The sequence below is a fragment of the Streptomyces sp. bgisy130 genome (assembly GCF_057708345.1).
Genome location: NZ_JBYISA010000013.1, coordinates 113,429 through 170,373, shown reverse-complemented (window position 1 = coordinate 170,373; position 56,945 = coordinate 113,429). Strand labels below are relative to the sequence as shown.

General features: G+C 70.4%; 52 protein-coding genes and 3 pseudogenes (1 of these 55 cut by a window edge). 39 read left to right on the top strand and 16 right to left on the bottom strand.

What is annotated here, in order from left to right; translation table 11 throughout:
• Nucleotides 1-137: 137 nt before the first annotated feature.
• A complete protein-coding gene (locus AC3EUV_RS19670) occupies nt 138-1,004 on the bottom strand; it encodes a methyltransferase domain-containing protein (protein ID WP_432142100.1) in 867 nt (288 codons plus the stop codon).
• A gap of 534 nt (nt 1,005-1,538) precedes the next feature.
• On the opposite strand from AC3EUV_RS19670, the gene AC3EUV_RS19665 reads away from it, so the two are divergent.
• From AC3EUV_RS19665 to AC3EUV_RS19600, 14 genes and pseudogenes are all read left to right on the top strand, one after another.
• On the top strand, nt 1,539-2,129 hold the full coding sequence (locus AC3EUV_RS19665; protein WP_085928598.1) for a hypothetical protein: 591 nt from the start codon (nt 1,539-1,541) through the stop codon (nt 2,127-2,129).
• Nucleotides 2,130-2,285: 156 nt separating this feature from the next.
• On the top strand, nt 2,286-2,726 hold the full coding sequence (gene rpsP / locus AC3EUV_RS19660) for a 30S ribosomal protein S16 (protein ID WP_006602842.1): 441 nt from the start codon (nt 2,286-2,288) through the stop codon (nt 2,724-2,726).
• A gap of 2 nt (nt 2,727-2,728) precedes the next feature.
• Nucleotides 2,729-2,968 carry an RNA-binding protein gene (locus AC3EUV_RS19655; RefSeq protein ID WP_003980229.1) on the top strand — a complete coding sequence of 80 codons (240 nt, stop codon included), beginning with the start codon at nt 2,729-2,731 and terminating at the stop codon, nt 2,966-2,968.
• Nucleotides 2,969-3,136: 168 nt separating this feature from the next.
• Entirely contained in the window at nt 3,137-3,682 is a 546-nt protein-coding gene (gene rimM / locus AC3EUV_RS19650; RefSeq protein WP_432142101.1) for a ribosome maturation factor RimM, read from the top strand.
• Nucleotides 3,682-4,491, top strand: a complete 810-nt coding sequence (trmD, locus tag AC3EUV_RS19645; protein ID WP_432142102.1) for a tRNA (guanosine(37)-N1)-methyltransferase TrmD — start codon at nt 3,682-3,684, stop codon at nt 4,489-4,491. The genes rimM and trmD overlap by 1 nt, the downstream gene beginning before the upstream one ends.
• Nucleotides 4,492-4,623: 132 nt before the next feature.
• Nucleotides 4,624-4,971 (top strand): 50S ribosomal protein L19, encoded by a 348-nt coding sequence (gene rplS, locus AC3EUV_RS19640; RefSeq protein ID WP_018087148.1) that lies wholly within the window; start codon nt 4,624-4,626, stop codon nt 4,969-4,971.
• A 96-nt stretch (nt 4,972-5,067) separates the two neighbouring features.
• Nucleotides 5,068-5,832 carry a signal peptidase I gene (gene lepB / locus AC3EUV_RS19635; RefSeq protein WP_432142103.1) on the top strand — a complete coding sequence of 255 codons (765 nt, stop codon included), beginning with the start codon at nt 5,068-5,070 and terminating at the stop codon, nt 5,830-5,832.
• Nucleotides 5,825-6,943, top strand: a complete 1,119-nt coding sequence (gene lepB / locus AC3EUV_RS19630) for a signal peptidase I (protein WP_432142104.1) — start codon at nt 5,825-5,827, stop codon at nt 6,941-6,943. Before lepB (AC3EUV_RS19635) ends, lepB (AC3EUV_RS19630) begins: the two co-directional genes overlap by 8 nt.
• Nucleotides 6,876-7,856, top strand: coding sequence for a signal peptidase I (lepB, locus tag AC3EUV_RS19625; protein WP_432142105.1), 981 nt, complete (start codon nt 6,876-6,878; stop codon nt 7,854-7,856). Before lepB (AC3EUV_RS19630) ends, lepB (AC3EUV_RS19625) begins: the two co-directional genes overlap by 68 nt.
• Before the next feature lie 54 nt (nt 7,857-7,910).
• Nucleotides 7,911-8,639, top strand: coding sequence for a signal peptidase I (gene lepB / locus AC3EUV_RS19620; protein WP_432142106.1), 729 nt, complete (start codon nt 7,911-7,913; stop codon nt 8,637-8,639).
• A 160-nt stretch (nt 8,640-8,799) separates the two neighbouring features.
• Nucleotides 8,800-9,276 (top strand): NUDIX hydrolase, encoded by a 477-nt coding sequence (locus AC3EUV_RS19615; RefSeq protein WP_432142117.1) that lies wholly within the window; start codon nt 8,800-8,802, stop codon nt 9,274-9,276.
• Between the two features lie 38 nt (nt 9,277-9,314).
• Nucleotides 9,315-9,623 carry a DUF2469 domain-containing protein gene (locus AC3EUV_RS19610; RefSeq protein ID WP_003980220.1) on the top strand — a complete coding sequence of 103 codons (309 nt, stop codon included), beginning with the start codon at nt 9,315-9,317 and terminating at the stop codon, nt 9,621-9,623.
• Nucleotides 9,624-10,174: 551 nt separating this feature from the next.
• Nucleotides 10,175-10,525 (top strand): annotated as a pseudogene (locus AC3EUV_RS19605) (YraN family protein); the annotation flags it as partial.
• Nucleotides 10,525-11,217, top strand: a pseudogene (locus tag AC3EUV_RS19600) (magnesium chelatase domain-containing protein); the annotation flags it as partial. The pseudogenes AC3EUV_RS19605 and AC3EUV_RS19600, both read left to right, overlap by 1 nt.
• Before the next feature lie 38 nt (nt 11,218-11,255).
• On the opposite strand, the gene AC3EUV_RS19595 reads toward AC3EUV_RS19600, so the two are convergent.
• The 3 genes from AC3EUV_RS19595 to AC3EUV_RS19585 are packed head-to-tail and all read right to left on the bottom strand — an operon-like array spanning nt 11,256 to nt 15,045.
• Entirely contained in the window at nt 11,256-13,646 is a 2,391-nt protein-coding gene (locus AC3EUV_RS19595; protein ID WP_435603447.1) for a hypothetical protein, read from the bottom strand.
• Between the two features lie 13 nt (nt 13,647-13,659).
• Nucleotides 13,660-13,983, bottom strand: a complete 324-nt coding sequence (locus AC3EUV_RS19590) for a helix-turn-helix domain-containing protein (RefSeq protein WP_435603446.1) — start codon at nt 13,981-13,983, stop codon at nt 13,660-13,662.
• Between the two features lie 9 nt (nt 13,984-13,992).
• Entirely contained in the window at nt 13,993-15,045 is a 1,053-nt protein-coding gene (locus AC3EUV_RS19585; RefSeq protein ID WP_435603445.1) for a tyrosine-type recombinase/integrase, read from the bottom strand.
• Nucleotides 15,046-15,266: 221 nt separating this feature from the next.
• Here AC3EUV_RS19585 and AC3EUV_RS19580 point away from each other — a divergent pair.
• The 4 genes and pseudogenes from AC3EUV_RS19580 to AC3EUV_RS19565 all read left to right on the top strand — a co-directional run.
• Nucleotides 15,267-16,238, top strand: a pseudogene (locus AC3EUV_RS19580) (ATP-binding protein); the annotation flags it as partial.
• Entirely contained in the window at nt 16,235-17,545 is a 1,311-nt protein-coding gene (gene dprA, locus AC3EUV_RS19575; protein WP_435603444.1) for a DNA-processing protein DprA, read from the top strand. The pseudogene AC3EUV_RS19580 and the gene dprA, both read left to right, overlap by 4 nt.
• A 362-nt stretch (nt 17,546-17,907) precedes the next feature.
• Nucleotides 17,908-18,744 carry an RNA polymerase sigma factor WhiG gene (gene whiG, locus AC3EUV_RS19570; protein WP_042149406.1) on the top strand — a complete coding sequence of 279 codons (837 nt, stop codon included), beginning with the start codon at nt 17,908-17,910 and terminating at the stop codon, nt 18,742-18,744.
• 126 nt (nt 18,745-18,870) lie between these two features.
• Complete coding sequence (locus AC3EUV_RS19565) at nt 18,871-19,410, top strand: TetR/AcrR family transcriptional regulator (RefSeq protein WP_387246290.1); 540 nt, start codon at nt 18,871-18,873, stop codon at nt 19,408-19,410.
• Nucleotides 19,411-19,783: 373 nt separating this feature from the next.
• Here the strand turns inward: AC3EUV_RS19565 and AC3EUV_RS19560 are convergent, their stop codons facing one another.
• Nucleotides 19,784-20,776, bottom strand: a complete 993-nt coding sequence (locus tag AC3EUV_RS19560; protein ID WP_432145876.1) for a murein hydrolase activator EnvC family protein — start codon at nt 20,774-20,776, stop codon at nt 19,784-19,786.
• An 832-nt stretch (nt 20,777-21,608) separates the two neighbouring features.
• On the opposite strand from AC3EUV_RS19560, the gene rpsB reads away from it, so the two are divergent.
• The 5 genes from rpsB (at nt 21,609) to AC3EUV_RS19535 (ending at nt 26,312) form a co-directional block, all read left to right on the top strand.
• Nucleotides 21,609-22,535, top strand: a complete 927-nt coding sequence (gene rpsB / locus AC3EUV_RS19555) for a 30S ribosomal protein S2 (protein WP_435603443.1) — start codon at nt 21,609-21,611, stop codon at nt 22,533-22,535.
• A gap of 108 nt (nt 22,536-22,643) precedes the next feature.
• Nucleotides 22,644-23,480, top strand: a complete 837-nt coding sequence (tsf, locus tag AC3EUV_RS19550; RefSeq protein ID WP_397973656.1) for a translation elongation factor Ts — start codon at nt 22,644-22,646, stop codon at nt 23,478-23,480.
• A 162-nt stretch (nt 23,481-23,642) separates the two neighbouring features.
• Entirely contained in the window at nt 23,643-24,413 is a 771-nt protein-coding gene (pyrH, locus tag AC3EUV_RS19545; RefSeq protein WP_432145875.1) for a UMP kinase, read from the top strand.
• Between the two features lie 175 nt (nt 24,414-24,588).
• Nucleotides 24,589-25,146 (top strand): ribosome recycling factor, encoded by a 558-nt coding sequence (frr, locus tag AC3EUV_RS19540; RefSeq protein ID WP_006602824.1) that lies wholly within the window; start codon nt 24,589-24,591, stop codon nt 25,144-25,146.
• On the top strand, nt 25,146-26,312 hold the full coding sequence (locus tag AC3EUV_RS19535) for a phosphatidate cytidylyltransferase (protein WP_432145874.1): 1,167 nt from the start codon (nt 25,146-25,148) through the stop codon (nt 26,310-26,312). The genes frr and AC3EUV_RS19535 overlap by 1 nt, the downstream gene beginning before the upstream one ends.
• A gap of 72 nt (nt 26,313-26,384) precedes the next feature.
• Here AC3EUV_RS19535 and AC3EUV_RS19530 read toward each other — a convergent pair whose 3' ends face one another.
• Entirely contained in the window at nt 26,385-27,182 is a 798-nt protein-coding gene (locus AC3EUV_RS19530; RefSeq protein ID WP_435603442.1) for a bestrophin-like domain, read from the bottom strand.
• 654 nt (nt 27,183-27,836) lie between these two features.
• On the opposite strand from AC3EUV_RS19530, the gene AC3EUV_RS19525 reads away from it, so the two are divergent.
• The 5 genes from AC3EUV_RS19525 to AC3EUV_RS19505 all read left to right on the top strand — a co-directional run bounded on the left by AC3EUV_RS19525 (nt 27,837) and on the right by AC3EUV_RS19505 (nt 34,092).
• Nucleotides 27,837-28,052, top strand: coding sequence for a tautomerase family protein (locus tag AC3EUV_RS19525; protein WP_432145872.1), 216 nt, complete (start codon nt 27,837-27,839; stop codon nt 28,050-28,052).
• Nucleotides 28,053-28,828: 776 nt separating this feature from the next.
• Nucleotides 28,829-29,935 (top strand): dual-specificity RNA methyltransferase RlmN, encoded by a 1,107-nt coding sequence (gene rlmN, locus AC3EUV_RS19520; protein WP_432145871.1) that lies wholly within the window; start codon nt 28,829-28,831, stop codon nt 29,933-29,935.
• Nucleotides 29,936-30,193: 258 nt separating this feature from the next.
• A complete protein-coding gene (locus AC3EUV_RS19515; protein ID WP_435603441.1) occupies nt 30,194-31,270 on the top strand; it encodes a thiamine ABC transporter substrate-binding protein in 1,077 nt (358 codons plus the stop codon).
• A 95-nt stretch (nt 31,271-31,365) separates the two neighbouring features.
• Entirely contained in the window at nt 31,366-33,018 is a 1,653-nt protein-coding gene (locus AC3EUV_RS19510; RefSeq protein ID WP_435603450.1) for an ABC transporter permease, read from the top strand.
• Nucleotides 33,019-34,092, top strand: a complete 1,074-nt coding sequence (locus AC3EUV_RS19505) for an ABC transporter ATP-binding protein (protein WP_435603440.1) — start codon at nt 33,019-33,021, stop codon at nt 34,090-34,092. It begins immediately after the preceding gene.
• 91 nt (nt 34,093-34,183) lie between these two features.
• On the opposite strand, the gene AC3EUV_RS19500 is transcribed toward AC3EUV_RS19505, so the two are convergent.
• Nucleotides 34,184-35,137: a DMT family protein gene (locus AC3EUV_RS19500; protein ID WP_435603439.1), complete on the bottom strand. Its 954-nt coding sequence runs from the start codon at nt 35,135-35,137 to the stop codon at nt 34,184-34,186.
• 153 nt (nt 35,138-35,290) lie between these two features.
• Nucleotides 35,291-36,457: an LOG family protein gene (locus AC3EUV_RS19495; protein ID WP_432145867.1), complete on the bottom strand. Its 1,167-nt coding sequence runs from the start codon at nt 36,455-36,457 to the stop codon at nt 35,291-35,293.
• A 158-nt stretch (nt 36,458-36,615) separates the two neighbouring features.
• Here AC3EUV_RS19495 and AC3EUV_RS19490 point away from each other — a divergent pair, with 158 nt between their 5' ends.
• The 3 genes from AC3EUV_RS19490 to AC3EUV_RS19480 are packed head-to-tail and all read left to right on the top strand — an operon-like array spanning nt 36,616 to nt 38,371.
• The gene (locus AC3EUV_RS19490) at nt 36,616-37,260 is read left to right on the top strand and encodes a TetR/AcrR family transcriptional regulator (RefSeq protein WP_435603438.1); all 645 of its coding nucleotides are present in this window, start codon (nt 36,616-36,618) and stop codon (nt 37,258-37,260) included.
• Entirely contained in the window at nt 37,257-37,967 is a 711-nt protein-coding gene (locus tag AC3EUV_RS19485) for a VC0807 family protein (protein ID WP_435603437.1), read from the top strand. The genes AC3EUV_RS19490 and AC3EUV_RS19485 overlap by 4 nt, the downstream gene beginning before the upstream one ends.
• An 8-nt stretch (nt 37,968-37,975) precedes the next feature.
• Nucleotides 37,976-38,371: an FAD-dependent monooxygenase gene (locus tag AC3EUV_RS19480; protein WP_435603436.1), complete on the top strand. Its 396-nt coding sequence runs from the start codon at nt 37,976-37,978 to the stop codon at nt 38,369-38,371.
• Here the strand turns inward: AC3EUV_RS19480 and AC3EUV_RS19475 are convergent.
• The 4 genes from AC3EUV_RS19475 to AC3EUV_RS19460 form a co-directional block, all read right to left on the bottom strand.
• Nucleotides 38,300-39,478 (bottom strand): hypothetical protein, encoded by a 1,179-nt coding sequence (locus tag AC3EUV_RS19475; RefSeq protein WP_435603435.1) that lies wholly within the window; start codon nt 39,476-39,478, stop codon nt 38,300-38,302. The genes AC3EUV_RS19480 and AC3EUV_RS19475 overlap by 72 nt on opposite strands.
• Entirely contained in the window at nt 39,460-40,200 is a 741-nt protein-coding gene (locus AC3EUV_RS19470) for an ABC transporter ATP-binding protein (RefSeq protein ID WP_432145865.1), read from the bottom strand. The genes AC3EUV_RS19475 and AC3EUV_RS19470 overlap by 19 nt, the downstream gene beginning before the upstream one ends.
• 214 nt (nt 40,201-40,414) lie before the next feature.
• Nucleotides 40,415-41,776: an aspartate aminotransferase family protein gene (locus AC3EUV_RS19465; protein ID WP_432145864.1), complete on the bottom strand. Its 1,362-nt coding sequence runs from the start codon at nt 41,774-41,776 to the stop codon at nt 40,415-40,417.
• 2 nt (nt 41,777-41,778) lie between these two features.
• Entirely contained in the window at nt 41,779-42,273 is a 495-nt protein-coding gene (locus AC3EUV_RS19460) for an Lrp/AsnC family transcriptional regulator (protein WP_432145863.1), read from the bottom strand.
• A 170-nt stretch (nt 42,274-42,443) separates the two neighbouring features.
• Between AC3EUV_RS19460 and AC3EUV_RS19455 the strand changes: the two genes are divergently transcribed.
• Together AC3EUV_RS19455 and AC3EUV_RS19450 are read left to right on the top strand one after the other, a co-directional pair.
• A complete protein-coding gene (locus AC3EUV_RS19455) occupies nt 42,444-43,898 on the top strand; it encodes a gamma-aminobutyraldehyde dehydrogenase (protein WP_432145862.1) in 1,455 nt (484 codons plus the stop codon).
• 121 nt (nt 43,899-44,019) lie between these two features.
• Nucleotides 44,020-45,201 (top strand): polyamine ABC transporter substrate-binding protein, encoded by a 1,182-nt coding sequence (locus AC3EUV_RS19450; protein WP_435603434.1) that lies wholly within the window; start codon nt 44,020-44,022, stop codon nt 45,199-45,201.
• Between the two features lie 258 nt (nt 45,202-45,459).
• On the opposite strand, the gene AC3EUV_RS19445 is transcribed toward AC3EUV_RS19450, so the two are convergent.
• Together AC3EUV_RS19445 and ybiA are read right to left on the bottom strand one after the other, a co-directional pair.
• A complete protein-coding gene (locus AC3EUV_RS19445) occupies nt 45,460-46,479 on the bottom strand; it encodes an adenosine deaminase (RefSeq protein ID WP_432145860.1) in 1,020 nt (339 codons plus the stop codon).
• Nucleotides 46,480-46,672: 193 nt separating this feature from the next.
• Nucleotides 46,673-47,296, bottom strand: a complete 624-nt coding sequence (gene ybiA, locus AC3EUV_RS19440; protein WP_432145859.1) for a riboflavin biosynthesis intermediates N-glycosidase — start codon at nt 47,294-47,296, stop codon at nt 46,673-46,675.
• A gap of 201 nt (nt 47,297-47,497) precedes the next feature.
• On the opposite strand from ybiA, the gene AC3EUV_RS19435 reads away from it, so the two are divergent.
• The 6 genes from AC3EUV_RS19435 (at nt 47,498) to AC3EUV_RS19410 (ending at nt 54,831) form a co-directional block, all read left to right on the top strand.
• Entirely contained in the window at nt 47,498-49,015 is a 1,518-nt protein-coding gene (locus AC3EUV_RS19435; RefSeq protein WP_435603433.1) for a gamma-aminobutyraldehyde dehydrogenase, read from the top strand.
• A gap of 141 nt (nt 49,016-49,156) precedes the next feature.
• Nucleotides 49,157-50,404: an ABC transporter substrate-binding protein gene (locus AC3EUV_RS19430; RefSeq protein WP_432145857.1), complete on the top strand. Its 1,248-nt coding sequence runs from the start codon at nt 49,157-49,159 to the stop codon at nt 50,402-50,404.
• Nucleotides 50,405-50,463: 59 nt separating this feature from the next.
• Nucleotides 50,464-51,627, top strand: a complete 1,164-nt coding sequence (locus tag AC3EUV_RS19425; protein WP_435603432.1) for an ABC transporter ATP-binding protein — start codon at nt 50,464-50,466, stop codon at nt 51,625-51,627.
• Complete coding sequence (locus tag AC3EUV_RS19420) at nt 51,624-52,562, top strand: ABC transporter permease (protein WP_432145855.1); 939 nt, start codon at nt 51,624-51,626, stop codon at nt 52,560-52,562. The genes AC3EUV_RS19425 and AC3EUV_RS19420 overlap by 4 nt, the downstream gene beginning before the upstream one ends.
• Entirely contained in the window at nt 52,562-53,407 is an 846-nt protein-coding gene (locus AC3EUV_RS19415; RefSeq protein ID WP_423666202.1) for an ABC transporter permease, read from the top strand. Before AC3EUV_RS19420 ends, AC3EUV_RS19415 begins: the two co-directional genes overlap by 1 nt.
• 5 nt (nt 53,408-53,412) lie before the next feature.
• Entirely contained in the window at nt 53,413-54,831 is a 1,419-nt protein-coding gene (locus AC3EUV_RS19410; RefSeq protein WP_432145854.1) for an NAD(P)/FAD-dependent oxidoreductase, read from the top strand.
• Nucleotides 54,832-54,882: 51 nt separating this feature from the next.
• Here AC3EUV_RS19410 and AC3EUV_RS19405 read toward each other — a convergent pair whose 3' ends face one another.
• Together AC3EUV_RS19405 and gabT are read right to left on the bottom strand one after the other, a co-directional pair.
• On the bottom strand, nt 54,883-55,524 hold the full coding sequence (locus AC3EUV_RS19405; RefSeq protein WP_432145853.1) for a phosphatase PAP2 family protein: 642 nt from the start codon (nt 55,522-55,524) through the stop codon (nt 54,883-54,885).
• Between the two features lie 706 nt (nt 55,525-56,230).
• Nucleotides 56,231-56,945 carry the 3' portion of a 4-aminobutyrate--2-oxoglutarate transaminase gene (gabT, locus tag AC3EUV_RS19400; RefSeq protein ID WP_398827166.1) on the bottom strand. Its footprint extends 635 nt past the window's final position, so the window shows 715 of its 1,350 coding nt (coding positions 636-1,350); its start codon lies beyond the right edge, outside the window — the gene reads right to left on this strand; its stop codon occupies nt 56,231-56,233.

Below are 56,945 nucleotides of genomic sequence, written 5' to 3'. Positions count from 1 at the left end.
GCCTTGGTCTACGGCGTAGGGCCCGCGGCTACCGAAACCGAGCCTCTACACCCGCCCACCCCCCGAAGGGGGGTGGGCGGCGGGGAAAATCCAGGGCCCCCGGGCCGCAGGGGAAGCCGAGAGCCCCGCCCCGCCCGCTACCGCGTCCGCGCGATCAGATACCGGAACACATTCGGCATCCACACCGTCCCGTCCGCCCGCTGATACGGATGCAGCGCCTCCGCGAGTTCCTTCTCCACCTGACGCTGCTCCGTCACCTCCAGCGCCGCGTCGAACAGCCCCGTCGACAACAGCCCCCGTACCGCACTCACCGGATCCGCGTACCCGAACGGGCAGGCCACCCGCCCCGAACCGTCCGGCCGCAGCCCGGCCCGGTCTGCCAGGTCCTCCAGGTCGTCCCGTTCGCTGGGCCGCCACCCACGGGAGCCGATGACGTGGCCTTCGGGGGGATCGGCCAGTCGCTGCGCCACCCGCAGCACCCCGGCGGTGGCGCACCGCTCCACCGGGCCCCAGCCGCCGAGCACCACCGCGCTGCCGCGCTCCGCCAGCCCGGCCGCCGCCGTGAGCGACGCCGTCAGCCCCTCGACCGTGCTCACACAGCCCACCGGGTGGAACGCCGTGACGACGTTGAACGCGGCGTCCCCGGGCGCCGCGGCCTCCAGACCGCCGCTGACCAGCCGGGTGTGCTCCGGCATACCGTCCGGCGTGAGCCGCTCACGGGCCAGCTCCAGCCGGGACTCGTCCGCGTCCACCCCGCTGACCTGCGCGCCGCGCGCCGCCGCGAGCAGCAGCGCCAGACCGGACCCGCAGCCCAGCCCGAGCAGCCGGGTACCGGGACCGATCCCCAGCCGGTCGTACGCGGCTTCGTACAGCGGCACCAGCATCCGCTCCTGGATCTCGGCCCAGTCACGGGTGCGCGCCCGCGACCGGGCCGGCGCGGGCGGGTCGTCGCAGCGCGTGGATCCGGAGTGCGGAAGCTGGTGCCGCACGAGCGTCGGTGACATCGATAGCGCCCCTATTCGCCGAGAACCCGAAGCTGTTCCGTACCGATCGCCCCCGTAGTTCGCGCGTGGTGCGCCCCCGCGATCCAGACAACTGCGCATTCGCCCAAGCGTCCAGGGGATGCGCCGGAGTTGTCTCCCGCGCGCCCCCGTGTGCGCCGGGCCCGCTCCCTGGAGCGCCGTTCCAGCGTGCCCCGGCCGGCGCCGTTCCGCCACGGCAGCGCCCGCTGCCCGGTTCCCCGGACGCCCGTGCCCGACGGGCCTACGGTGGGGTTCGAAGCCGGTGCGGCCCGGCACAGGAACGCCCCGTACCATCGCCGCCATGATCGTTGCCCCGGGATACGACCGGATACGATCGGCTACGCCATGCGGCGTACGCGGGGATACGTACCGGCTTGCGGGCCGCTGGGCGCCTTCTGCGCAGATCTGCGCACCCGCCCTCGGCACGACTCATGACCGGAAACTGACTGGTACGTGCAAATTATTTGAGATGCCCCGGAATCGGAACACTCGGCGACCCCGGCTCGTTGTCACGACGTGAGCACGACACCGCCTGTCCTCGCCGCCGAACTGGCGCTCGCCTGGGCCGATATTCAACGGCACCACCCCGAGCTGCCGGATCTGGCCGCGCCCGAGTCCCTGATCGGGGAGTCCTCGTCCGCCTGTGGCGCGGAACTCTCCTTCGAACGGCTGCTCCATGAGGCAGTCCATGGCATCGCCGCCGCCCGCGGCGTCCGCGACACCTCCCGCGCAGGCCGCTACCACAACCGCCGATTCCTGGCGATCGCCGAGGAGTTGGGCCTGGACCATATCGACGAGCCGCACCCCAGCAGCGGCTTCTCCCTGGTCACGCTCAACCCCGAAGCCAGGAGGCGCTACCGCTCCACCATCGAACGCCTCGGCAGAGCCCTCAAGGCGCACACCGCCGCCACCGCCACCGACACCACCCGCAGCTTCCGGGGCCCGGCCGCCCGGCACGGCTCCTCCGGGGGCGGCGTCCGCGTCAAGGCCGTCTGTGACTGCGGGCGCAATGTCCGCGTCGTGCCGTCCGTGCTCGCCCAGGCGCCGATCGTCTGCGGCGGCTGCGGGAAGCCTTTCCGGATCCCCGAGGTGGCCGCGGTCGGCTGACCCGAGGGCGTGTGGCACAATAGCTAGCTGTACTCGACAGTCGCACAGGACCCCTCTCTCCTCCGGCTGACGCGTCCATCGGGCACCCCGAGTACCGCAACCCCACGTGGCATCCCGTTGTGCCCCACCACGTCAAGACCAGGAGACACCACTCCCGTGGCAGTCAAGATCAAGCTGAAGCGTCTGGGCAAGATCCGCGCGCCTCACTACCGCATCGTCATCGCCGACTCCCGTACCCGCCGTGACGGCCGGGCCATCGAGGAGATCGGCCTGTACCACCCGGTGCAGAACCCCTCGCGCATCGAGGTCGACTCCGAGCGTGTCCAGTACTGGCTGGGTGTCGGCGCGCAGCCGACCGAGCCCGTCATGGCCATCCTCAAGGTCACCGGCGACTGGCAGAAGTTCAAGGGCCTGCCCGCCCCGGCGCCCATGAAGGTCGCCGAGCCGAAGGCCGACAAGCGCGCCCTCTTCGAGGCCGCCGCCAAGGCTTCCGGCGACGAGCCGAAGGGTGAGGCCATCACCCCGAAGGCGAAGAAGGCTGACAAGAAGGCGGACGAGGCTGCGGCCGAGTCCACCTCCGAGTCGACCGAGGCCTGAGCATGCTCGAGGAAGCCCTCGAGCACCTCGTCAAGGGCATCGTCGACAACCCCGATGATGTGCAGGTAGCCTCGCGCACCCTGCGCCGCGGGCGCGTGCTCGAGGTCCGGGTCCACCCCGACGACCTCGGTAAGGTGATCGGCCGTAACGGCCGGACCGCCCGCGCGCTGCGGACCGTCGTGGGCGCCATCGGCGGCCGTGGCATCCGCGTCGACCTCGTCGACGTGGACCAGGTCCGCTGACAAGTTGAACACCGGCTCGGGCCGGGGAGGGCCCTCGGGCCGTCCCCGGCCTGAGTTCGTTGGTGAGCGTGGATCCACCCTCGTCACCCTCCATCGAGAAACCACGACGGCCCCCGCCGCCCCCGCGCAAGCGGCGGCGGTTCCGCCGCAAAAACGGGAGAGAACAGCGTGCAGTTGGTAGTGGCGCGAATCGGCCGCGCCCACGGCATCAAGGGCGAGGTCACGGTAGAGGTACGCACCGACGAGCCCGAACTGCGGCTCGGCCCGGGCGCCGTCCTCGCCACCGAACCCTCCTCCGTCGGACCGCTGACCATCGCGACCGGCCGGGTGCACAGCGGCCGGCTGCTGCTGCGCTTCGAGGGCGTCACGGACCGCACGGCCGCCGAGGCGCTGCGCAACACCCTGCTGATCGCGGAGGTCGACCCCGAGGAAGTCCCCGAGGACCCCGAGGAGTTCTACGACCACCAGCTGATCGACCTCGATGTCGTCACCCGTGACGGCACCGCCGTCGGCCGGATCTCCGAGGTCTCCCACTTGCCCTACCAGGACATGCTGATCGTCCAGCGGCCGGACGGCACCGAGGTCATGATCCCGTTCGTCGCCGAAATCGTCCCGGAGATCGACCTGGAGGAGCAGCGCGCGGTCATCGACCCGCCGCCCGGCCTCCTCGACGACAGTCAGGCCGAGATCGCCAGCAGCCGCGAGGACAGCTGATGCGGCTCGACATCGTCACGATCTTCCCCGAGTACCTGGAGCCGCTGAACGTCTCCCTCGTCGGCAAGGCCCGGACCCGCGGACAGCTCGATGTGCGCATCCACGACCTGCGTGAATGGGCCCACGACAAGCACAACACCGTCGACGACACGCCCTACGGCGGCGGCCCCGGCATGGTCATGAAGCCCGAGCCGTGGGGCGAGGCGCTCGACGAGATCCTCGCGTCCGGCGACGGGGAACCGGTGATCGTCGTCCCCACCCCCAGCGGCGCCCCCTTCACCCAGCAGCTCGCCGTCGAACTCTCCGCCAAGCCCTGGCTGGTGTTCACCCCGGCCCGCTACGAAGGCATCGACCGCCGCGTCATCGAGGAGTACGGCGACCGCGTCGACGTCCGCGAGGTCTCCATCGGCGACTACGTCCTGGCCGGCGGCGAGGCACCGGTGCTGGTCATGGTCGAGGCGGTGGCCCGGCTGCTGCCCGGTGTCCTCGGCAACGCCGCCTCCCACCAGGACGACTCGTTCGCCCCCGGTGCGATGGCCGACCTCCTGGAAGGGCCCGTCTACACCAAGCCCCCTGAGTGGCGCGGCCGCGGCATCCCCGACGTCCTGCTCAGCGGCCACCACGGCAAGATCGCGCGCTGGCGCCGGGACGAGGCATTCCGCCGGACCGACCTCAACCGCCCCGATCTGATCGAGCGTGCGGACCCCGCCGCGTTCGACAAACACGACCGCGCGATACTCGCCGCCCTCGGCTGGTCGGAGGGCGACGAGGGCCGATTTGGGCGGACGAGCGAGGCCGTGGAAGAATAGGCCGCTGCTGTGTGCGTCCGGCGCGCGCCCCTGCCACAGGGGGAACGACGCCCGCCCGACGGAACGGCATCCGAAACATCCTTCCCATATCCCGTTGATGACCTGTGGCATCAGCGAAGAAAGCAGTAGGTCATGCACCTTCTCGACTCCGTCGACGCCGCGTCGAAGCGCAGCGACATCCCGGCCTTCCGCCCGGGTGACACCGTCAACGTCCACGTCCGCGTCATCGAGGGCAACCGCTCCCGTGTGCAGCAGTTCAAGGGCGTTGTCATCCGCCGTCAGGGCGCCGGCGTCCGCGAGACCTTCACGGTCCGCAAGGTCAGCTTCTCCGTCGGCGTCGAGCGCACCTTCCCGGTGCACACCCCGATCGTCGAGAAGATCGAGGTCGTGACCCGCGGTGACGTCCGTCGCGCCAAGCTGTACTTCCTGCGTGAGCTCCGCGGCAAGGCCGCGAAGATCAAGGAGAAGCGCGACAACTGAGCCGGGCCGCCCCGGAGCACGATTTTTTGCGCCGGGGCAACGCAAACCGACGCTCACGTACGGCGTCCGGATCCGGCCGGATAGGCTCAGGGCCCGATGGACACCGACGCACAGCTCACGGAGCGCGACCCCTCTCCCACCCCCGACCAGGGGCCGGAGCAGGGGTCGCGCTTCGCGCGTTTCCGCGCCCGGGCGGCCGGTCTGCGCCACCGGCCGGTCACCCTGCTCGCGCTCTGCCTGGCCTTCGTGCTGCTGCTCAGCACGTTCCTCGCACAGCCCTTTCTGATCCCCAGCTCCTCCATGGAGAACACCCTGCGGATCGGGGACCGAGTGCTGGTCAACAAGCTGGCGTACCGTTTCGGCAGCACACCGGCGCGGGGCGATGTGGTGGTCTTCGACGGCACCGGATCCTTTGTTCACAGGGAACAGGGGGAGAATCCCGTCACGGGACTGCTGCGCGGAGCCGGCGCGGCGCTGGGCCTGGCCCGTCCCGCCGAGACCGACTACGTCAAGCGGGTGATCGGCATCGGCGGCGACCATGTGACCTGCTGCGACAAACGGGGACGGATCGAAGTGAACGGTGAGCCCGTGAGCGAGGCGTATCTCCACCCCGGGGACGCGCCGTCCTCGGTCGATTTCGACATCGTGGTGCCGGACGGCAGGCTGTGGGTCATGGGGGACCACCGCGCCAGATCCAGTGATTCCCGCGACCACCTCGGCCAGGCGGGCGGCGGCACGGTCCCCGTGGACAAGGTCATCGGCCGTGCGGACCTGATCACCTGGCCTATGAGCCGCTGGCGCACCTTCGACACCCCAGAAACCTTCGACCGGATACCCGCGGCGGCAGGCCCCCATGGGTAAGCGCGGACGCCCCCGTCACGGCAGCCAGGGCGACGGCCCGCCGAAGCGGAGCCGGGCGCGGGGTACCGACCGAACGGGGCAGGGCGACGAGGCGTACGGCGATTCCGGCGCGGGCGACGGCCCGCAGGAGACGGCCGGGCACGGCGGCCGGCGGTCGGCCCGGGTCGCGACCGGTGGGCGTGCCGCGCGGCGGCGCCAGGCGAAGCGCATCAAGCGCCGCAGACAGCGCTCCTACCTGAAGGAAATCCCGATCCTGGTGGGCGTGGCGCTGGCCATCGCCCTCGTTCTGAAGACCTTCCTGGTCCAGGCGTTCGTCATCCCGTCCGGCTCCATGGAGCAGACGATCAAGATCGGCGACCGGGTGCTGGTCGACAAGCTGACGCCGTGGTTCGGCTCCAAACCGGAGCGCGGTGACGTCGTCGTCTTCAAGGACCCCGGCGGCTGGCTCAAGGGCGAGCAGACCAAGCCCCCCTCCGACGGGGGCGCCTTCCAGCCGGTCAAGGACGCCATGACCTTCATCGGGCTGCTGCCGTCGGCCGACGAGCAGGACCTGATCAAGCGGGTCGTGGCGGTCGGCGGCGACACCGTCAAGTGCTGCGACAAGCAGGGCCGGGTCACCGTCAACGGCAAGCCCCTGACCGAGCCGTACGTCCACCCGGGCAACCCGCCCTCCACGCTGAAGTTCACGGTGGCCGTCCCCACCGGACGGATCTTCGTGATGGGCGACCACCGTTCGGACTCCGCGGATTCGCGCTTCCACCTGGACGAGCCGTACCGTGGCACGGTCTCGGAGGACAATGTCGTGGGCCGGGCCGTGGTGATCGCCTGGCCGTTCAGCCACTGGCGGCGCCTCGAAGAGCCCGACACCTTTGCGACCGTGCGCGACGCGCCGGGCGCCAAGGCGTCCTCGGCAGTGACGCCGCATAAGGTGTCATCCGAGAGTTTGTCCGTACTCCCGACCCCTGCGGAACTCCCGCTCGTTATGGGAGTGGTGGGCCTGCACCGGTTGACGGGCGGGCGAGTGCGTGGAGTGAGGAGCAGATGTGGGGGACTTGGCGGTCGGCGCGCGGTCCGGAACCGAAGAGCCCGAAGAGCCGGCAGGGCGTGGTGAGGCCGCGGGACCGGCGACGAGTTCCGTGCATCAGTCACCAGCACAGTCAGGGGCGCGGTCGCAGCGTTCCGCCCAGGCCGACGAATCGGACACATCCGATACGTTGGACAGGTCGTCGGGCGAGGAGGTGAGCGGCGGCATGACGAAGGCCAAGAAGCCGCGCGCCTTCTGGAAGGAGCTGCCGATCCTCATCGGCATCGCTCTGCTCCTGGCGCTGCTGATCAAGACGTTCCTGGTCCAGGCGTTCTCGATCCCGTCCGACTCGATGCAGGACACCCTCCAGCGCGGGGACCGGGTGCTGGTCGACAAGCTGACGCCGTGGTTCGGCTCCAAGCCGCAGCGCGGCGAGGTCGTGGTCTTCCACGATCCGGGCGGCTGGCTGAACGAGACGCCGACACCCGAGCCCAATCCCGTCCAGAAGGTCCTCAGCTTCATCGGGCTGATGCCTTCGGCCGAGGAGAAGGACCTGATCAAGCGGGTCATCGCGGTCGGCGGCGACACCGTCGAGTGCCACGGCACCGGCCCGGTCAAGGTCAACGGCAAGGCCCTCAAGGAAGAGTCGTACATCTTCCCCGGCGTCACCCCCTGCGGTGACCGCGCGTTCGGCCCGATCCACGTCCCCAAGGGCCGGATCTGGGTGATGGGCGACCACCGCGACGACTCCCTCGACTCCCGCTACCACCAGAACCTCAAGGGCAACGGGACGGTCTCGGAGGAGGAGGTCGTCGGCCGGGCGTTCACCATCGCATGGCCGATCAACCGCTGGTCGACCCTGCCGGTACCGGACACCTTCGACCAGCCCGGGATCAACAAGGCAATGGGGGCGGCTCCGGCCGCCCTGGGCCTGGCCGGCGCGGTGCCGATCGTGCTGTGGCGCCGCCGGAGGCTGACCGGAGCGCGTAACCCCAGGTAAGGTGCCGTCCCGGATCTTCGACGCGGGCGGGTTCCGCGGGGTGGGAGCGCTGGGATGAGCAGCAGTACCGAACGCAGGACCGACGGCCGCGGCCGGACCATGGGCAGTGTGCTGTCCGGTCTGGCCGTGGCCGTCGGCTGTGTGCTGTTCCTGGGCGGCTTCGTATGGGGGGCGCTGATATACCGCCCCTATACGGTGCCGACCGATTCGATGTCGCCCACGATCGCGGCCGGTGCCCGGGTCCTGGCCGAGCGGGTGGACGGCTCCGAGATACGGCGCGGCGACATCGTCGTCTTCAAGGACGACGTCTGGGGCGACCTTCCCATGGTCAAGCGCGTCGTCGGCATCGGCGGCGACAAGGTCGCCTGCTGCACCAAGCAGGGCCGGCTGACCGTCAACGGAAAGCCCGTCGAGGAACCGTATCTCCAGGGCAGCGGCCCCGCCTCTCCCGTGGGCTTCAAGGCCAAGGTCCCCGCCGGACAGCTCTTCCTGCTCGGCGACCACCGCAACGACTCCCTCGACTCCCGTGTCCACCTCACCGACGGCGACCACGGCTCGGTGCCGCGCAGCGCCGTCAACGCCCGGGTCGACGCGCGCGCCTGGCCCCTGGGCAGCATCGGCGTGATGCACCGCCCCACCAGCTTCTCCGCCCTGCCCGGCGGCATCTCCCAGCCCGGCCCGGTGCAGCCCATCACCCTCGCGGTGGTCGCCGGCGCGGTCCTCATCCTCGGCGGTGCGGCCTACGGGCCCCTCGCCCGGCGCAGGGCGCGTGCGCGTGGCTGAGGAGCGGGGGAGGGACGCCGGGGAGCCCACGGGCCGTGAGGCGGCGGACGGCGACGGCGCCGACGATGCGGCCCCCGAGGAGCCGGCCGGGCACGGTGCGGCCGACGGACGGGACGAACCCCGAGAGGCGGCCGCCTCCGACGTACCGGAGGCGACTGCCGTGCGCCAGGTTTCCCGCATCGTGCTGCTCGACCCCGACGACCGGATCCTGCTGCTCCACGGCTTCGAACCGGACCGCCCCACCGAGACCTGGTGGTTCACCCCCGGCGGTGGCCTCGAAGGCACGGAGAGCCGGGAAGAGGCGGCCCGCCGCGAGCTTGCCGAGGAGACCGGCATCACCGACGCCGTCCTCGGCCCCGTCCTGTGGAAGCGCCACTGCGCTTTTCCGTTCGACGGGCGCCGCTGGGAGCAGGATGAGTGGTACTACCTGGGAAGAACCGACCGGACTGCCACCCACACCGGCGGGCAGACTGACCTGGAGCGACGCAGCGTCTCGGGACTGAGGTGGTGGACTTGGGAGGAACTGTCCGCCTCCCGTGAGACGGTGTATCCGACCAGACTCGTCGAGCTGCTGCGCACGCTGCTCGACGATGGCCCTCCCGATGCGCCGGTGCTCCTGGAGACCGAGCGGGTCTGACGCACAATGGGGGGACGCACGGCTGAAGGGGATCTGCCATGAGCGCCGAGGACCTCGAGAAGTACGAGACCGAGATGGAGCTGAAGCTCTACCGGGAGTACCGCGACGTCGTCGGGCTGTTCAAATATGTGATCGAGACCGAGCGTCGCTTCTACCTCACCAATGATTACGAGATGCAGGTGCACTCGGTCCAGGGCGAGGTCTTTTTCGAGGTGTCGATGGCTGACGCCTGGGTCTGGGACATGTATCGCCCGGCCCGCTTCGTCAAGCAGGTAAGGGTACTCACGTTCAAGGACGTGAACATCGAGGAGCTCAACAAGAGCGATCTGGATCTTCCGGGGAGCTGACCTGGCCCTTACCGCCGGGACCCGGGGCGGCCCACCGTCATCCGGATGGGTGAGCGGGTTATCCACAACGGGCTCACTGTCCACCAAGATCCAAAAGATCGGGTCGGGGGCGTCACAGTCGGTGCCGGAGGTGGTACCGCATGAACGCCATGCAGGCCGGCCGGCAGGCCGGGAAGAAAGCACCGGTCACGGAGGAGCCGTCGAGGACGCGCTCCGCGAGGGACCGGAACGCAGCACGCGGGGCGAGCTCGGCGGGCGACCGCGGCGAGGCGCTCGGGGCGGGCTCGGCGAGCGGGCAGGGCGAGGCGCTCGGGTCGCGTCCGCCGAGCGGACCGGACGAGGTGCGCGGCGGCGCGGGGCCGGTCGGCGAAGAGGCGCACAGCACGGGGTCGGGGCAGGCCGCGGAGGTTACGCCGGCCGGTGGCCGCAGGGGCGGAGCGCCGCCCCCGGGGCGTAAGCCTCCCGCGGCGGCCGGGCGGACCGCCGCCGACCCGGCCGGCGCCGACCCGAGAGACGCCGGCTCCACGGCCGCCAAACCGCCCGACACCCGGCGCCGCGCCCTCGGCCGGTACGGCGAGGACCTGGCAGCGCGGCGGCTCATCGAGGCCGGGATGCGGATCCTGGACCGGAACTGGCGCTGCCGCGAGGGAGAAATCGACATCGTCGCGGCCGACGGCGACGCCCTGGTGGTCTGCGAAGTCAAAACCCGCCGCGCCGGCTGGTACGAACACCCCATGGCGGCCGTCCGCCCCGAGAAGACCGCCCGGCTGCGACTGCTGGCGGAACGCTGGCTGGAGCAACACGGCGGCCCCCCGCCCGGAGGCGTACGGATCGACGTCATCGGCGTCCTGCTGCCGGCCCGCGGCGCCCCGGTCGTCCAGCACGCACGAGGGGTGGCCTGATGGGATTCGCCCGCACCTGCTCCGTCGCCCTGGTAGGCGTCGAAGGTGTCGTCGTCGAAGTCCAGGCCGACCTGGAACCCGGCGTCGCCGCCTTCACCCTCGTCGGACTCCCCGACAAGAGCCTCATCGAGTCCAGGGAACGGGTGCGCGCCGCCGTCGTGAATTCCGGCGCCGAATGGCCGCAGAAGAAGCTCACCGTCGGCCTCAGCCCGGCCTCCGTACCCAAAGGCGGCAGCGGTTTCGACCTGGCCGTGGCCTGCGCGGTCCTCGGCGCCGCCGAGCGCCTGGACCCCCGCGAGCTCACCGACCTGATGATGATCGGCGAACTGGGCCTGGACGGCCGCGTCCGCCCCGTACGCGGAGTCCTGCCCGCCGTATTAGCCGCCGCCGACGCCGGATACCGCCAGGTCGTCGTCCCGGAACAGACCGTGGCCGAGGCGTCCCTCGTCCCCGGCATCTCCGTCCTCGGCGTGCGCAGCCTGCGCCAGCTCATCGCCGTCCTCGCCGACGAACCGGTGCCCGACGAGGAAGACCCCCGGCAAGAAGGCCGCCCCGACCCCTCGCTCGCCGGGCTGGTCGTGCCCGGAACCAGCGTCGGCGCGGGCCTGCCACCCGGGGACCACACCCCCGATCTCGCGGATGTCGCAGGCCAGCACAGTGCCCGCCGCGCCCTGGAAGTAGCCGCCGCCGGTATCGGCATGTTCGGATATCAGAAGTGCCGGAGTAGCCGTCAGGTCCTGCGTGAGACAGCAGCTGCGTAGGAACCCCGACGGCCCGCCCCAGCCCACCGGTCCGCCGTTCCCGGAGACATGCCGAGGAGCCTGGCGATGACGGCCGAGGGCAGCTGAGCACAGAGATCGAGCAGAGCCGCGTTGCGTCCTCGACGGGGCCCGATCCCCAGGTTTCTCAGCCGGACGCCGAGGGTCGTGGAACTCATGTGGCGGCCGGCCAGAGCGCCGGGGAACAGCCACGCGGGTCCATCCCGCAATGGTGTGGACTGGCTCGCCAGCTGGTTGACGAGGGAGTCCAGCGGGTCAGGCAGGTGAAGCGGGAGCTCGGCGAGCACGAGGTTCGTCGCGTCGGCGGTCACCACGAGATGGTCGGTGTTGAGCCTCACGATCGCTGTCATGGGCTGTGCGTAGAGCAACAGCAAGAGCCCGGCGACCCGGTCTCGCAGGTCGACGGCGTCGTCGTGGAGGAGGCGACGGGTGGCCTTCCATCGTTCGTCGGCATCCAGCGGCGGGGACACCGCGTCGTTGCGGGGCCGTCGCGGTACTTCCACCCGTCGGGCATGTCCGGCATTGACAGCCCAGCCCACCATGGTTCGTGCCGAGTACCAGTCCTTCTTGCCGGTCAGAGCCCAGTCGTTGAGGTGAGCCTGAGTGCAGGTCGCCAGGGTGGCGCCGGAGTCATGCAGCCAGGCGAGGAGGGTGATCGCGGAGCGGACGTTGCGCCGGACCGTGGCGGTCTGAGCCGGGGTGACGGGGCGGTCGCGGCCGATCTGCCGACGGAGCCGGGCGAGCTGGCCCCAGGTTGCGAAGGAGCGTATGAGTTTGCGGTCGTCGTCGTCCGTGAGGGCCTTGATGGTGCTGTCCAGCCAGCGTTCCAGCTCGGCCAGGTTCTCGTCCCGGGCCGGAAGCAGGCGGGCGACCACCAGGCGGGCCCGCAGGTGTCGCAGGGCCTTGCTGGGCAGCCGGGCATCCAGGGCCTCGTGGGTCATCGGGCAGGCGCCGGAGGCGAGCTCTTGCAGCACGTCGGCGCCCGCGGACATCTCCAGCCAGTGCAGGGTCGCCCGGGGCTTGGCGAGGAGGCTGGCCATGAGCCTGCCCATGTCCGCAGTGAGCTGGTCAGCGGGGCCGAGGATCTTGGCGAGCTGCCGGGTGGCGGCGCACTTCGGGCAGAGGCTGAAGTGCCAGGACCGGTCGACGGTGCCGCAGTCGGGACAGGTCTTGAAGGACGCCTCGCTGTTGTCGTAGCAGCGTTCGCAGAGCGGCCCATCCGGGGTGCGGGCCGTCACCCGGCGGACCTGCCGGCAGACCGAGCAGGCTTCCCGGTGCTGGCTGCAGGGGCGGCATCGCCGCTGGCCGGCGCTGGAGAGGTGACAGGGCCGGGTCTGGCCGCAGAGCGCGCAGACTGCCGTCAGCGGCTTTGCGCAGGTGTCGCAGAGTGGTCCCTCGGCGGTGTGACGGCTGATCCAGCGGACCCGTCCGCAGTCGACGCACTGATCGTGCGTGGAGGGATCCTGTTTTGAACAGGGGCGGCAGAGCGGGCGTCCGTCGGCGGTCCGGGTCGCGACGGGCAGAGTCCGTTGACACCGTGAACAGGGCTCGGCCTTGGCATGGTTGTAGCAGCTGCCGCAGAGCCGCCGGCCGTCCAACGGATACCGCAGGGCGACGCCTATGCGGCCGCACTGCGGACACCGCGGCGGCGCGATGAGTTCGGATCCGGCCTTGCGGAGCTCGTCGACGAGCACGAGCAGACGAGGCGAGCGGTGGACACCGTCGCCGAGCAGGAGGCCGGGTTGTTCAGCCAGTTCCCAGGCCATCCGGCGCATGGTCGCGGTCCGTCCGCGGGCCGCGACCTCCACGGCCTGTCGGGCCACCGCGGCGTCAAGACCGGGATCGGCAGACGCGATCATCTCCTGGAGCCGCAGGAGCGGATCTGGGATGTCGGGGAGGCAGTCGCGACAGAGCATTTCGCCGGCCGGTCCGCGGAAGTAGTAGGTCAGCGAGGTGCCGCAGCCTTCGCAATGGCGGTCGGCCTTGCGGCGCTTGCTCTCACACGCGGTGCAGATCCGGATGTCGCCATTGAGCTGGGTCAGGCGCTTGGGCTGGTGGCAGTCGCCGCAGAGCGGCCGGACGACGTTGCGGGCGCCGCGGGCCTGGAGCGCGACGACCAGGCGCTCGATGCCCCGGGGCCCGGCCGGCTCGGCGTTGGTCAGCAACTCCGGGCGCTCGCGCAGGACGAAGGCGAGCTGGCGGCAGGCCGGACGCTTCGGCGCCGCCTCGCGGACGGCGTCCAGGACGGTCTCCGCCGACAGACCGGGCTCGATGTCCGCGACGATGCCGATGATGACGCTCGGCGGATCGGTGAGCGCGGTCTCGGCCTCGCTTCGTGCCACTTGCTGAACCGCCTCAGAGGATCCGTGCGCGCTTCGGCCGCAGATCGCCCACCCCGGCCTCGGCGCCGACGGCCTTGTCCTGCGGCAGGCGGGAGCCGCGGGCTGCCGCGACGGGCTCGATCAGTTCCTCCATCTGGCATCCCAGGATGTCGATCAGAGCCATGAGCACCTTCAGGCTCAGCCGTTCCGGGGTCTCCGTGACCAGCCGGTAGACCTGGCTGGAGGACAGAGAGATTCCTCGCTCCTCCAGCAGCGGCTTGAGCGCGGTGGTGGAGAACATGCCGCGGGTGGCCATCAGCTCGCGAAGCTTCCAGCAGTAGTCGAGTTTCGCCGTCATGGGCTCTCCCTATCCGTTGCGCGGGGCGAAGGCCAAGTCGATGGCCTGGCGCATCATCGTGTTCGCGAAGTCGCCGCTGACCGCGGTGTAGATCGCGGTCGTCGAGGCGTAACGGTGCCCGACCTGGTCTTGTACGAACTTCGGGTCGACACCGTCCTCGATCTGGTGGGTGACGTGGCTGTGCCGGATGCAGTGCGGGGTGAGTTCCTTGGGCAGACCGAGTTCGTCGCGGTAGAGAGCGAACCGGTCGGCGATCTCTCCGGACCGCAGCCGCCCGCCCCGCTCGGTCAAGAAGAGCGCCGGGTGGTCCGGGAACCCGAACCGGGGGCGGATGTTGACGACGTAGTCTTCCAGGGACTCGACCGCCCAGGGCATCACGCTGTGGACATTGCGCCTCTTGGGCGGGCTGCCCTTGGATGCCTTGCCCCACCGCACCTGCATCATCCCGAAGCGGCCGAACTCCGGCGCCTTCGGGTTGCGGTAAAGGTCAACGGTCTCGAGCTTCGACGTCTCGACGCAGCGCAGGCCCCAGCCGTAGATGGTCTTGAACAGAGCCCCGTCGCGGTAGGCCGTCAACGCGCCCTTGCGTCCCTTGCGGACCGCCGTCTCCACCCGGTCGTCGATGAAGTCGAAGAACATCTGAAGTTCCTCGCGCGTCATCGGCCGGCGCTCGGCCCCGCCCTCGTAGTCAACGAGATGCGCCAGCGTGTTCCACTCGTGACAGACCTGGATGGGATGCGTGCCGAATCGGGCCTCGCACTCCTCGGCCCAGCCATAGCGGACGTCGGTGATGAAGTCGCAGAACGTCCGTACGGCCTCTTGGTACGAACGCAGCGTGGATTTCGCCCGGTGCAACTCGCTGATCAGGTAGGTCATCCACTCATCGACCGTTCCCGCGGTCCACTGCCACGGGTAGGCGCTGGAGTAGGTGAAGAAGCGGCGTACGGCGCCGACGCGGCCGCGGACCGTCTTGGGCCTCAGCCCTCGCCCGCCGAGCTGCTGTTTCTCCCACCCGCTGATCATCGACTCGAAGACCTGCTCTTCCGCGTGCAACAGACGCACACCGGATATGAGCTCCAGCCGAGCTGCCCCGATCGGCGGCTCCAAAGTTCCACGCACAAGATCTCCCGTCGAGCGCGTGAATCATGCATCACATGCAGGATCTGCCGCAAACGTGCAGGTCAAGGCCGATGCGGGTCCGGTAGCAGGGTGTGTACGCTGACCAGGCGCGACGCGGCTCACCGGCCTCGGGATCTTGCATCCAATGCAATATCCGAGGGAAACGCCACCACATCTTCTTCAAGGGCCCGCCCGGCGCCGGCAAAACCATGCTCGCCGAACGCCTCCCCGGGCTGCTGCCACCCCTGTCGCCCAAGGAATCCCTGGAGGTCACCGCCGTCCACTCGGTAGCCGGCACCCTCCCGCCGGGCCAGCCACTCGTCCACCGGCCGCCCTACTGCGCCCCGCATCACTCCGCGACCATGGCGTCCCTCGTCGGCGGCGGCACCGGCCTGCCCCGCCCCGGCGCCGTCTCCCTCGCCCACCACGGTGTGCTGTTCGTGGACGAGGCCGCGGAGTGCAGCCCACGCGTCCTTGACGCACTGCGCCAGCCGCTGGAGTCCGGTCATGTCGTCGTCGCCCGCGCCGCGGGCATGATGCGCATGCCCGCCCGCATCCTCCTCGCCCTCGCGGCCAACCCCTGCCCCTGCGGACGGCACGGCACCACCAGCGGCGGCTGCGAATGCCGGCCCTCGTCCATCCGCCGCTACCGGGCCCGGCTCTCCGGCCCCCTGATGGACCGGGTGGACCTGCGGATCGCCGTCGAGCCGGTCGCCCGCGCCGAACTGATCGCACTCGGCCGCGGCACGGAAACCACCGCCGCCGTGGCTGAACGCGTCCGGACCGCCCGGGAACGGGCCGCAGCCCGCTTCGCCGGCACACCGTGGCACACCAACAGCGAGGTACCCGGACACGAGCTGCGCACCCGCTGGCAGGTCCACCCGGGCGCGCTGGTCCAGGCGGAACGCGACCTCGAATGCAACCTCCTCACCGCCCGCGGCCTCGACCGCGTCCTCCGCGTCGCCTGGACAGCCGCCGACCTGGCCGGGCGCGACCGCCCCACCAGTGAGGACGTCAACTGGGCCCTGGAACTCCGCACCGGCGTACGCCGCGGCGCGCTGACAGCGACCGGGGGCGGCGGAAAGCACCAAGAGACCGCGACCGCCCGACCGCCGCACAAGCAGGGGCAATCATGACCGGCATCGACGCATGGGGCTTCGCCACCGACGGGCCGGAGCCGACCGGCAAGCCCCGGGGCCGCGCCCTCGACCCCAACTCCGGACCGGGCCATGCCGTATCCGCGACGAGCGAGCCGAGCTCCGCGACGACTGACACATGGAGCGCAGCCGGCGAGGCACCCGACCCGCAGCGCACGGCCCGCGCAGCCCTCACCCGCATCCTCGAACCAGGCGATGAAACCGCCGGCCGCTGGCTGCGGGAGATGGGCCCGGCGGCCCTGTGGCAGACGCTGTCCGACGACGATGCGGCCCCGCCACCGGGTGCAACCCCGGCAAAGGTCGCGGGCCTGCGGCTGCGCGCCGCCCGCGCACGCCCCAGGGCGGACCTCGACGCCGTCACCGCACTCGGCGGCCGGTTCATCTGCCCCGGGGACGACGAATGGCCCGGTCAGCTCGACGACCTCGGCGACGCCCGCCCCATCGGCCTGTGGGTGCGCGGGACGGCCAACCTCCGGCTCTGGGCACTGCGCTCGGTCGCCGTCGTCGGCGCCCGGGCCTGCACCGAATACGGCGCCCACCTCGCCACCACCCTCGGCGCCGGACTCGCCGACCGCGGCTGGACCGTCGTCTCCGGAGCCGCCTACGGCGTGGACGGCGCGGCCCACCGCGGCGCGCTCGCCGCAGACGGCGCGACCACCGCCGTCATGGCCTCCGGAGTCGACCACCCCTACCCGCGCGGCCACACCGAGTTGATCGGCCGGATCGCCGAACAGGGCCTGGTGGTCGCCGAGTTACCACCAGGCGACCACCCCACCCGCAGCCGCTTCATCCAGCGCAACCGCGTGATCGCCGCGCTCACCAGAGGCACCGTCGTCGTAGAGGCCGAACTCCGCAGCGGCTCCCTCGTCACCGCCCGGCGGGCACAGACCCTCGGGCGCTTCACGATGGGCATGCCGGGCCCGGTCACCAGCGGCCTGTCCGCCGGCGTGCATCAACTCCTGCGCAACGAGGCCGCGGTGGTTACCGACGCCGACGAGGTCATCGAGCTCGTCGGCAGCATCGGCGACCTCGCCCCTGACCGAGAAGGCCGGACCCGCATCCGCGACCTTCTGGATCCCGTCGCAACCCTCGTACTGGAGGCGCTGCCGGCGCGCGGCAGAACGGACACCGGCCATCTGGCCCAGGAAGCCGGCGTGCCCCGCGATGTCACCCACGCCAAACTCTTCGAGCTGTTGTCCCTCGGATTCGTTCAAAGGTGCGGTGATCGCTGGGAGTTGGCGCGACGCGCCGAGTCGACCGGGCGTTCCCGGCGAGGCGGTCCTTGACCTGGGGCGAACGGGTGAAAGGGTGAGGGGAATGACCGCAGAATCCAGATTTGCCGTGCTTCGTGGCACGGGTCCGACCCGTGGGGAGACGGCAATGTGGCGCACGGGACATACGAGGCCCCGCCCGTCATGTCACCGCCTCCGCCCGCACGGCCCTCCGGAAGCCCGCGCCCGGCACCGTGTCCGGAAGTCGCCACGCCGTACGAGGTAACTCTGAGGTGCGGGCAGCGGAACGTATCTGCGCACCCCCGAACCTGCCGTCCTCGCACACCGCGACGCTGTGGTCACGCTACGCTCACAGGCAAATTCAACCCTCATACATCCATCCACCCGCGTCTCGGCAGAACGGCTCAAGGCGACGAATGCCCCAGCACACCTCCGGGTCTGACCGTGCGGCTGTACCACCGGCCGCACGCGGCAGCGTGCGCCCCGCTCCGCCCAGCTCGCTCGACGAGCTGTGGCGCGCCTACAAGGCGTCAGGCGACGGCAGGCTGCGGGAGCAGCTGATCCTGCACTACTCCCCGCTGGTCAAGTACGTCGCCGGCCGCGTCAGCGTCGGCCTGCCCCCCAACGTCGAGCAGGCCGACTTCGTCTCCTCCGGTGTCTTCGGACTGATCGACGCCATCGAGAAGTTCGAGCCCGAACGCTCCATCAAGTTCGAGACCTACGCCATCACCCGTATCCGCGGCGCAATGATCGACGAGCTGCGAGCGCTCGACTGGATTCCGCGCTCCGTACGGCAGAAGGCACGCGCCGTCGAACGCGCCTACGCCACCCTCGAAGCGCAACTGCGCCGCACCCCCTCCGAGGCGGAGGTCGCCGAGGAGATGGGCATCGCCCTGGAGGAACTCCACGGCGTGTTCAGCCAGCTGTCCCTGGCGAACGTCGTGGCGCTGGAGGAGTTGCTGCACGTCGGCGGCGAAGGGGGCGAACGGCTGAGCCTGATGGACACCCTCGAGGACACGGCCGCCGAGAACCCGGTCGAGATCGCCGAGGACCGTGAGTTGCGGCGCCTGCTCGCCCGTGCCATCAACACCCTCCCCGAACGTGAGAAGACCGTGGTCACGCTCTACTACTACGAGGGCCTCACGCTCGCCGAGATCGGCAATGTCCTAGGCGTCACGGAGAGCAGAGTCAGCCAGATCCACACCAAATCCGTGCTCCAGCTCAGGGCGAAGCTCGCCGACGTCGGACGCTGAGTCACCCGTTGCGGGCGCCAGGTCTTCCCACGCTGTGTCGCATGCGGAGTGCCACGGCGGGCGCGCCATCCGTAGAGTGGTGACGTGCCCAGGATTCGAGCGGCCTCCGTGGCCGAGCACCGGTCGATGCAGCGCGGCGCCCTCTTGGACGCCGCCCGCTCCCTGCTGTCCGAAGGCGGAACGGAGGCGCTGACCTTCCCCGCCCTCGCCGAGCGCACGGGCCTCGCGCGCTCCTCCGTGTATGAGTACTTCCGCTCGCGCGCCGCCGTCGTCGAAGAGCTGTGTGCCGTCGACTTCCCGGTCTGGGCCGCCGAGGTCGAAGCGGCGATGCAGCGCGTCGACACGCCCGAGGACAAGGTCGAGGCATATGTGCGCCGGCAACTCGCACTGGTCGGCGACCGGCGACACCGCGCCGTCGTGGCCATCTCGGCCGGTGAGCTGGACGCGGGCGCGCGCGAGAAGATCCGCGCGGCGCACGGCGGACTCATCGCCATGATCGTCGAGGCGCTCGCCGCCCTCGGCCACGAACAGCCCCGGCTCGCGGCCATGCTCCTCCAGGGTGTCGTCGACGCCGCCGTCCGCCGCATCGAACTGGGCGCCGCGGAGGACCCGGGCGAGATCACGGAGGCGGCGGTGGCGATGGCCCTCCGCGGGGTTCGCGGCTGACTTCGGGGGCTTCCCCCTCGGGCCCCCGGCCCACCCACCCACCTCCACCACCTCCACGCTCGTTGGCCCCGCAGCCCGCAGCCCGCAGCCCGCAGCCCGCAGCCCGCAGCCCGCAGCCCGCAGCCCGCAGCCCGCAGCCCGCAGCCCGCAGCCCGCAGCCCGCAGCCCGCAGCCCGCAGCCCGCAGCCCGCAGCCGGGCCCTTGCCGTGGTGCCGACGCGCTGGTCGGCGACTGGCGCCACCTGTGCCTGGGCCTGGCGCGTGCCGTTACCCGTGCGACGTCACACCCACCCCGCTGACCGGGCTGCCTTCACCGTGTCGGAATCACCGCTCCCTCCCGCACCGCATCATTGGGGATCACCGACCCGTCGCGATCACTGCGTCCCGCGCTCACTCATCGTTCCCGCCCGACGACGCGCCACGATCGCCCCCACCTCGCCGCCTTCGCAGGCCCTCCTCTCTCGCTGTCGGCCGGGGAGCCGGCCGAACGCCCAGATCGCCACGGCTGCGAGTCCAGCCGTCTCGATGAGGGCTACTGCCGTAGGTGCCGAGCTTTTTGCCTGCGCTGTTGGCTCTGGTGGTTCCGGATGCGGGGGAGTGGTGGGGCCGCCTGCCGGTACGGGGACCCCGAAGATCGGCAGTAGTCGGGACGGGCCGCTGCGGAGCATGTTCCGGGGCAGCAGGGACAGTGGGTCCAGGTAGGTCTTGCCGCGGCGTAGGCCCCAGTGGAGGCACGGCTCCCGGCAGTGGAACGGGCCGCCGTGCTGTAGGACGGCGACCGGCTGGCCCGACGTGACGCGCTGACCTTTCTGGACCGTGGAGCGTACGGGTTCGTACGTGGTGCGCAATGGAGGGCGGCCCGAGCGGGACACCTCGAGCGTCAGGACGCCGCGGCCTGCGACGGTCCCGGCGTAGGCCACCCGGCCCGGGGCCGCCGCACGCACCACGGCGCCGGCGGGAGCGGCCAGGTCCACCCCGCGGTGCCCGGCCGCCCATGGGGCAGGAGGAGGCTCCCAGCCCCTGACCACCGTCGGCTGTGCGCCCGCAGGCCCTCCCACCGGCCAGGATCTTTCCTCGTCCGACGGCGCGGCAGGAGCCGCGGGTGCCTCACCCCCGGCGCGCCGCTTCACCCCCTCGCCCACCTCACCACGTCCCGCAACGACCGCCCAAGCCACCCTGCGCAGCACCGGCCTGTCGACCTCGCGACCCACCGGTTTTCCCACCCCGCGTAGCACCGGCCGCTCCGCCCCGCGCGGCACAGGTTTCGCCACCCCGCGCCCCACCGACCAGCCAACCTCGCGCCGCACCGCCCGACCTGCCACGAGCCCCAGCCCGCTCTCCGCCTCGCCCTCCACTCGTCGTTCCATCGCCCAATCCACCCCACGCTCCACCCCAAGCTCCACCCCTCGCCCCACCACGCCACTCACCGACGGCGCGGTAGCGCTCGCGAGGGTCGGTGTGAAGAGCGTGAGGATTGCTGCCGCGGTCGGGGCCAGCAGGGCGCCTGCCGCGTGGGCGGGGAAGAAGCAGCTCGGTCCGTATCCCTTCGGGGCCCCGCGCGGCGCCGGTGGAGGCGCGAGCGGCCGGAAGCGGAACGGGGGCGGGGGCGAGCAGCGGGACCGGGACCGACGCGGAGAGGGGGGTGAGGCTGAGGATCGGGGGCGGGGCCGGGCAGCGGGGAGGGGGCCCGGCCCGTGCCCCGCTCGGCTGCCGTGCTTGGGCCGACCGCCGTCGCCCGGTCGCGGGCAGCGTCCGCGTGAGCCGGTGAAGGAGGCGCGGAAGGTCCTGCTCCGGGCCGGATGTCGTCGCGGATTCGGTCGTGGGTCTTGTCGCGTGATTCGTCGCGTGTTTCGTCGCATGTGCTGACGGTGACGCAGTCCGCCGTGGCGTGTGGATCTTGGTTGGAAGCTGTGGATGACGGGGCGGTTGTGGACAACGGTGTCACCCGGGAGGGGTTCGAAATGATGCGTGTCGCCCGGTGCATCGGCAGTCCCGTACACTTCTGGTGGCGATCCGGGTCACCGGGTCGACTTCGCACGCCCCGCCGTCAGTGCACCAGTCCCGTTCGGGCAGCACGACGGCCGCGCCCCTCGGTCCTCGGACGGCTCCGCAAGGTGTCTTCCCCGGCAGGCGCGTCGGGGCGTCAGGCACCGCGGCCGACCGGCCGCAGTGGAACCGAGAACAACAAGGAGTACGGCCATGGCCGTCGTCACGATGCGGGAGCTGCTGGAGAGCGGCGTCCACTTCGGGCACCAGACCCGCCGCTGGAACCCGAAGATGAAGCGCTTCATCTTCACCGAGCGCAACGGCATCTACATCATCGACCTGCTCCAGTCGCTGTCGTACATCGACCGCGCCTACGAGTTCGTCAAGGAGACCGTCGCCCACGGCGGCTCGGTCATGTTCGTCGGCACGAAGAAGCAGGCCCAGGAGGCCATTGCCGAGCAGGCGACCCGCGTGGGCATGCCCTACGTGAACCAGCGCTGGCTCGGCGGCATGCTGACCAACTTCTCGACCGTCTACAAGCGCCTTCAGCGCCTGAAGGAGCTCGAGCAGATCGACTTCGAGGATGTGGCCGCGTCCGGCCTCACCAAGAAGGAGCTCCTGGTTCTCTCCCGCGAGAAGGCCAAGCTGGAGAAGACCCTCGGCGGTATCCGCGAGATGCAGAAGGTGCCCAGCGCCGTCTGGATCGTGGACACCAAGAAGGAGCACATTGCCGTCGGTGAGGCGCGCAAGCTCAACATCCCGGTCGTCGCGATCCTCGACACCAACTGCGACCCGGACGAGGTCGACTACAAGATCCCGGGCAACGACGACGCGATCCGCTCCGTCACCCTGCTCACCCGCGTGATCGCCGACGCCGTCGCCGAGGGCCTCATCGCCCGCTCCGGTGCCGCCACCGGCGACCAGAAGCCCGGCGAGAAGGCCGCTGCCGCCGAGCCGCTGGCCGAGTGGGAGCGCGACCTGCTCGAGGGCGAGAAGAAGGCTGACGACGAGGCCCCCAAGGCCGAGGAGAAGCCTGCTGAGGAGGCCGCTCCGGCCGCCGAGGCCCCCGCCGCCGAGGCCCCCGCCGCCGAGGCCCCCGCCGCCGAGGCCGAGGCCGAGAAGCCGGCCGAGCAGGCCTGACCCGCAGCATCCGGCTGATGACGGCGGGGGAGGGCGCCACCGGCGCCGCCCCCGCCGTCCACCCGTAGATCTTTCGACTTCGAGATTTCGAGAAGAGATTCACAGACCATGGCGAACTACACCGCCGCTGACGTCAAGAAGCTCCGCGAGCTCACCGGCGCCGGCATGATGGACTGCAAGAAGGCCCTGGACGAGGCCGAGGGCAACGTCGACAAGGCCGTCGAGGCGCTGCGTATCAAGGGCCAGAAGGGCGTCGCCAAGCGCGAGGGCCGGTCCGCCGAGAACGGCGCGGTGGTCTCCGTGATCGCCGGCGACAACACCTCCGGTGTCATCGTCGAGCTGAAGTGCGAGACGGACTTCGTCGCCAAGGGCGAGAAGTTCCAGGCCGTCGCCAACGAGATCGCCGCGCACATCGCGAAGACCTCCCCGGCCGACGTCGAGGCCCTGCTCGCCTCCGAGATCGAGGCCGGCAAGACCGTCCAGGCGTTCGTCGACGAGGCCAACGCCAACCTGGGCGAGAAGATCGTCCTGGACCGCTTCGCGCAGTTCGCCGACGGCTACGTGACGGCGTACATGCACCGCACCATGCCCGACCTGCCCCCGCAGATCGGTGTCCTCGTCGAGCTCGACAAGGAGAACGCCGAGGTCGCCAAGGGCATTGCGCAGCACATCGCCGCGTTCGCCCCGAAGTACCTCGCCAAGGACGACGTGCCGGCCGAGGTCGTCGAGGCCGAGCGGCGTGTCGCCGAGGAGACCACGCGTGCGGAGGGCAAGCCCGAGGCTGCTCTTCCGAAGATCGTCGAGGGTCGGATCAACGGCTTCTTCAAGGACGCGACGCTGCTGGGTCAGCCGTACGCGCTCGACAACAAGAAGTCCGTCGAGAAGGTCCTCCAGGAGGCCGGTGTCACCCTGAAGCGCTTCTCGCGCATCAAGGTCGGCATCTGAGCCTGTCGCGAAGGCAGCGAATGACCTACGACCCCGCTAGGGTCGTACGCAGTCGGCCGCTCAACGGCCGGCCGCAGATGTGACGAGGAGGCCATTGCCGCAGAGGGATCTGAACCAGACCCACGGCAATGGCCTTCTTCGTATGTGCACGAGGAGAGCTCAATGATTCACGGTGCCGACGGCGCGCACACAGACCATGCCGGTCACGGCGGCAGGCGACGCTTCCTGCTGAAGCTGTCGGGCGAAGCGTTCGCCGGCGGCGGGGGACTGGGCGTCGACCCCGACGTCGTGCACGCGATGGCCCGCGAGATCGCCGCCGTGGTGCGCGACGGCTACGAGATCGCCATCGTGATCGGCGGCGGCAACTTCTTCCGCGGCGCCGAACTCCAGCAGCGCGGCATGGACCGGGCCCGCTCCGACTACATGGGCATGCTGGGCACGGTCATGAACTGTCTGGCCCTCCAGGACTTCCTGGAGAAGGAGGGCATCGACTCCCGCGTCCAGACAGCCATCACCATGGGACAGGTCGCGGAGCCGTACATTCCGCTGCGTGCGGTGCGCCACCTGGAGAAGGGCCGGGTCGTCATCTTCGGTGCCGGTATGGGCATGCCGTACTTCTCCACCGACACCACCGCCGCCCAGCGTGCCCTGGAGATCGACGCCGAGGCCATGCTGATGGGGAAGAACGGGGTGGACGGCGTCTACGACTCCGACCCCAAGAAGAACCCCGACGCGGTGAAGTTCGACGCGCTCGAATACGGCGAGGTGATCACCCGCGACCTGAAGGTCGCCGACGCCACCGCCATCACGCTGTGCCGGGACAACAAGCTCCCGATCCTCGTGTTCGAACTGCTCACCGAGGGCAACATCGCGCGTGCGGTGAAGGGTGAGAAGATCGGCACGCTCGTCAGCGATCAGGACACCCGGGCCTGACGGCCTCAACTGCCGTGATTCCGTACGGGCATCGGTCTGTACGGGCGGCAACTCCCGACCGGGGTAGGACCCCGGTACGGGGATGGACAACGGCCTGCCGGTCGGACACCGTGCAGGAGAAGACGCGCGGCAGGGGCGAGGCTCTGCTTCTTACCGAAAAGACCAGGAGCAAGTGGTGATCGAAGAGATCCTCCTCGAGGCCGAGGAGAAGATGGAGAAGGCCGTCGTGGTCGCCAAGGAGGACTTCGCCGCGATTCGCACCGGGCGTGCGCACCCGGCGATGTTCAACAAGATCGTGGCGGACTACTACGGCGCCATGACGCCGATCAACCAGCTGGCGTCGTTCTCGGTGCCCGAGCCGCGGATGGCCGTGGTGACCCCGTTCGACAAGAGCGCGCTGCGCAACATCGAGCAGGCCATCCGCGACTCCGACCTCGGCGTCAACCCGAGTAACGACGGCAACATCATCCGAGTGACGTTCCCGGAGCTGACCGAGGAGCGCCGCAAGGAGTTCATCAAGGTCGCCAAGAACAAGGGCGAGGACGCGAAGATCTCGATCCGCAGCGTTCGGCGCAAGGCCAAGGAGACCCTCGACAAGCTGGTCAAGGACAAGGAGAGCGGCGAGGACGAGGTGCGCCGCGCCGAGAAGGAGCTCGACGACACCACCGCGAAGTACGTCGCGCAGGTGGACGAGCTGCTCAAGCACAAGGAATCCGAGCTCCTCGAGGTCTGATGAACGAGTCTTCCTGGGGGGCCCCGCCCGGCGCCGGTCAATGGGGACCGCCCGACCACGGACCGGCCCCCTCGCTTCGCGGGGCGGCGCCCCCCGTTCCGGCGGGTCCGGTGTACGACTGGGGCGATGCGGCGCAGACTCGGCCCATGCCCTTTGTCCCCGGGCAAGGCGGACACCAGGATGACAACCGGGAACATCGGGACATCCGGGATAGCCGGGATCACCTGGACGACCGGGGGGCTGCTCGACGGAGCGGCCCCCTGTTCCGCGACGAAAAGCCGCAGGAGCCCATGCCCACCTCTCTTTCCGGGTCCGACAGCTCGCCGGACTCAGAGAAGCCGAAGAAGAAGAGCGCGGGCCGCAACCTGCCCGCCGCCATAGGGGTCGGCGTCGGCCTCGGCGTGATCATTGTTGCGTCGCTCTTCGTCTACAAGCCCGTCTTCATCGGCGTGATAGCGATCGCCGTGGTCGTGGGCCTGTGGGAGCTGACCTCGCGGCTGGCGGAGCGCAAGGACATCAGGGTGCCGCTGGTGCCGCTCGCGGTCGGCGGCACCGCCATGGTGGTCGCCGGCTATGTCCGCGGCGCCGAGGGAGCCTGGGTGGCGATGGCGCTCACCGCCCTCGCCGTGCTCGTCTGGCGGATGACCGAGGCGCCCGAGAACTATCTGCGGGACGTCACCGCCGGCGTCTTCGCGGCGTTCTACGTGCCCTTCCTCGCGACGTTCGTGGCGCTGATGCTCGCGGCCGAGGCCGACGGGCCGCAGCGGGTGATGACGTTCCTGCTGCTCACGGTCGTCAGCGACACCGGTGCGTACGCGGTCGGCTGGCGGTTCGGCAAGCACAAGCTCGCCCCGCGCATCAGCCCCGGCAAGACCCGTGAGGGACTCGTCGGCGCGGTGCTCTTCGCGATGGCGGCCGGCGCGCTGTGCATGGAGTTCCTGATCGCGGACGGCGCCTGGTGGCAGGGCCTGCTGCTCGGCCTCGCCGTCGCGGCCAGCGCGACCCTCGGCGACCTCGGCGAATCCATGATCAAGCGGGACCTCGGCATCAAGGACATGGGCACCCTGCTGCCCGGCCACGGCGGCATCATGGACCGGCTCGACTCCCTGCTGCCGACCGCACCGGTCGTCTGGCTGCTCTTCGTGATCTTCGTGGGAGCCGGCTGACCACAGGGTTCTCGCAGGTGAGGGCAGGGAGAGGAATTCCTCTCCCTGCCCTCTTCCGTGTCTGCCGCCCGTCTACCGAGGCGGCGACAGGACCTCGACCGCCGCGCGCAGTGGCTCCGGCGACGTGGCGAACTCGCCGAGGAAGGCATACGAGAGTTCCGTGACGAGGAACAGGTTGGTGGCAACGAGGACACTCACCGCCGCGACCATCCCGTAGTGGATCAGGGCCTGCTCGGAGCCGAAGGTGGCGGAGAAACCGAGGACCAGTCCACTGGTCAGAAGGACCGCCAGCCACAGGGACAGGGGCGGGCCGATGTTGGTGCGCGCCTCGAGCAGCCGTTCCGTGCGTGCGACGCTCAATTCCTTCAGGGACGCGATGGAGCTGGTGAGGAAGGCCCGCTGGGCGTCGTCGCGGGGCCGGATGCTCTCGTACGTGCTGTGCAGGCGGTTCAGCGCGTTCTCGGCCTCGGGCGTGGTGCCGCCGGCCGCGGCGCTGGGCCACTCGGCGGCCGCCGCCCGTCCGTACGCCAGCAGGCTCTGCCTGATCCGCGCGCTCTCGGCCTTGCCGAACACCTCGCGGCCCCTGGCCAGCTGCGCCACCATGGCGCCCTCGGTCCGTGTCGTCTGGTCCGCCGTGTTCACCTGACCCCAGAGCGCGAGGACGATGAAGCCGATGAGGAACCCGTAGACGACCGCGATCACGGGGAAGAGGAATTGCGCGATCTCGTTCTGCTTGCCCTGCTTGATGCGAGGGACACGGTGCCGGACGAGTGCCTGGACGACCGCGGTCCCGCCCGCGATCACGACGACGAGCCCGGCCAGCAGCAACCAGGAAGGGATGTTGATCACGATCCAACGGGTCACGGCCACTGTTCCACGCTCCTGACGTACCCCACACCGCCCTCACGGCGCGGTGGCCAACGAAGGCACCGGGCTGCGGGACACGCCTGCTTCGTCTCTTCGGGCGCGGAGCGTCGGACCACGCAAGAGCCGATCAAGGTGTCCGTGCCCGAGCTGTACCAAGTGAAGGAGACCGGCACGTGGTGGGACGGAGACGTGACCCGATTGACCGGGTGAAGCACCCGCGGCCCCGTTCAGACACTCCAGTCGAACTCCTGCCGTGTGGGTGATCGGTGCCGGCTCCACCGCCCCTCGCGGAGGAGCCAGCCCCATGCCGCCTGGAGATCATTTACGGGACCGCCCTTAGCCAAAGGCCGTCAAGGCCGACCGCCAAGGCCCACTGCGGAACCGCGCTCCCGCGCGTCACCGGACGTCAATCTGCGACACTGGTAAAAACATGCCGGCGCAAGCAGCGGTTGACCTCAGCGTCACGGCTCGACGGTGAACCGGGCCGGCCGGACGAGGACCGGGCGCCGCCTACGAGCGCTGCTCGGGCAGGCTACGAGAATCAGCGCGGCCCCCGGCACCCTTCTCCCTGAAGAGGGCACGCGGCCCACCCGCATCCGGCCCTGCTACGCAATGCGGCATGGCGGCTCGATCTCACCACCACGTGGGAGGTATCCGATGCCCTTCATCGACATCAAGGTGATCGCAGGAGTATTCACCCCCGAAGAGAAGCAGAAGATGGTCGAAGAAGTCTCCGAGGCGTTGATCGCCATCGAAGGTGAGGCGCTGCGACCAGTGACGCATGTCGTGATCACTGAGACGCCCAGTGGCGAATGGGCAATCGGTGGTAAGGCCCTGACAGCCGAAGACGTTCAGGCCAAGAGGGCCGGCTAGCCCAGGCGGTAGGTGTCTTCGACCTCCTGGCGTCGCCAGGCAGCAGTACATCCGTGACCTACAGGGCCCTGTCCCGAGACATCGCAGGCGACGATCAGCACGCTGAGCACCGGCTCGCCCTCGGGAGCGCAGGCAATCGGGCCCTTTCCCTGCTTGGTCGGCGAGCCGAGAGGCGTTCGGTGACGTGGCCTCAGCCGTTTACTGGATGGTGGCATCAGCCACTTGGTGATTCCGCGGGACCGGGCCTCTGCCTCGAACATGCCGCTGTTGTAGGCGTCTTAGGAGCCCTCACCTCAGGGCTGCTCAACGTTCCGCAGGGAAAACCAAACTGGTTGAGTTGCCATATGCGCGGCACCGGTCTGCGGTCGAGCGGAACCCCTTTGGCGACGAGTCTGCATTTCGATTGCTGTGTGACTCTCCAGGTGCTTGTACAGGAATCATTGAGCATGGCAAAGCAGTGCCGAGCTGCACATTGATGTGGGAAGTCATACCTGGAAGCCGTATCAGTCCCTGAAGCTTCCACTGGTTCCGAAATGAAGGCTCTCGCCGCATCGGCAACGTCTCGGATGCTCACTGACTTTCCCAGCGTACGCACCTAACAACTCTGTGTAACTTCTTCCCGGTGGGCAGTGACTCGGTTGGCGCGTCCATCAGGGCTGGGCCGTCCCTGGGCCGTGCGAGGGAGGCCATCAATGACAGAAGGCCACAGCGGGTGACCGCCCCCTCACCCGCTCCGACCTGGGCTCCCATAAACGATCTGCCACACTGGACGCACCATGCCTGCACCCGGAGAACTTACTTTTGTCGCGCCGCGCGGGGCCAAGAAGCCCCCGCGGCACCTTGCTGATCTCAGTCCCGTCGAGCGTCGTGAAGCCGTGGCGGCGATCGGGGAGAAGCCGTTTCGTGCCAAGCAGCTGTCGCAGCACTACTTTGCCCGTTATGCGCACGATCCGGCGCAGTGGACGGACATTCCGGCGGCGGCGCGCGAGAAGCTGGCGAGTGAGCTGCTGCCGGAGCTGATGACCGTCATGCGGCACGTCTCGTGCGATGACGACACCACGCGCAAGACGCTGTGGAAACTGCACGACGGGACGCTCGTCGAGTCGGTGCTGATGCGGTACCCGGACCGGGTCACCATGTGCATCTCGTCGCAGGCGGGGTGCGGGATGAACTGCCCGTTCTGCGCCACGGGGCAGGCGGGGCTGGACCGTAATCTCTCGACCGCCGAGATCGTGCACCAGATCGTCGACGGGATGCGTGCGCTGCGCGACGGCGAGGTGCCGGGCGGGCCGGCGCGGCTGTCCAACATCGTCTTCATGGGGATGGGGGAGCCGCTCGCCAACTACAAGCGGGTGGTCGGGGCGATCCGGCGGCTGACGGATCCCGAGCCGGACGGGCTGGGGCTGTCGCAGCGGGGGATCACCGTCTCCACGGTCGGGCTGGTGCCGGCCATGCTGCGGTTCGCCGACGAGGGCTTCAAGTGCCGGCTGGCCGTGTCGCTGCACGCCCCGGACGACGAGCTGCGCGACACGCTGGTGCCCGTCAACACGCGCTGGAAGGTGCGGGAGGTGCTGGACGCGGCGTGGGAGTACGCCGAGAAGTCCGGGCGGCGGATCTCGATCGAGTACGCGCTGATCCGGGACATCAACGACCAGGCGTGGCGCGGTGACCTGCTCGGGCGGCTGCTGAAGGGCAAGCGCGTCCATGTGAACCTGATTCCGCTGAACCCGACGCCCGGTTCGAAGTGGACGGCCTCGCGGCCCGAGGACGAGCGGGCGTTCGTCCAGGCCATCGAGGCGCACGGGGTGCCGGTGACCGTCCGCGACACCCGCGGCCAGGAGATCGACGGCGCCTGCGGGCAGCTCGCGGCCTCGGAGCGCTGACCGCCCCGCTGATACGGTGTGGTCGAACAAATGCACATTCCGACAGGGGAGCGCCACAGCGCTGAGAGTGCGGAAGCGTCGTAGTCCTACGGTGCCCGCAGACCCTTGAACCTCGCCCGGGTCATTCCGGGTAGGAAGTTCGGTCGTCACTCATGCTGTTGCGCCCTGCCCGGAGTTCCCTCCCCGCGTCCCCGGACGCCGGGAGCCGTGGACACCGGGCAGGGCCGCGTCTCTTCCTGGCCAGCCAGGAGGAAATCAGTGAGCACCATCAGCAGGATCGCCGCGACGACGGTGGCCGCCGCGGTCGGGATGACCGCCCTCGCCGGCTGCGGGGGCTCCGGCGGCGGGAGCGCGGACGCCAAGACCGTCACGCTCGTCAGCCATGACTCGTTCAACGTCTCCAAGTCCGTGCTGGCCGCCTTCGAGAAGGAGAGCGGCTACAAGGTCACGATGCTCAAGGGCGGGGACGCCGGCAAGGCCGTGAACCAGGCGGTCCTGTCCAAGGGCAGCCCCCAGGGCGATGTGTTCTTCGGTATCGACAACACGCTGCTCTCGCGCGGTCTGGACGAGGGCCTCTTCAGCCCCTACCGGGCCAAGGGGCTGGACAGTGTCCCGGCGGGGCTTCAGCTCGACAAGGGCGAGCACCGGGTCACCCCGCTCGACTACGGCGACATCTGCGTCAACTACGACCGCGGCTACTTCACCCGGCACAAGATCGCGCCGCCGGAGACCTTCGACGATCTGCTCCAGCCGCGGTACAAGGGGCTGCTCGTCACGGAGAACTCCGCCACCTCCTCCCCGGGCCTCGCCTTCCAGCTCGGCACCATCGCGAAGTACGGGGAGCAGGGCTGGCAGAGCTACTGGAAGAAGCTCAAGGCCAATGGCGTCGAGGTCGTCGACGGCTGGGACCAGGCCTACAACGACCGGTTCTCCGGCTCCGCGGCGGGCAAGGGCAAGGGCGACAAGCCGCTGGTGGTCTCCTACGCCTCCAGCCCGCCCGCCGAGGTGCTCGGCAAGAAGCCCACGCCCAAGGAGGCCCCGACCGGTGTCGCGGCCGGCACCTGCTTCCGGCAGATCGAATTCGGCGGTCTGCTGAAGGGCGCGAAGAACGAGAAGGGCGGCAAGGCGCTGCTGGACTTCCTGCTGAGCAAGAAGTTCCAGGAGGACGTGCCGTTGCAGATGTTCGTCAACCCGGCCCGTAAGGATGCCGCGGTGCCGGAGCTGTTCACCAAGTACGGCACGACGATCGACAAGCCCACCACCCTGGCGCCCGGGACGATCACCAAGAACCGCGAACAGTGGATCAAGCAGTGGTCCTCGCTCGTTCTGAAGTAACGCCGCCGGACGCCACGGACGTCCCGGGTGCCACGGACGTCCCGGGCGCCCGGCGCGGCAGGCCCGCGCGGGGGACGGCGGTGCGGCTCGGCCTGATGGCGGTGCCGCTCGCCTTCTTCGCGCTGTTCTTCGCCTACCCCGTTGTGGCGATCGTCGGACGGGGGCTCAAGAACGGCGGACAGTGGCAGCTCGGCCGGTTCGGTGCCGTGCTGAGCGACCCGGATGTCGTGCGGGTGCTGTGGTTCACCGTCTGGCAGGCGGCCGCCTCGACCGGGCTGACGCTGCTGATCGCGCTGCCTGGCGCCTATGTCTTCGCGCGCTTCGACTTCCCCGGCAAACAGCTGCTGCGGGCGGTCGTGGCGGTGCCGTTCGTGCTGCCGACCGTCGTCGTCGGCTCGGCGTTCCTGGCGCTGGTCGGGCGGGGCGGGCTGCTGGACGACCTGTGGGGCGTGCGCCTGGACACCTCGGTGTGGGCGATCCTGCTGGCGCATGTCTTCTTCAACTACGCCGTGGTCGTCCGGACCGTCGGCGGACTCTGGGGGCAGCTCGATCCGCGGCAGGAAGAGGCGGCGCGGGTGCTGGGAGCCGGGCGGTTCGCGGCCTGGCGGCGGGTGACGCTGCCCGCGCTGGGGCCGGCCGTCGCGGCCGCCGCCCTGATGGTCTTTCTGTTCACCTTCACCTCCTTCGGGGTGGTGCAGATTCTGGGCGGCCCCACCTTCTCGACGCTGGAGGTGGAGATCTACCGGCAGACCGCGGACTTCCTGGATCTGCCGACGGCCGCCGTCCTCACCATGATCCAGTTCGCCGCGGTGCTCGGCGTCCTGGCGCTGCACGCCTGGACCGTCCGCCGCCGGGAATCCGCGCTCCGGCTCGTGGACGCCGCACAGACGGCCCGCCGGCCGCGCGGCCGCGGTCAGTGGGCGCTGCTGTGGGGGACGTTCACGGTCATCGCCGTTCTGCTGCTCGCGCCGCTGGTGGTGCTCGTGGAGCGCTCCTTCGCCGGGCCGGACGGCTACGGGACGGTCTTCTACGCCGCGCTGGGCTCCGCCGCGAGCGCCGACAGCACCTTCGCCGTCGCCCCCCTGGACGCGCTGTGGAACTCCCTCGCCTACGGGGCCGCGGCCACCGTGATCGCGCTGGTGGTGGGCGGACTGGCGGCCGCCGCACTGACCCTTCCTCGGCTGCGCCGCGGCTCGTCCGGGCGGACCCCCGCGGTCAGCCGGTTCGTCCGCGGCTTCGACGCGCTGCTGATGCTGCCCCTGGGCGTCTCCGCGGTGACCGTCGGCTTCGGCTTTCTGATCACCCTCGACGAGCCGCCGCTCGATCTGCGGGCCTCGTGGTGGCTGGTGCCGCTCGCCCAGGCGCTGGTGGGGGTGCCGTTCGTGGTCCGGACGATGCTGCCGGTGCTGCGGGCGGTCGACGGCCGGCTGCGGGAGGCGGCCGCCGTGCTGGGTGCCTCGCCCTGGCAGGTGTGGCGCGCGGTCGACCTGCCCATGGTGCGGCGGGCGCTGCTGATCGCCGCGGGCTTCGCCTTCGCCGTGTCGCTCGGTGAGTTCGGCGCGACGGTCTTCCTCGCCCGGCCGGACGGGCCGACGCTGCCGGTGGCCGTGGCCCGGCTGCTGGGGCGGGCGGGGGAGCTCAACTACGGGCAGGCGATGGCCTTGTCGACCATCCTGATGGTGGTGTGCGCCGCCGCCCTGCTGGTACTGGAGCGGCTTAGCCCCCTCGACCGATCCGGGGAGTTCTAGATGACGGCACGGGCCGGGAGCACGGCGCGGGAGCTGCTGCGGCTGGGCGGGGTGACCGTCCGCTTCGGCGCGGGCGGGCACCCCGCGCTGGACGCGGTCGATCTGGACGTCGCCGCCCGGGAGATCGTCTGCGTCCTGGGGCCGAGCGGCAGCGGCAAGTCCACGCTGCTGCGGGTGGTCGCCGGGCTCCAACAGGCCGACGCCGGGCGGGTGTCACTGGAGGGGCGGGACCAGTCGGGGGTGCCCACCCACCGGCGCGGCGTCGGCCTGATGTTCCAGGACCACCAGCTCTTCCCGCAGCGCGATGTCGCGGGAAATGTCGCCTTCGGGCTGCGGATGCGGCGCACCCCGCGCGCCGACCGGGAGCGTACGGTCGCCGAACTCCTGGACCTCGTCGGGCTGCCGGGTGCCCAGCGGCGCGCCGTGGCCTCCCTGTCCGGCGGCGAACAGCAGCGCGTCGCCCTGGCCCGAGCCCTGGCACCCCGCCCGCGTCTGCTGATGCTGGACGAGCCGCTCGGCCAGCTCGACCGCGGGCTGCGGGAACGGCTGGTCGTCGAACTCCGGCGGCTCTTCCAGGAGTTGGGGACGACGGTGCTGGCCGTCACCCACGACCAGGGGGAGGCGTTCGCGCTCGCGGACCGGGTCGTGGTGATGCAGGACGGCCGGATCGCGCAGTCCGGCACCCCGCTGGAGGTCTGGCAGCGGCCCGCCACCGAATTCGTCGCCCGCTTCCTCGGCTTCGACAACGTGGTCGAGGCGACGGTGCAGGGCGAGGCGGCCGCCACCCCCTGGGGGAAGGTGCCCGTTCCGGCGGCCACCCCGGACGGACCCTGCCGGCTGCTCGTCCGCCCGGCCGGGGTACGGCTGACGGCCGCCGTGGAGGGCCTGCCGTGCACGGTCGCGGCCCGTACCTTCCGCGGCACCCATGTCGCGCTGCTCCTCCAGCCGGCCGCCGGACCCCAGGTGGAGGCCGCCTGTGCGCTGCGGGACGCGCCCGAAGTGGGCGAGCGGGTGGGGATCGCCTTCCAGGCGCAGGACGTGGTGGTGCTGGACGCCTCCGCTCCGGCGGGCTGACCACCGGGGCGGATCCGGTGGGGCGCCGGGGCGGTGGGCCGTCAACAAGTGCCCCACGGCCGGCAGCCGCGCCGGCCGCGGGAGGCGCGCCTCAGCGGGCCGCGACCTGCGTGGGCAGCTCGCCGGCCGCCGGCGTCCCGGCCGCCGGCGTCCCGGCCTCCGGCGCGCCGGGCTCCGGCTCCGGCTCGCCGAACCAGGCGACCGCGACGGCGCCGGCCACCGCCACCACGAAGCCGAGCGCGGCGACCCAGGCGAAGCCCGGACGGGACGCGTCCCCCAGCCACAACACCCCGAGAATGCCGGGAATCACCGTCTCGCCCACCACCAGCGCCGCCGTCGCGCCGTTCACCGAACCGATCTGGAGGGCGACGGTGTGCAGGTACATGCCCCCGATGCCGGCCACCAGAATCGCGTACAGAGCGGGGTCGCCGAGCAGCGACGGCAGGTGGAAGGGGTCCACCCCGTTCAGCACCCGTACGCCGACGCCGAGCGCACCGAACCCCAGACCGGACAGCAGACCCGCCAGGATCGCGGCCCGCCCCCCGAGCAGCCGCACGATCAGGATGCCGCCGCCGATCAGCACGACGGAGGCGACCAGCAGCCACCAGTGGGTGGCGATGGGGGTGTGGCCGCTGCCCTCCGGCCCTGCGGCCGTGGCCAGCAGCACCAGCGCCGAACAGACCACCGCGATGGAGGACCACTCGGCCCGGCTGAGCCGGATGCCGAGGAGCTTGATGCTCAGCACGGCCGTGATCACGAGATTGGCGCTGATCACGGTCTGGGACAGGAACAGCGGCAGCAGCCGGGCAGCCAGCGCGCCCAGCCCGAACCCGACGAAGTCCAGCACCGTGCCCACCATGAACTCCCAGGTCACGGCCGCCTTCGCGGTCGATGACAGGCTGGGCCCGCCATGCTGGGTGACCCCGGTGGTGGACGATGCGGCCGCCTCCCGGCGAGCGGATTTGCGGGAGCCCACCGCCTGGAGGACCGATCCCGTGCCGTAGCAGGCCGACGCCGCCACGGCCGTCAGAAGGCCGATGATCACCAAGAGCTCCGTTCGCCCGCTGTCCGCATTACTCGTTCATTGCCTTCCTGGCAGACGTGCATTTGAGGACGGGAGTTGCCTCCGCCGGCAAATACACCGGTGCGCAGCCGTGCGGGGCCTTCGACGCCGGGAAGCCCACGGGCGACGGACGGGTCAGGAAGCCGCCTGCGCGCGCATACGGGCCAGCGCCTCCGGGGCTTCGTCCACCGAGTCGACCAGGGCGATCCGGGACGCCATGGGCCGGTCCGCGGCCAGCGCCTGGAGCAGCGGCCAGGCGGGGAGCTGCTCCGTCCAGTGCGCGCGGTTGACCAGCACCATCGGCGTCGGCTCGCCCCGCGACTGGTAGTAGTTCGGCGTCGCGTTGTCGAAGATCTCCTGTACGGTCCCGGCCGCGCCCGGCAGGAACACGACACCGGCGTTGGAGCGCGCCAACAGCCCGTCCTCGCGCACCGCGTTGACGAAGTACTTGGCTATGTGGGACGCGAAGGCGTTCGGCGGCTCATGCCCGTAGAACCAGGTGGGAATGCCGGCCGAGACGCCGCCGCCGGGCCGGCTGTGGCGTATTTCGAAGGCGGCCCGGGCCCAGTCCGTGACGGACGGGGTGAAGTGCGGAGTCTTGGCGAGCAGCTCCAGCGACCGGTCGAGCATCTCGTCCTCGAAGGGCGCGGCATACGCCCCGAGGTTCGCCGCCTCCATCGCGCCGGGCCCGCCGCCGGTCGCCACGGTCAGCCCATCCCGGGTGAGCCGGCGCCCGAGCCGGGCCGCGCCCGCGTACGCCGCCGAACCGCGCTCCAGGGCATGGCCCCCCATGATGCCCACCACCTGGGCACCGGCGAGGTGTTCGTCCAGGGCATCGGACACCGCGTCGTCGTGGATGCTGCGCAGCATCGAGGCGAAGATGTCGCCGTCCGACTTGGTCTCCTGGTACCACCGGTAGGTCCGGGCGTCCGGAGTGACGTCGAAGCCGCCGTCGGCCAGCCCCTCGAAAAGCTCATCCGGACCGTACAGCCCACCCCGGTACGGATCGAACGGCAGCCCCGGCACAGGCGGGAAGACCAGCGCACCACCGGCACGCACCTTGGCGGCGGCATCCGGCTCCATGGCACAGCCGAGAAACACGGACTCCGTGGTGTCCGCACTGAGCAGCGCGAACGTACGGTCCGTCAGGTCGACCGACTGGACACGATGCCCGGCGAGACTCCCCGAGGCGACGACCCGGTCGAACTCCTCCAGGGACTCGATCTCCCGGTCGTCGTGATCGGCATGGGCACGGGTGCGGCGGGACGCCGGCGAGGGTGAATTCGACTGCACGTCCGTCATGTTAGGGCCGGGGTGCGGCCGCCCAGGGGGCGAGGGGCCTGTGTGGTGCCGTACCGCCCGGCACTCGTCCTTGGTCACGCGGTACTCGCTGCGCGGCTGCCCGTTCCGTTGCCGCCACGGTCTTGCTCGGCTGAGCAAATCTCGCTACCTTCTTGCTCATGCAAGCAAAAAACAGCACGGCCAAGCAAAAAGCGGCACGCGGGGACGGGCCCTCCTTCACGGAGACGGGACGCCGCGCACAGATCGTCGCTGCGGCGATCGAGGTCATCGCCGAAACCGGGTACCACCGGGCCTCCTTCGTGAAGATCGCGAAGCGCGCCGGGCTGAGCAGCACGGGGATGATCTCGTACCACTTCGACGGGCGGGACGACCTGATGCGCGAGGTCGTCACCGAGGTGATGCGGCTCGCGGAGGGCTACCTCCGCCCCCGTATCGAGGCCCACGAGAGCTACGCGACCCGGCTGCGCGCCTCCATCGAGGGCAACCTCGACCTGTTCGCCGCATACCCGAAGCACCTCGCGGCGATCGTCGAGATCCTCGCCAATCTCCGCGGCGGCGACCCCGGCATGGTCGCCTTCCTCGACACGACGGAGGCCAACCTCGCCGTCCAGGTGGAACAGCTCCGCACGGCACAACGGACCGGTGAGTTCCGCGACTTCGACCCCTGGGTGATGATGCGGGCAATCCGCGCCGCCATCGACGACGTGGTGCGCCGCGCCACCCACGATCCGGGTCTCGATGTACGGGCCGCCGGCCGGGAGCTGGCGGACCTGTTCGACCACGCCACCAGAAGCACGTCATGACCACGGACACGGGGGAACACACCATGGCCACGCCACGCGCACCGCAGACCGACACCGACGGGCCCGCCGCGGCGCCCGTCCCGGGCCGCACCGCGGCGCTGCGCCGGCGGCTCGCCGCGCAGCTGCTCTTCGAACTCGTCCTCCCGCTCGGCTCCTACTACGGGCTGCGCGCGGCCGGCGCCGGCCAGTGGCTCTCGATGGTCGCCGGCGGTGTGCTGCTGCTGCCGTGGATCGGCTACGGCATCGTGCGCCGGCGCCGCGTGGAGGCGATGGCGGTGTTCACGCTGAGCCTGGTGGTGGCCGGCACCCTGCTGTCCCTGATCAGCGGCAGCCCGCGGGTGCTGATGATCCGCGACAGCTGGCTGACTGCCGCGATCGGACTCTGGGTGCTCGGCACTCTGCTCACCCGGCGCCCGTTCATCATGTCGGCCTCGCTCGGCATCGTCATCGCCAAGGTCGGTGAGGCCGGACTGGCCCAGTGGGAAGCGCGGTGGGACACGGAGCCGACGTTCCGTCACCACCTGCGGCTGGTCACGGCGGTGTGGGGCGCGGTCTTCCTGCTCGACGCGGTGCTGCGGGTGGTGCTGGCGTACACGATCCCGGTGGACGCCTTCCCGCTCACCAGCACCGTGCTCTGGCTGGCGCTGCTCGGCGGGCTGCTCACCTGGCACAACTGGTACCTCACCCGGCACGGCATGAAGCTGTAGGGGGAGCCGTGGACACCGACGTCGAGGTGCTGATCGCGGGGGCCGGCCCGACCGGCCTGCTGCTCGCCAACGAGCTGGGCCTGGCCGGGGTGCGGACGGCCGTCGTGGAGCGGCGCGTCAGCGCTCGTGGCCACGGCGGAGGGGTGGGCCGACCGCCACGTCTGCTGGGCCGGCCCGGGCGACGACACCGACGGCCTGCGCGCCGCCCTCGCCCGCTGGTTCGGTGCGCCCCGGAGCCGCCCGCCCCGGGTGCCCGACGGTGGCGCGCCCGGCCGGCCGTGCTGACGGGGACCCGCGCCTTCAGCGGGACGGACCGCCTGGGCCCCGCGTCCTCAACGCACCAGCGGAAGCGTGGCCATCTCCGCGACGGTCCAGGTCAGGGGGGCCAGGACGAGGACCAGTGACAGGAAGCGGAGGGCCGCGGCGCGGTGGAGGACCGAGGCGGAGGCGCCCAGGCGGCGGAGGGCGGCTGTGGTGTGGGCACGGGCCGAGCGGGACTCCACCGCGGCGGTGAGGGCGCTGGCGGTGACACAGGCGAGGACGACCGCCGCGCCGACCGCGGTGAGCGGGCCGAACGGGCTGGCGGGGGAGGCCTCGTAGACCTTCGCGGCGGCGTACGCGGCGGAGGCGACCGCGCACAGCACCCCGAGGGGGCGGCCGAGGCGATGCGACTCCTCCTGGAGTACGCGGCCGGACAGCAGACGCAGTGCGCCGGGGCGGCCGGCACAGAGCAGCCGCCCGCACAGATGCACCAGCCCGGGACCGGCCAGCACGAGACCGAAGGCCGACAGCGCCCAGCCGGCCAGCACGCCGGGCGGGCTGCCGACCAGCCGGCCGGGCAGTGGCAGCAGGCCGCCGGGGGCGTGGGCGCCGCGGCTGGTGTACGCCTCGATCGCCAGGCCGGCCGCGGCCAGCGCGATGCCCCAGGGGAGGCCGGAGGGCGGGGCGGTCCTGGGGCGGCTGTCGCGCTCGGGCGCGCCGGCCTCGTCACGGGGGCGCAGGGCAACGGCGGTTGCGGCCGCGGCGGTCAGCGGCACGGTCGCCAGCAGCAGCAGGGCGCCGACGAGCGGCACCGGGTGGCCGGTACCGAGCAGATCGGAGTCCAGACCGAGGGAGGACGGGCGGCCGAGCTGCCCCGGGCCGAGGTCGCCGCGCAGCCGGAGGAAGGCCAGCAGGGCCAGCGCGACGCCGAGGAAGCAGGTCAGCGCGGTGGAGGCGGTGGCGAGCAGGGTGAGCCGGAGCGGGCCCAGGCCGGCGGCGGTCATCCCGCGCTGGAGGCGGGCGGCCGGGTCCGTACGCGCCGTGGACACCGCGAACTGGGCGGTGGCGGCGAGCGGGGCCGCGCACCACAGCAGGCGCACCAGCGACTCGTCGGCCGCGGACGGATGACCGGCGGCATGGCCGAGGGTGGACAGCAGAAGGAAGCCGGTGCCGGCCGCCGCGGCGGTGACGGAGAGGCGGCGCAGCAGGACGAGGGGGCGCGAGCCGCGGGCTAGACGGAGAGCGAGCACTCTGCCCTGCTTTCCTCATCGGAGGCGCCGTCGGTGGCGGGCGCACCGCTCGACTGGTGGCCGTCGAGGAGCGCGAGGGACCGGTCGGCGAGCGTGGCGGCATCGGGGTCATGGGTCGCCAGGACCACGGTGATCTGGTGCGAGCGCGCCGCGGTGGTGAGGGTGCGCAGCACCTGGGTGCCGTCGGCGCGGTGCAGCGGGGCGGTCGGCTCGTCGGCGAACAGCACCTGGGGCGTGGTGGCGAGCGCGCGGGCGATGGCGATGCGCTGGCGCTGGGACTGGTCGAGCTGCGCGGGGCGGCGGTTCGCGCACATGCCGACGTCGAGGCGGTCCAGCCATTCCAGGGCGGTGTGCTTGGCGGGGCGGGTGCCGGTGCCGCGGAGCAGGAGGGGGAGGGCGGCGTTCTCCCAGGCGGTGAGTTCGGCGACGAGGTGCGGTTCGGTGTCGATCCAGCCGAACCGGTCCAGCCGCAGCCGTTCGCGGCTGGGGGAGGAGAGGGTGTGCACGGGGGAGCTGTTGAACCACACCTCGCCCTCGGCCGGGACGAGTTGACCGGAGAGACATTTCAGCAGAGTGGTCTTGCCACTGCCGCGCGGGCCGGTGACGGCGAGGATCTCGCCTTCGGGGACGCCGACGGAGACTCCGGTGAGGGCGGAGGTGCCGCCGTACGCGTGGTGCAGGCCGCGGGCCCAGAGAACGTCGTTGTCAGGCGGGGCCACCATCTGCGCACCTCTTGTTGTAGGCGTCGAATCGTTCCCCCGACCGGGTGAACGACCATGGAGGGTATCGGTCACAAGCACGGTAAGGATTGGTGACCCCCGGTATTCGCCGCTTGGCAGCACAACGGCCCAGATTCACTCGTATGGCTTGAAGTGAGTGAATCCGGGCCGCTGGATATTCAATTGTGTACGAGTGGACCGGTAGGTGCCGTGAGGGTCAGAGCTTGGTCCAGGCCTCGGTGAGGACCGTGCGCAGAATCTGCTCGATCTCGTCGAAGACCGACTGGTCGGCGATCAGCGGCGGGGCGAGCTGGATGACCGGGTCGCCACGGTCGTCGGCGCGGCAGTAAAGACCGTTGTCGTACAGCGCCTTGGAGAGGAAGCCGTACAGGACGCGCTCGGTCTCCTCGTCGTTGAAGGACTCCTTGGTGGCCTTGTCCTTGACGAGTTCGATGCCGTAGAAGAAGCCGTTGCCGCGGACGTCGCCGACGATCGGCAGGTCGTGCAGCTTCTCCAGGGTGTTCAGGAAGTTGGCCTCGTTGTCGAGGACGTGCTGGTTGAGGCCCTCGCGCTCGAAGATGTCGAGGTTGGCGACACCGACGGCCGCGGAGACCGGGTGGCCGCCGAAGGTGTAGCCGTGCAGGAAGGTGTTGTCGCCCTTGTAGAACGGCTCGGCCAGGCGGTCGGAGATGATGCACGCGCCGATCGGGGAGTAGCCCGAGGTCATGCCCTTGGCGCAGGTGATCATGTCCGGGATGTAGCCGAACTTGTCACAGGCGAACGTCGTACCCAGGCGGCCGAAGGCGCAGATGACCTCGTCGGAGACGAGCAGCACGTCGTACTGGTCGCAGATCTCGCGGACCCGCTGGAAGTAGCCGGGCGGCGGCGGGAAGCAGCCGCCGGCGTTCTGCACCGGCTCCAGGAAGACCGCGGCGACCGTCTCCGGGCCCTCGAAGAGGATCTGCTGCTCGATCTGGTCGGCGGCCCAGCGGCCGAACGCCTCGGGGTCGTCGCCGTGGATCGGGGCGCGGTAGATGTTGGTGTTCGGGACCTTGTGCGCGCCGGGGACCAGCGGCTCGAAGGGGGCCTTCAGACCGGGCAGACCGGTGATGGACAGGGCGCCCTGCGGGGTGCCGTGGTAGGCCACCGCGCGGGATATCACCTTGTGCTTCATCGGCTTGCCGACGAGCTTGAAGTACTGCTTGGCCAGCTTCCAGGCGGTCTCGACTGCCTCGCCGCCACCGGTGGTGAAGAAGACCTTGTTGAGGTCACCGGGGGCCTCGTTCGCCAGCCGCTCGGCCAGCTCCACCGCCTTGGGGTGGGCGTAGGACCACACGGGGAAGAAGGCCAGCTCCTGCGCCTGCTTGAAGGCGGTCTCGGCGAGCTCCACCCGGCCGTGGCCGGCGTTGACCACGAAGAGGCCGGCGAGCCCGTCGATGTAGCGCTTGCCCTTGTCGTCGTAGATGTTGGTGCCCTCGCCGCGCACGATCGTGGGCACGGGGGCATTCTCGTACGACGACATGCGGGTGAAGTGCATCCACAGGTGGTCGTATGCCGTCTTGGAGAGGTCGCCGCTCATTGCTATCTCGTTCCCCAGGTGTAGGTCTGCTTCCGGAGCTTGAGGTACACGAAGCTCTCGGTGGATCGGACGCCGGGAAGCGTGCGGATCCGCTTGTTGATCATTTCCAGGAGGTGGTCGTCGTCCTCGCAGACGATCTCGATGAGGAGATCGAAGGAGCCTGCCGTCATGACGACGTACTCGACCTCTTCCATGACCGTCAGGGCGTCGGCCACGGGGTCCAGGTCACCTTCGACGTTGATGCCGACCATTGCCTGCCGACGGAAACCGACCGTGAGGGGGTCGGTGACCGCGACGATCTGCATCACGCCTTGGTCGAGCAGTTTCTGTACGCGCTGGCGTACCGCCGCTTCGGACAGGCCGACGGCCTTGCCGATCGCGGCGTACGGACGGCGCCCGTCCTCCTGGAGCTGCTCGATGATCGCCAGGGAGACGGAGTCGATCGTCGGGGTTCCGGTTCTGTCATGACTGTTTCGAGAGGCCGCCACGCCGTTCACTGTGCACGAGCCTCGTCTGTCTTGCAACCCCAAAGCGATGAAATTAGTCGTCTAGCGATCAGAATTTCACTGATTCCGTTGTTCCTGGGTGGCGGGTGTGTTGAAAACGTGGGTTCCATGGCTAGGGTGGATGTCCAAACCACCAGACTTCTGACTGAAGGGGGCGCACAGTGACCACCGCACTGCGTCGTCTGCGCAACTACATCGACGGGGAGTTCCGGGACGCCGCCGACGGGCGGACCACGGAGGTGGTCAACCCCGCCACGGGTGAGGCGTACGCCACCGCCCCGCTCTCGGCCGCCGCCGACGTGGACGCGGCGATGGCCGCAGCCGAGGCCGCCTTCCCCGCCTGGCGCGACCTGATCCCGGCCGAGCGCCAGAAGGTCCTGCTGAAGATCGCCGACCGCTTCGAGGAGCGGGCGGAGGAGCTGATCGCCGCCGAGTCGGAGAACTGCGGCAAGCCGGTCGCGCTCGTACGCTCCGAGGAAATCCCGCCGATGGTGGACCAGATCCGCTTCTTCGCGGGTGCCGCCCGGATGCTCGAAGGCCGCTCGGCCGGCGAGTACATGGACGGCTTCACCTCCATCATCCGCCGCGAGCCGGTCGGCGTTTGCGCCCAGGTCGCGCCGTGGAACTACCCGATGATGATGGCCGTGTGGAAGTTCGCCCCGGCGCTGGCCGCGGGCAACACCGTCGTCATCAAGCCGTCCGACACCACCCCGGCCTCCACGGTGCTGATCGCCGACATCATCGGCAGCGTGCTGGACGAACTGGGCCACTCCCGCGGCGTGTTCAACGTCATCTGCGGTGACCGCGAGACCGGCCGGCTGATGGTCGAGCACAAGGTCCCGGCGATGGCCTCGATCACCGGCTCGGTGCGCGCCGGTATGCAGGTCGCCGAGTCCGCCTCCAAGGACCTCAAGCGGGTCCACCTGGAGCTGGGCGGCAAGGCCCCGGTCGTCGTCTTCGAGGACACCGACATCCCCAAGGCCGTCGAGGACATCTCCGTCGCCGGCTACTTCAACGCCGGCCAGGACTGTACGGCCGCCACCCGCGTGCTCGTCCACGAGTCCATCCACGACGAGTTCGTCGCCGCGCTGGCCAAGGCCGCCTCGGAGACCAAGACCGGCGCGGTCGACGACGAGGACGTGCTCTACGGCCCGCTGAACAACGCCAACCAGCTCAAGCAGGTCAAGGGCTTCATCGAGCGGCTGCCCGCACACGCCAAGATCGAGGCGGGCGGCGAGCAGGTCGGCGAGAAGGGCTACTTCTTCGCCCCGACCGTCGTCTCCGGCCTCAAGCAGGACGACGAGATCGTCCAGCACGAGGTCTTCGGCCCGGTCATCACCGTCCAGTCCTTCAGCGACGAGAAGCAGGCCGTGGAGTGGGCCAACGGCGTCGAGTACGCCCTGGCGTCCTCGGTGTGGACCAAGGACCACGCCCGCGCCATGCGGATGTCCCGGAGCCTCGACTTCGGCTGTGTGTGGATCAACACCCACATCCCGCTGGTCGCCGAGATGCCGCACGGCGGATTCAAGAAGTCCGGTTACGGCAAGGACCTGTCGGCCTACGGCTTCGACGACTACACCCGGATCAAGCACGTGATGACCTCGCTGGACGGCTGAGCCGGGGAAACCCTTCCCGTCGGGCGCCACGGAACGCTCGACACACCGTCGCGGGCGGAGGCCCGGCAACTGACGCTCTGTCGCTTGCCGCCTCCGCCCGCAGCACGTGAGAGTGCTCGCCATGGCAGATCTTTCGCGGCGGGCGCTGCTCCGGGGCACGGTCGGACTGGGTGTGACGGGGGCGCTGGCCGCCATGACCGGATGCGGGGTGCCGCCGGCCTACGTCGAGGCGGCGGACCGCGGCGGCCCGGACCGGTCGGCACGGGACCGCAGGCTCGTCTTCGCCAACTGGCCGCTCTACATCGACGTGGACGACCACCACACACAGCGCCGCCCCACCCTGGACGCCTTCGAGCGGCGCACCGGGATCTCCGTCACGTACACCGAGGAGATCAACGACAACGACGAGTTCTTCGGCAAGATCAGCCCGGCGCTGATGAATCACCAGAGCACCGGCCGCGATCTCATCGTCATGAGCGACTGGATGTGCGCCCGGTTCGTCCGGCTGGGCTGGGTCCAGGAAATGGACCGCGCCGCCCAGCCGCACGTCGCCCGGCATCTCGATCCGCTGCTGCGCAACCCGCACTTCGACCCCGGCCGCACGCACTCGGTGCCCTGGCAGTCCGGGATCACCGGCATCGCCTACAACCGCAAGAAGCTCGGCCGGGAGATCAAGCACACCGCCGACCTGTGGAAGGACGATCTGCGCGGCCGGGTCACCCTGCTCTCCGGGCTCGATGAATCATTCGCCCTGCTCATGCAGGGCGACGGGGTGGACGTCACCCGCTGGACGGCCGACGACTTCCACCGGATGACCGACCGGATCCGCCGCCTGGTGAGCAAGGGACACATCCGGCGGTTCACCGGCAACGACTACATCAAGGACCTGGACTCCGGGGATGTGCTCGCCGCGCAGGCTTACTCGGGCGATGTGATCCAGCTCCAGGCGGACAACCCGGACATCGAGTTCGTGGTGCCGGAGGAAGGCGCGGAGCTCTGGGCCGAGAGTCTGCTGATCCCGAACCTCGCGGAGCACAAGCGCAACTCCGAGCGGCTGATCGACTACTACTACCGCCCGGAGGTGGCCGCGGACCTGGCCGCCTGGGTCAACTATGTCTGCCCCGTACCGGCCGCGCGCGACATCCTCGCCTCCTCCAAGGACAAGGAACGCGCCGCGCTCGCCGAGGACCCGCTGATCTTCCCCGACGACGCGATGCGCAAGCGGCTGGTCATCGCCCGCGACATCACGTCGAAGGAGCGGACCGAGTTCGCCAAGGAGTGGAACGGGATCGTGGGGTTGTGAGTCCCGGCTGGTGAGTCCCTGCTGGCTGTGCGGGCCATGTGGGGGTCTCTGGCGTGCGGTGTTCTGTGCCCGTGCGGTGTTCTGTGCCGTGTGTGGCTCTGTGCCCGTGCGGTGCTCTGTGCCGTGTCGGTTGTTCGCTGCCGTGGGGCGCCTCCTTATATTCCGGCAACGATTACGGAGAGTAGTTGGTTCCCGGCGTTACGTGATGCCCCTGGCGTTGGGTGATGCGGTGCGTGACGGCGTGAGAGGGCGTGAGGGTCAGTGCCATGACGCTGTGTATGCGTCGATCTCGGCCGCGAGGCGGGTCTTGGCCGGGGTGTCCATGAAGGAGGCGTCGACGGCGTTCTTGGCGAGGGTGGCCAGGCCGGTGGTGTCCAGGCCCAGGAGGCGGGCGGCGACGGCGTATTCGGTGTTGAGGTCGGTGCCGAACATCGGGGGGTCGTCGCTGTTGATGGTGACCAGCACGCCCGCGTCGACCATCTCCTTGAGGGGGTGCTCCTCCAGGGTGCGTACCGCGCGGGTGGCGATGTTGGAGGTGGGGCAGACCTCCAGCGGGATGTGGTGTTCGGCGAGGTGGGCCAGCAGCCGGGGGTCCTGGGTGGCGCTGGTGCCGTGGCCGATGCGCTCGGCGCCCAGCTCGTTGAGGGCGTCCCAGATCGTGCCGGGGCCGGTGGTCTCCCCGGCGTGCGGTACGGAGTGCAGGCCGGCCGCGCGGGCGCGGTCGAAGTACGGCTTGAACTGCGGGCGCGGCACCCCGATCTCCGGGCCGCCGAGACCGAACGAGACCAGGCCCTCGGGCTGAAGATCACAGGCGATCCTGGCGGTCTCCTCCGCGGCCTCCAGGCCCGCCTCACCGGGGATGTCGAAGCACCAGCGCAGCACCACGCCCAGCTCCGACTCGGCCGCCTTCCGGGCGTCCTCGATGGCCTCGACGAACGCGGCGTCGGGGATGCCGCGGTGGGTCGAGCTGAACGGGGTGAGGGTCAGCTCGGCGTAGCGGATCTGCTGGCGCGCCATGTCGCGGGCGACCTCGTACGTCAGCAGCCGGACGTCCTCGGCGTCGCGGATCAGGTCCACGACGGAGAGATAGACCTCGATGAAGTGCGCGAAGTCGCGGAAGGTGAAGTAGTCGACCAGCGCTTCGGGGTCGGTGGGGACGGCGGAGTCGGGGTGCCGCGCCGCCAGCTCGGAGACGATGCGCGGGGAGGCCGATCCGACGTGGTGGACGTGCAGCTCCGCCTTGGGCAGGCCCGCGATGAAGGCATCGAGATCGGACAACGGTTCCTCCTGGTCAAAGGGCGCGCGGGGGTGCGCGGATCGGCCTGGCCATGCTAAGCGGGACGGGGCCGGCCGGGGGCGGGGTCCCCGGACATCGTCCGCACCCGGCCGGGCGTATGCGGACCTCGCCCGCACCCGGCAGCCCGCACGGTCTGTCCTACGCCCCCGCACCCGGCCGGCCGGCAGGTCCGTCCTAAGCCCCCGCGCCGGCCGCTTCCCGCAGTCGCTGGCGGGCCGCCATCAGCGCGAAGCCCAGCAGGTTCAGACCCCACCAACGCGCCGGGTCCGCGGCCCGCTCGTCGTCGGCGGCGAGGCCGATGCCCCATATCCGGTCCACGGGGCTGGCCTCGACCAGCACCCGGGAGTTGGTGCCGAGCAGATACTCCCGCAGGGCGGTGTCCTGGCCGAACTTGTGGACGCTGCCCTCGGTGACCAGGCCGAAGCGGTGCCACTGCCAGGTCTCCTCGTCGAAGCCGCGGACCGTGCGCCCGGCGTCCTTGGCCTGCTTGGGGTGGCGCGCGGCGAGCACCCGCCGCTCCGCCTCCGCGTCGCCGAACAGCCGGGCCTTGCCGGCCATCATCCAGTGCTCCGCGGTGGCGTAGCGGACGCCCTCGACGGTGAAGGGGGCGGGCCACCACTGGCTGAAGCAGCTCACGCCCAGGCTGCCGTCGCGCCGGGGGCTGTGGCCCCAGAAATGGACGTATTTGAGACGCTTGCCGGTGGCGGTCTGCCGGCGCAGCTCCTCGACCGAGCGGGGCCCGTCCGCGACCGGCCCGGCCGCGTCCCCCGTGGTGATCCCCGTGCTGTCGTGCATCATGCCGGGATTCTGTCAGCGGGCACTGACAACGTGTCGGGGTCCCCGAGGGTGAAATCGCAGAATCCGTCGCGTAACCAAAAGGCAACAACGGAATCCCTTGTTGAGGCCGCTCTCCTCTGTCAAGATCGGCCATCGATTCCGGAAATAGCTACGCCAGACAATGCCGCTGAGCGGCTCCGGCGCCCGGCGGAGGAGAGCACCATGGATCACCGATTCGATGTCACCGAGCGGTTCGCCGAGGGCGCGCAATTCATCGCGGGCAGTCTCCGCGCCGGCAGTTCCGGCCGCACCCAGGACGTCGTGGACCCGGCGACCGGCGAGACGGTGTACTCCTACGAGCTCGCGGGGACGGCGGATGTCGACGCGGCCGTGGACGCCGCCCGGCAGGCGTTCCCGGAGTGGGGCGGCGCCACACCGGGGGAGCGCTCCGACACCCTGCACCGCTTCGCCGCCGCGCTCACCGAGGACGCCGCCGATCTCGCCTACGCGGAATCGCTGAACTGCGGAAAGCCGATCAAGCTCAGCAACGAGTTCGACGTACCGGGCTCGATCGACAACGCGGCCTTCTTCGCGGGCGCCGCCCGTCATCTGGAGGGCAAGGCGGCCGGCGAATACAGCGCCGACCACACCTCCGTCATCCGCCGCGAACCGATCGGCGTGGTCGGCTCCATCGCCCCCTGGAACTACCCGCTCCAGATGGCCGCCTGGAAGGTGCTGCCGGCCATCGCCGCGGGCAACACCATCGTGCTGAAGCCGGCCGAGATCACCCCGTTCACCTCGCTGCTGTTCGCCCAGGCCGCCCAGCGCGCCGGGCTGCCCGACGGGGTGCTCAACATCGTCTCCGGGGCGGGCCGGGACGCCGGTGAGCGCCTCGTCGGCCACCCCTCCGTCGCGATGACCTCGTTCACCGGCTCGACCGCCGTCGGCAAGCGCGTCGCGGAGATCGCCACCGGCACGGTCAAGCGGCTGCACCTCGAACTCGGCGGCAAGGCCCCCATCGTCGTCTTCGACGACGCCGATCTGGAGGCCGCCGTCCATGGAGCGGTCGCCGGATCGCTGATCAACACCGGCCAGGACTGCACCGCCGCCACCCGCGCCTACGTCCAGCGCCCGCTCTACGACGCCTTCGTCAGCGGCGTCGCCGACCTGATGGCGACCGTACGGCTCGGCGACCCCTTCGACCCGTCCACCGACCTGGGCCCGCTGATCTCGCACGCCCAGCGCGACCGGGTGGCCGGCTTCGTCGACCGGGCGCGCGGCTACGCCACGGTCGTCACCGGCGGCGAGGCCCCCGGTGGCGCGCTGGCCAAGGGCGCCTACTACCGGCCCACGCTGATCGCCGGGGCCGCGCAGGACAGCGAGATCGTGCAGTCCGAGATCTTCGGTCCGGTGCTGGTCGTGCTGCCCTTCGACAGCGACGACGAGGGCATCGCGCTGGCCAACGACACCCCCTACGGGCTGGCCGCCTCCGCCTGGAGCCGGGACGTCTACCGCACCGGCCGCGCCGCCCGCGAGATCAACGCGGGCTGCGTCTGGGTCAACGACCACATCCCGATCCTCAGCGAGATGCCGCACGGCGGCGCCAAGGCATCCGGCTACGGCAAGGACATGTCGGCCTACTCCTTCGAGGAGTACACCCAGGTCAAGCACGTCATGTACGACAACACCGCGGTCGCGCGCAAGGACTGGCACCGCACGATCTTCGGGGACCGCCCGTAAGGGCTGTCCGCCGCAGGGCACCACCCAGCACCACCGAGCCCCCCACTGGGCCCACCCCATGGGCCCACCCAGCGGCCAGCGCCGCGCGGCATCGTCACCACCGGCCGAGCGCCGGGCTCATCCCCTGAAAGGGCACTGCGCATGGAGCACCACGAGCAGCCCGAACCCCTGTCCCCGGCCGAACTCACCGCCATGCGCCATAGCCTGACCGACGGTCGGCTCGCCATGACCCGCCGCTCCCTGCTGCGCGCGAGCGGTGCCATGGCGGCCGCGATCGGCGGCCTCGGTGCCCTGTCGGCCTGCGGTATCCCGCCCGCGGGCCGTACGGACGCCGGCCGCTCCGAGGACCATTCCAGGGCGGAGAAGCGGATCAGCTTCTCCAACTGGACCGAGTACATGGACGTCACCGACGACGGCAAGCACCGGCCCACCCTGGAGCACTTCACCAAGCGCACCGGCATCGCGGTCAAATACACCGAGGACATCAACGACAACGACGAGTTCTTCGGCAAGATCCAGGCCCAGCTCGCGGCGGGCCAGGACACCGGCCGGGATCTGATCGTGCTCACCGACTGGATGTGCGCGCGGATGATCTCCCTCGGCTGGATCGAGTCGCTGGACCCGGCCAACCTGCCGCACGCCTACACCCATCTCTCGCCGCAGTTCCGCAATCCCGCCTGGGACCCGGGCCGCGCGCACTCCTACCCCTGGCAGGGCATCCCGGCGATCATCGCGTACAACAAGAAGGCCACCGGGGGCCGCAAGGTCGACTCGATCAGCCAGCTGCTGGAGGACCCGAAGCTCAAGGGCCGGGTCGGCTTCCTCTCCGAGATGCGCGACAGCGTCGGCCTGACCCTGCTGGACATGGGCAAGAAGCCCGAGGACGTCACCGCCGACGACTACGACGCGGCGATAGCCCGGCTCCAGAAGGGCGTGGACGCCAAGCAGATCCGCCGCTTCACCGGCAACGACTACACCACCGACCTGGACAAGGGCGACCTCGCCGCCTGTGTGGCCTGGGCGGGCGATGTCGTCCAGCTCCAGAACGACAACCCGGACATCGGCTTCGCCGTCCCCAAGGCCGGCTACATGACGTCCACCGACAACCTCATGGTGCCGAACAAGGCCCGCCACAAGCAGAACGCCGAACGGCTCATCGACTACTTCTACGAGCCGAAGGTGGCGGCGAAGATCGCGGCGTACATCAACTACGTCTGCCCCGTGGAAGGCGTACGCGAGGAACTCGCCAAGATCGACAAGAAGGCGGCCGCCAACCCGCTGATCATCCCGGACCAGGAGATGGCCGAGAAGTCCCACTCCTTCCGTGCTCTGTCCGCCAAGGAGAACAAGGCGTTCACTCAGAAGTTCTCCGACCTCACCGGCGCCTGATCCCCCACCCCGCAGGCCCGCCCGAGCCGTTTCGCCCTCCGACCCACGGGACGACCGACATGACCCACTCCGCGACCCCCCAGAGCAGCGGCGGCGACGTCCGCCTCCACGGGATCAGCAAGACCTACGGCTCCTTCACCGCCGTCCATCCGCTCGACCTGACCGTCCCCGCGGGCTCCTTCTTCGCGCTCCTGGGCGCCTCGGGCTGCGGCAAGACGACCACGCTCCGCATGATCGCCGGGCTGGAGGAGCCCACCACCGGCACCGTCGAGCTGTCCGGCCAGGACGTCACGGTCCTGCCGCCGTACAAGCGCCAGGTCAACACCGTCTTCCAGAACTACGCGCTCTTCCCGCACCTGGACATCTACGAGAACGTCGCCTTCGGTCTGCGCCGCCGGGGCGTCAAGTCCGTCAAGAAGCAGGTCGAGGAGATGCTCGACCTGGTCCAGCTCGGCCCGATGGCGCGCCGCAAGCCGCAGCAGCTCTCCGGCGGCCAGCAGCAGCGCGTCGCGGTCGCCCGCGCGCTGATCAACCACCCCCAGGTGCTGCTGCTCGACGAGCCGCTCGGCGCCCTCGACCTCAAGCTGCGCCGCCAGATGCAGCTGGAGCTCAAGCGCATCCAGACCGAGGTCGGCATCACCTTCGTCCATGTCACCCACGACCAGGAGGAGGCCATGACGATGGCCGACACCGTGGCCGTGATGAACGGCGGCCGGGTCGAACAGCTCGGTGCCCCCGCCGACCTCTACGAGAACCCCGCCACCACCTTCGTCGCCAACTTCCTGGGCACCTCCAACCTCATCGAGGCCGAGGTCGTCGAGGCCGGCGGCGACGAGCTGCTGCTCACGGCGGCCGACGCCAAGCTGCGGCTGCCCGCCGCCCGGTGCAGCGCCCCGGCCCGTACCGGCGGCAAGGTGCTGGCCGGTATACGGCCCGAAAAGGTCGCCCTCAAACACACCGATGACGCCGGCACCATCGCCGAAGGCCGCAACCGGGTGCCCGGCCGCATCAAGGACGCCAGCTTCATCGGCGTCTCCACCCAGTACGTCGTCGAGGTACCCGGCCTGGGCGAACTCGCCGTCTACGAGCAGAACGTCGAGCGCGACGGGCGCCTCGTCCCCGGCGCCGAGATCGTCCTGCACTGGAACCCGGCGCACACCTTCGGTCTGGACGCCGCACAGGACATCCAGGCCGGCGCGGACCTCGACGAGGAGGCCGCGTGACCACCACCGAGACGCCCGCACCACCGGACGGCCAGGCCGGGACGGCACCCCTGGAGGTGCGCAAAACTCCCGTCCGCAAACGGCTCGTCCCCTACTGGCTGCTGCTCCCCGGCATCCTGTGGCTGATCATCTTCTTCGCCGCCCCGCTCGTCTACCAGGCGTCGACGTCGGTCCAGACCGGCTCCCTCGAAGAGGGCTTCAAGGTCACCTGGCACTTCGCGACGTACTGGGACGCGCTCGGCGAATACTGGCCGCAATTCGTCCGCTCGGTGGCCTACGCCGCCACCGCCACCGCGCTCTGTCTGCTCCTGGGCTACCCGCTGGCCTATCTCATCGCCTTCAAGGCCGGCCGCTGGCGCAATATCGTGATGATCCTGGTCATCGCGCCGTTCTTCACCAGCTTCCTGATCCGTACGCTCGCCTGGAAGACGATCCTGGCCGACGGCGGACCGGTCGTCGGGCTGCTGAACTCGCTGCACGTCCTGGACGTCACCAGCTGGCTGGGCCTCACCGAGGGACAGCGGGTGCTGGCCACCCCGCTCGCGGTGGTCTGCGGACTGACCTACAACTTCCTGCCGTTCATGGTGCTGCCGCTCTACACCTCGCTGGAGCGCATCGACCCGCGCCTGCACGAGGCCGCCGGGGATCTCTACGCCCGCCCGGTCACCACCTTCCGCCGGGTCACTTTCCCGCTGTCGATGCCCGGTGTCGTCGCCGGCACCCTGCTCACCTTCATCCCGGCCGCCGGTGACTACATCAACGCCGAACTGCTGGGCTCCACCGACCAGAAGATGATCGGCAACGTCATCCAGTCGCAGTTCCTGCGGGTGCTGGACTATCCGACCGCCGCCGCCCTCTCCTTCATCCTCATGGCGGCCATCCTCGCCATGGTCACGATCTACATCCGCAAGTCGGGGACGGAGGATCTGGTCTGATGGCCGTCCACGGGACCACCGAAGCCACCGCGGTCCGCACCCCGAACCGGGGCCTGCGCTGGCTGCGCCGCAACATCGTCGCGATAGCGGGCCTGTGCACGCTGGGCTATCTGATCCTGCCCAACATCGTGGTGATGGTCTTCTCCTTCAACAAGCCCAACGGCCGCTTCAACTACCAGTGGCAGCGCTTCTCCACGGACGCCTGGCGCGATCCGTGCGGCGTCGCCGACCTGTGCGGCTCGCTGGGCCTGAGCCTTCAGCTGGCGCTGTGGGCCACCGTCGGCGCGACCGTCCTCGGCACCATGATCGCGTTCGCGCTGGCCCGCTACCGCTTCCGGGCCCGCTCCGGCGTCAACACCCTGATCTTCCTGCCGATGGCGATGCCCGAGGTCGTCATGGCCGCCTCGCTGGCGACCCTGTTCCTCAACATGGGCATCCAGTTCGGCTTCTGGACGATCCTCATCGCGCACATCATGTTCTGTCTGAGTTTCGTCGTCACCGCCGTCAAGGCCCGGGTGATGAGCATGGACCCGCGTCTGGAACAGGCCGCCCAGGACCTCTACGCCTCGCCGCTCCAGACCTTCCTGCGGGTGACGCTGCCGATCGCCGCCCCCGGCATCGCATCCGGCGCGCTGCTGTCCTTCGCCCTGTCCTTCGACGACTTCATCATCACCAACTTCAACGCCGGCTCCACCGTGACCTTCCCCATGTTCGTCTGGGGCTCGGCGCAGCGCGGCACGCCCGTTCAGATCAACGTCATCGGCACGGCGATGTTCCTGGTCGCCGTGGTGTGTGTAGTCGTCGGCCAGCTGGCCGGGGCCCGCAAGAGGAGCAAGAGGAGCTGAGAACCATGGCACGAGCTGCCATGACCCCGTCCGCCGCGCATGCGCTCGCGGACGCCGAACCCACCCCCTTCTGGCTGGCCGATCCGGACCGGCCGGCCGCCCGACCCGCCCTCGTCGGCGACGAGACCTGCGATCTGCTGGTCGTCGGCGGCGGCTACTCCGGCCTGTGGACCGCGCTGATCGCCAAGGAGCGCGACCCACAGCGCGATGTCGTCCTCGTCGAGGGCGCCGAGATCGGCTGGGCCGCCTCCGGACGCAACGGCGGATTCTGCGCCGCCTCCCTCACCCATGGCCTCGGCAACGGCCTGGCCCGCTGGCCCGGTGAACTCGCCACCCTCGAAGAGCTCGGCATCCGCAACCTCGACGCCATCGAGGAGGCGGTCGCCCGCTACGGCATCGACTGCGCCTTCGAGCGCACCGGCGAGATCGACATCGCCACCGAGCCCCACCAGGTCGCCGAACTCAAGGAGTTCGCCGAGGACGCCGCCGGGCTCGGCCTGGACCGGCACACCTTCCTCGACGAGGACGAGCTGCGCGCCCAGGTCGACTCGCCGACCTTCCGCGCCGGACTGTGGGACCGCGACGGCGTCGCCATGGTCAACCCGGCCCGGCTCGCCTGGGGCCTGAAGCAGGCCTGTCTCGGCCTCGGCGTCCGCATCTACGAGCGCACCCCCGCCACCGACCTCGCCTCCGACGGCATCGGCATGGCCGTCCGTACGCCCTACGGCCGGGTCTTCGCCCGCCATGTCGCGCTCGGCACCAACGCCTTCCCGTCACTGGTCAAGCGGGTCCGCCCGTACATCGTCCCGGTCTACGACCACGCCCTGATGACCGAGCCGCTCTCCGAGGAACAGCTCGCCGCCATCGGCTGGAAGAACCGCCAGGGCCTCTCGGACTCCAACAACCACTTCCACTACTTCCGCATCACCGCCGACAACCGCATCCTGTGGGGCGGCTACGACATCGTCTACCGCTACGGCGGCGGCGTCCGGGCCGAGTACGACCACCACCCCGCCACCTACGAGAAGCTCGCCCGGCACTTCTTCCGCTGCTTCCCGCAGCTGGAGGGGCTGCGCTTCACCCACACCTGGGGCGGCGCGATCGACACCTGCTCCCGCTTCTCCGCGTTCTTCGGCACCGCACACGCCGGCCGGGTCGCCTACGCCACCGGCTACACCGGCCTCGGCGTGGGGGCCACCCGCTTCGGCGCCGACGTGATGCTCGACCTGCTGTCCGGCGAGCGCACCGAGCGTACGCAGCTGGAGATGGTCCGCAGCAAGCCGCTGCCCTTCCCGCCCGAGCCGCTGCGCTGGGCCGGCATCGGGATCACCCAGTGGTCGATGACCCAGGCCGACTCCCGTGGCGGCCGCCGCAATCTGTGGCTGAAGGCCATGGACAAGGTGGGCCTGGGCTTCGACAGCTGACACACGGCGCAGGGGGCGGGCGGCGGGCGGCGTCCGCCCCCTCCGCGTTCCTCAGCGCCCGGCGCCCGCCCCCGCCCACCGGTCGCACACCGCACACCACACCGCGAGCAGCACCCCGGCCAGACACCAGCTGCCGAGCACGTCCAACGGCCAGTGATAGCCGCGACGCACCAGACCGAGTCCGACGGCCACGTCGATCAGCGCCACCACGGCCACGACCGCGGGCGCGAACAGCCGGACGGCCGGGCGGCCCGCCTGATGTCCCCGTACCCCGCGGATCACCAACAGCGCGGCCACCCCGTACGCCACCGCCGCCGTGGCGCCATGGCCCGACGGATAGAAGCCGTCGGGCGCCCCGCCCGCCATCTCCGGCGGTCCCGGCCGGGCGAGCCACAGTTTGAGCGGGACGACCAGCGCGGGCACCACGGCGAGCGCGAGGCCGGCGGCGAGCGGCGGCAGCCACCACCGCACGCGGGCCCCCTCGTTGGGCGCCTCCTGGCTTCTGTTGCGCCACCCCTGCCATCCCGCCCACACCATGACCACACACAACACCGGTAGTGCCACTGCCGTGTTGCCGAGATCGGCGCAGAACTCGGCGGGCCCGGCGGGGAGATGACCATTGGCCAGCGCGCGTCCGAGCCGTTCGTCGAGGGCGCGCAGCGGGCCGTGTGTGGCCACCTGCCAGGTGACCACGGCGAAGAGCAGCGCACTGACGGCGCCGGTCCACCACGGGGAGCGGCGCCGGGAGCCGTCGCCGGACGGGCCCGGGGAACACGGTGCGTCAGCAGAGTCCGGAAAACCCGCAGAACCCGGAGAACCCGGGAAACTCGGAAAAGGGGTCGGCCGCCTCGGAACAGGGGGGGTGGTTCCGAGGCGGCCGTGTGGACCGGTGTCCCGCGCGCCCCGGGGGGTATGGGGCGGGCGGACATCCGATCGGTGAGGATTCCCGGAACCGGGGGTTCCGGTGTTGTGCGCGAGGGCACGGCCTGATCGGAGCCGGGGAAGCGCCGAACGGGCGTCGCCCGCAGTCCCCTGCGAGCGGGGTGTTTCTCTCATCTGCAGAAACCGTACGGCACGGCGAGCGCACCCGACAGGCGCATCACCCGGCCGCCATCGGCCCCGCACATCTTCTTCACGCCATGTCTCCAGCTACGCGCGTCCATGCGGAAATGAGCCCAGAAAAGAGGACAGAAGGGGGGCGGTCAGGGGGTGTTGAGGGCGCGCACCGGCCGCACGGCCGCCCACCCACCCGCCACCCACCGGTCCGCCCACCTGCCCGCACACCCGCCCACCGCCGCCCGCCCACCGGCCCGGAACGGGGCGCGGCCCGGGGCACGACCTGAGCCGTGCCCCGGGCCGCGCCGGGGTTCCTCCTGCGGGGTGCGCGCCCGCCGGCCGCTCAGAGCGCGGCGAAGGCGCCCTCGAGGATGTCCAGACCCTCGTTGAGCAGGTCCTCACCGATGACCAGCGGCGGCAGGAAGCGCAGCACATTGCCGTACGTGCCGGTCGTCAGCACCAGCAGGCCCTCCTGGTGGCAGGCCTTGGCGAGGGCGCCGGTGGCCTCCGGGTTCGGCTCCTTGGAACCGGACTTGACCAGCTCGATGGCGATCATCGCGCCGCGGCCGCGGACCTCGCCGATGATGTCGTACTTCTCCGCGATCGCGTGCAGACGGGCCGTCATGACCTCGCCGATCCGGCGGGCCTTGGCGTTCAGGTCCTGCTCGCGCATGGTCTCGATGGAGCCCAGCGCCGCGGCGCAGGCCACCGGGTTACCGCCGTAGGTGCCGCCCAGGCCGCCCGCGTGCGCCGCGTCCATGATCTCCGCACGCCCGGTCACGGCCGCCAGCGGCAGACCACCGGCGATGCCCTTGGCCGTCGTGATCAGGTCCGGCACGATGCCCTCGTCCTCGCACGCGAACCACTGGCCGGTGCGGCAGAAGCCGGACTGGATCTCGTCCGCGACGAAGACGATCCCGTTCTCCTTCGCGAAGTTCGCGATCGCCGGGAGGAAGCCCTTGGCCGGCTCGATGAAGCCGCCCTCGCCGAGCACCGGCTCGATGATGATCGCCGCGACGTTCTCCGCGCCGACCTGCTTGGTGATCTGCGAGATGGCC

Bases quoted from the DNA above. Each gene is read 5' to 3' on its own strand.
- AC3EUV_RS19430 (WP_432145857.1), top strand. From the start codon at position 49,157: ATGGAGCACCACGAGCAGCCCGAACCCCTGTCCCCGGCCGAACTCACC.
- AC3EUV_RS19485 (WP_435603437.1), top strand. From the start codon at position 37,257: ATGACCACGGACACGGGGGAACACACCATGGCCACGCCACGCGCACCG.
- pyrH (WP_432145875.1), top strand. From the start codon at position 23,643: ATGATTCACGGTGCCGACGGCGCGCACACAGACCATGCCGGTCACGGC.
- AC3EUV_RS19435 (WP_435603433.1), top strand. From the start codon at position 47,498: ATGGATCACCGATTCGATGTCACCGAGCGGTTCGCCGAGGGCGCGCAA.
- AC3EUV_RS19535 (WP_432145874.1), top strand. From the start codon at position 25,146: ATGAACGAGTCTTCCTGGGGGGCCCCGCCCGGCGCCGGTCAATGGGGA.
- ybiA (WP_432145859.1), bottom strand. From the start codon at position 47,296: ATGATGCACGACAGCACGGGGATCACCACGGGGGACGCGGCCGGGCCG.
- AC3EUV_RS19410 (WP_432145854.1), top strand. From the start codon at position 53,413: ATGGCACGAGCTGCCATGACCCCGTCCGCCGCGCATGCGCTCGCGGAC.
- AC3EUV_RS19510 (WP_435603450.1), top strand. From the start codon at position 31,366: ATGGCGGTGCCGCTCGCCTTCTTCGCGCTGTTCTTCGCCTACCCCGTT.
- AC3EUV_RS19655 (WP_003980229.1), top strand. From the start codon at position 2,729: ATGCTCGAGGAAGCCCTCGAGCACCTCGTCAAGGGCATCGTCGACAAC.
- AC3EUV_RS19590 (WP_435603446.1), bottom strand. From the start codon at position 13,983: ATGACGGCGAAACTCGACTACTGCTGGAAGCTTCGCGAGCTGATGGCC.
- rpsB (WP_435603443.1), top strand. From the start codon at position 21,609: ATGGCCGTCGTCACGATGCGGGAGCTGCTGGAGAGCGGCGTCCACTTC.
- AC3EUV_RS19415 (WP_423666202.1), top strand. From the start codon at position 52,562: ATGGCCGTCCACGGGACCACCGAAGCCACCGCGGTCCGCACCCCGAAC.
- AC3EUV_RS19505 (WP_435603440.1), top strand. From the start codon at position 33,019: ATGACGGCACGGGCCGGGAGCACGGCGCGGGAGCTGCTGCGGCTGGGC.
- rplS (WP_018087148.1), top strand. From the start codon at position 4,624: ATGCACCTTCTCGACTCCGTCGACGCCGCGTCGAAGCGCAGCGACATC.
- AC3EUV_RS19565 (WP_387246290.1), top strand. From the start codon at position 18,871: ATGCAGCGCGGCGCCCTCTTGGACGCCGCCCGCTCCCTGCTGTCCGAA.
- AC3EUV_RS19525 (WP_432145872.1), top strand. From the start codon at position 27,837: ATGCCCTTCATCGACATCAAGGTGATCGCAGGAGTATTCACCCCCGAA.
- AC3EUV_RS19495 (WP_432145867.1), bottom strand. From the start codon at position 36,457: ATGACGGACGTGCAGTCGAATTCACCCTCGCCGGCGTCCCGCCGCACC.
- dprA (WP_435603444.1), top strand. From the start codon at position 16,235: ATGACCGGCATCGACGCATGGGGCTTCGCCACCGACGGGCCGGAGCCG.
- AC3EUV_RS19490 (WP_435603438.1), top strand. From the start codon at position 36,616: ATGCAAGCAAAAAACAGCACGGCCAAGCAAAAAGCGGCACGCGGGGAC.
- lepB (WP_432142104.1), top strand. From the start codon at position 5,825: ATGGGTAAGCGCGGACGCCCCCGTCACGGCAGCCAGGGCGACGGCCCG.
- AC3EUV_RS19425 (WP_435603432.1), top strand. From the start codon at position 50,464: ATGACCCACTCCGCGACCCCCCAGAGCAGCGGCGGCGACGTCCGCCTC.
- trmD (WP_432142102.1), top strand. From the start codon at position 3,682: ATGCGGCTCGACATCGTCACGATCTTCCCCGAGTACCTGGAGCCGCTG.
- lepB (WP_432142106.1), top strand. From the start codon at position 7,911: ATGAGCAGCAGTACCGAACGCAGGACCGACGGCCGCGGCCGGACCATG.
- AC3EUV_RS19610 (WP_003980220.1), top strand. From the start codon at position 9,315: ATGAGCGCCGAGGACCTCGAGAAGTACGAGACCGAGATGGAGCTGAAG.
- whiG (WP_042149406.1), top strand. From the start codon at position 17,908: ATGCCCCAGCACACCTCCGGGTCTGACCGTGCGGCTGTACCACCGGCC.
- lepB (WP_432142103.1), top strand. From the start codon at position 5,068: ATGGACACCGACGCACAGCTCACGGAGCGCGACCCCTCTCCCACCCCC.
- AC3EUV_RS19560 (WP_432145876.1), bottom strand. From the start codon at position 20,776: ATGGAACGACGAGTGGAGGGCGAGGCGGAGAGCGGGCTGGGGCTCGTG.
- tsf (WP_397973656.1), top strand. From the start codon at position 22,644: ATGGCGAACTACACCGCCGCTGACGTCAAGAAGCTCCGCGAGCTCACC.
- AC3EUV_RS19450 (WP_435603434.1), top strand. From the start codon at position 44,020: ATGGCAGATCTTTCGCGGCGGGCGCTGCTCCGGGGCACGGTCGGACTG.
- rlmN (WP_432145871.1), top strand. From the start codon at position 28,829: ATGCCTGCACCCGGAGAACTTACTTTTGTCGCGCCGCGCGGGGCCAAG.
- AC3EUV_RS19470 (WP_432145865.1), bottom strand. From the start codon at position 40,200: ATGGTGGCCCCGCCTGACAACGACGTTCTCTGGGCCCGCGGCCTGCAC.
- AC3EUV_RS19465 (WP_432145864.1), bottom strand. From the start codon at position 41,776: ATGAGCGGCGACCTCTCCAAGACGGCATACGACCACCTGTGGATGCAC.
- AC3EUV_RS19670 (WP_432142100.1), bottom strand. From the start codon at position 1,004: ATGTCACCGACGCTCGTGCGGCACCAGCTTCCGCACTCCGGATCCACG.